The organism is Candidatus Omnitrophota bacterium (genome assembly GCA_028693815.1).
In the GTDB taxonomy this organism is placed as follows: domain Bacteria; phylum Omnitrophota; class Gorgyraeia; order Zapsychrales; family Aceulaceae; genus Aceula.
This window is the reverse complement of sequence record JAQUUP010000012.1, coordinates 1-56,734: the sequence shown is the minus strand read 5'-3', so window position 1 is coordinate 56,734 and position 56,734 is coordinate 1. Positions and strand designations below refer to the sequence as shown.

At 36.7% G+C, this 56,734-nt stretch carries 52 protein-coding genes and 1 tRNA gene; 51 read left to right on the top strand and 2 right to left on the bottom strand.

Annotated elements, in window-relative coordinates:
* Nucleotides 1-188: 188 nt before the first annotated feature.
* Nucleotides 189-449, top strand: a complete 261-nt coding sequence (locus PHY73_05395) for a penicillin-binding transpeptidase domain-containing protein (GenBank protein ID MDD3375139.1) — start codon at nucleotides 189-191, stop codon at nucleotides 447-449.
* A gap of 258 nt (nucleotides 450-707) precedes the next feature.
* Nucleotides 708-2,384: a SulP family inorganic anion transporter gene (locus PHY73_05390; protein ID MDD3375138.1), complete on the top strand. Its 1,677-nt coding sequence runs from the start codon at nucleotides 708-710 to the stop codon at nucleotides 2,382-2,384.
* Nucleotides 2,385-2,597: 213 nt separating this feature from the next.
* On the opposite strand, the gene PHY73_05385 is transcribed toward PHY73_05390, so the two are convergent.
* Nucleotides 2,598-4,508, bottom strand: coding sequence for a hypothetical protein (locus tag PHY73_05385; GenBank protein ID MDD3375137.1), 1,911 nt, complete (start codon nucleotides 4,506-4,508; stop codon nucleotides 2,598-2,600).
* 135 nt (nucleotides 4,509-4,643) lie between these two features.
* Here PHY73_05385 and PHY73_05380 point away from each other — a divergent pair, with 135 nt between their 5' ends.
* The 37 genes from PHY73_05380 to PHY73_05200 all read left to right on the top strand — a co-directional run bounded on the left by PHY73_05380 (nucleotide 4,644) and on the right by PHY73_05200 (nucleotide 43,642).
* Nucleotides 4,644-6,332, top strand: a complete 1,689-nt coding sequence (locus tag PHY73_05380; GenBank protein MDD3375136.1) for a cation:proton antiporter — start codon at nucleotides 4,644-4,646, stop codon at nucleotides 6,330-6,332.
* A gap of 171 nt (nucleotides 6,333-6,503) precedes the next feature.
* Nucleotides 6,504-8,225 carry a Na/Pi cotransporter family protein gene (locus PHY73_05375; protein ID MDD3375135.1) on the top strand — a complete coding sequence of 574 codons (1,722 nt, stop codon included), beginning with the start codon at nucleotides 6,504-6,506 and terminating at the stop codon, nucleotides 8,223-8,225.
* Between the two features lie 175 nt (nucleotides 8,226-8,400).
* Complete coding sequence (locus tag PHY73_05370; GenBank protein MDD3375134.1) at nucleotides 8,401-10,020, top strand: ATP-binding cassette domain-containing protein; 1,620 nt, start codon at nucleotides 8,401-8,403, stop codon at nucleotides 10,018-10,020.
* A gap of 15 nt (nucleotides 10,021-10,035) precedes the next feature.
* Nucleotides 10,036-10,950, top strand: coding sequence for a PTS sugar transporter subunit IIA (locus PHY73_05365; GenBank protein ID MDD3375133.1), 915 nt, complete (start codon nucleotides 10,036-10,038; stop codon nucleotides 10,948-10,950).
* 19 nt (nucleotides 10,951-10,969) lie between these two features.
* Entirely contained in the window at nucleotides 10,970-12,253 is a 1,284-nt protein-coding gene (locus tag PHY73_05360; protein ID MDD3375132.1) for an ArsB/NhaD family transporter, read from the top strand.
* Nucleotides 12,254-12,671: 418 nt separating this feature from the next.
* Complete coding sequence (locus PHY73_05355; GenBank protein ID MDD3375131.1) at nucleotides 12,672-12,800, top strand: hypothetical protein; 129 nt, start codon at nucleotides 12,672-12,674, stop codon at nucleotides 12,798-12,800.
* Nucleotides 12,801-13,025: 225 nt separating this feature from the next.
* Nucleotides 13,026-13,538 (top strand): permease, encoded by a 513-nt coding sequence (locus PHY73_05350; protein MDD3375130.1) that lies wholly within the window; start codon nucleotides 13,026-13,028, stop codon nucleotides 13,536-13,538.
* Nucleotides 13,539-13,572: 34 nt separating this feature from the next.
* On the top strand, nucleotides 13,573-13,959 hold the full coding sequence (crcB, locus tag PHY73_05345) for a fluoride efflux transporter CrcB (protein ID MDD3375129.1): 387 nt from the start codon (nucleotides 13,573-13,575) through the stop codon (nucleotides 13,957-13,959).
* Nucleotides 13,960-13,979: 20 nt separating this feature from the next.
* Nucleotides 13,980-14,633, top strand: coding sequence for a DUF2490 domain-containing protein (locus PHY73_05340; GenBank protein MDD3375128.1), 654 nt, complete (start codon nucleotides 13,980-13,982; stop codon nucleotides 14,631-14,633).
* 7 nt (nucleotides 14,634-14,640) lie between these two features.
* Complete coding sequence (locus tag PHY73_05335; GenBank protein ID MDD3375127.1) at nucleotides 14,641-15,414, top strand: ATP-binding protein; 774 nt, start codon at nucleotides 14,641-14,643, stop codon at nucleotides 15,412-15,414.
* Between the two features lie 82 nt (nucleotides 15,415-15,496).
* Nucleotides 15,497-16,507 carry a class II fructose-1,6-bisphosphate aldolase gene (locus PHY73_05330; protein ID MDD3375126.1) on the top strand — a complete coding sequence of 337 codons (1,011 nt, stop codon included), beginning with the start codon at nucleotides 15,497-15,499 and terminating at the stop codon, nucleotides 16,505-16,507.
* 78 nt (nucleotides 16,508-16,585) lie between these two features.
* Nucleotides 16,586-16,993 (top strand): Rrf2 family transcriptional regulator, encoded by a 408-nt coding sequence (locus tag PHY73_05325; protein ID MDD3375125.1) that lies wholly within the window; start codon nucleotides 16,586-16,588, stop codon nucleotides 16,991-16,993.
* Nucleotides 16,990-17,832 carry a 4Fe-4S binding protein gene (locus PHY73_05320; GenBank protein ID MDD3375124.1) on the top strand — a complete coding sequence of 281 codons (843 nt, stop codon included), beginning with the start codon at nucleotides 16,990-16,992 and terminating at the stop codon, nucleotides 17,830-17,832. The genes PHY73_05325 and PHY73_05320 overlap by 4 nt, the downstream gene beginning before the upstream one ends.
* A gap of 19 nt (nucleotides 17,833-17,851) precedes the next feature.
* The gene (gene hcp / locus PHY73_05315; GenBank protein MDD3375123.1) at nucleotides 17,852-19,480 is read left to right on the top strand and encodes a hydroxylamine reductase; all 1,629 of its coding nucleotides are present in this window, start codon (nucleotides 17,852-17,854) and stop codon (nucleotides 19,478-19,480) included.
* A gap of 123 nt (nucleotides 19,481-19,603) precedes the next feature.
* Entirely contained in the window at nucleotides 19,604-22,822 is a 3,219-nt protein-coding gene (gene carB, locus PHY73_05310) for a carbamoyl-phosphate synthase large subunit (protein MDD3375122.1), read from the top strand.
* A gap of 80 nt (nucleotides 22,823-22,902) precedes the next feature.
* Nucleotides 22,903-24,306, top strand: a complete 1,404-nt coding sequence (locus PHY73_05305) for an amidophosphoribosyltransferase (protein MDD3375121.1) — start codon at nucleotides 22,903-22,905, stop codon at nucleotides 24,304-24,306.
* 10 nt (nucleotides 24,307-24,316) lie between these two features.
* On the top strand, nucleotides 24,317-25,834 hold the full coding sequence (locus PHY73_05300; GenBank protein ID MDD3375120.1) for a DUF1846 domain-containing protein: 1,518 nt from the start codon (nucleotides 24,317-24,319) through the stop codon (nucleotides 25,832-25,834).
* 108 nt (nucleotides 25,835-25,942) lie between these two features.
* Entirely contained in the window at nucleotides 25,943-27,607 is a 1,665-nt protein-coding gene (locus PHY73_05295; GenBank protein MDD3375119.1) for a hypothetical protein, read from the top strand.
* A gap of 184 nt (nucleotides 27,608-27,791) precedes the next feature.
* Nucleotides 27,792-27,864: transfer RNA gene (locus PHY73_05290), tRNA-Lys, on the top strand.
* An 84-nt stretch (nucleotides 27,865-27,948) separates the two neighbouring features.
* A complete protein-coding gene (locus tag PHY73_05285) occupies nucleotides 27,949-28,770 on the top strand; it encodes a transketolase (GenBank protein ID MDD3375118.1) in 822 nt (273 codons plus the stop codon).
* A 13-nt stretch (nucleotides 28,771-28,783) separates the two neighbouring features.
* The gene (locus PHY73_05280) at nucleotides 28,784-29,722 is read left to right on the top strand and encodes a transketolase family protein (protein ID MDD3375117.1); all 939 of its coding nucleotides are present in this window, start codon (nucleotides 28,784-28,786) and stop codon (nucleotides 29,720-29,722) included.
* A gap of 179 nt (nucleotides 29,723-29,901) precedes the next feature.
* Complete coding sequence (locus PHY73_05275; protein ID MDD3375116.1) at nucleotides 29,902-30,495, top strand: hypothetical protein; 594 nt, start codon at nucleotides 29,902-29,904, stop codon at nucleotides 30,493-30,495.
* A gap of 6 nt (nucleotides 30,496-30,501) precedes the next feature.
* Nucleotides 30,502-31,224 carry a hypothetical protein gene (locus PHY73_05270; protein MDD3375115.1) on the top strand — a complete coding sequence of 241 codons (723 nt, stop codon included), beginning with the start codon at nucleotides 30,502-30,504 and terminating at the stop codon, nucleotides 31,222-31,224.
* A gap of 11 nt (nucleotides 31,225-31,235) precedes the next feature.
* Complete coding sequence (locus PHY73_05265) at nucleotides 31,236-33,317, top strand: patatin-like phospholipase family protein (protein MDD3375114.1); 2,082 nt, start codon at nucleotides 31,236-31,238, stop codon at nucleotides 33,315-33,317.
* 48 nt (nucleotides 33,318-33,365) lie between these two features.
* Entirely contained in the window at nucleotides 33,366-33,683 is a 318-nt protein-coding gene (locus PHY73_05260; GenBank protein ID MDD3375113.1) for a hypothetical protein, read from the top strand.
* The gene (pyk, locus tag PHY73_05255) at nucleotides 33,670-34,710 is read left to right on the top strand and encodes a pyruvate kinase (protein MDD3375112.1); all 1,041 of its coding nucleotides are present in this window, start codon (nucleotides 33,670-33,672) and stop codon (nucleotides 34,708-34,710) included. Before PHY73_05260 ends, pyk begins: the two co-directional genes overlap by 14 nt.
* Before the next feature lie 2 nt (nucleotides 34,711-34,712).
* The gene (locus tag PHY73_05250; GenBank protein MDD3375111.1) at nucleotides 34,713-35,072 is read left to right on the top strand and encodes a CoA-binding protein; all 360 of its coding nucleotides are present in this window, start codon (nucleotides 34,713-34,715) and stop codon (nucleotides 35,070-35,072) included.
* Nucleotides 35,073-35,099: 27 nt separating this feature from the next.
* On the top strand, nucleotides 35,100-35,504 hold the full coding sequence (locus PHY73_05245; GenBank protein ID MDD3375110.1) for a hypothetical protein: 405 nt from the start codon (nucleotides 35,100-35,102) through the stop codon (nucleotides 35,502-35,504).
* Nucleotides 35,505-35,546: 42 nt separating this feature from the next.
* Nucleotides 35,547-35,969: a GRP family sugar transporter gene (locus PHY73_05240; protein MDD3375109.1), complete on the top strand. Its 423-nt coding sequence runs from the start codon at nucleotides 35,547-35,549 to the stop codon at nucleotides 35,967-35,969.
* Nucleotides 35,970-36,003: 34 nt separating this feature from the next.
* Nucleotides 36,004-36,627: a vitamin B12 dependent-methionine synthase activation domain-containing protein gene (locus PHY73_05235; GenBank protein ID MDD3375108.1), complete on the top strand. Its 624-nt coding sequence runs from the start codon at nucleotides 36,004-36,006 to the stop codon at nucleotides 36,625-36,627.
* Entirely contained in the window at nucleotides 36,628-39,015 is a 2,388-nt protein-coding gene (locus PHY73_05230) for a homocysteine S-methyltransferase family protein (GenBank protein MDD3375107.1), read from the top strand.
* Between the two features lie 34 nt (nucleotides 39,016-39,049).
* Nucleotides 39,050-40,744, top strand: a complete 1,695-nt coding sequence (locus PHY73_05225) for a cation:proton antiporter (protein ID MDD3375106.1) — start codon at nucleotides 39,050-39,052, stop codon at nucleotides 40,742-40,744.
* Between the two features lie 192 nt (nucleotides 40,745-40,936).
* Nucleotides 40,937-41,356 carry a nuclear transport factor 2 family protein gene (locus PHY73_05220; GenBank protein ID MDD3375105.1) on the top strand — a complete coding sequence of 140 codons (420 nt, stop codon included), beginning with the start codon at nucleotides 40,937-40,939 and terminating at the stop codon, nucleotides 41,354-41,356.
* 21 nt (nucleotides 41,357-41,377) lie between these two features.
* A complete protein-coding gene (locus PHY73_05215) occupies nucleotides 41,378-42,004 on the top strand; it encodes an epoxyqueuosine reductase QueH (GenBank protein ID MDD3375104.1) in 627 nt (208 codons plus the stop codon).
* 14 nt (nucleotides 42,005-42,018) lie between these two features.
* Nucleotides 42,019-42,573 (top strand): SET domain-containing protein-lysine N-methyltransferase, encoded by a 555-nt coding sequence (locus PHY73_05210; protein ID MDD3375103.1) that lies wholly within the window; start codon nucleotides 42,019-42,021, stop codon nucleotides 42,571-42,573.
* The gene (locus PHY73_05205; GenBank protein MDD3375102.1) at nucleotides 42,512-43,042 is read left to right on the top strand and encodes an RNA methyltransferase; all 531 of its coding nucleotides are present in this window, start codon (nucleotides 42,512-42,514) and stop codon (nucleotides 43,040-43,042) included. The genes PHY73_05210 and PHY73_05205 overlap by 62 nt, the downstream gene beginning before the upstream one ends.
* A 9-nt stretch (nucleotides 43,043-43,051) precedes the next feature.
* Nucleotides 43,052-43,642: a VTT domain-containing protein gene (locus PHY73_05200; GenBank protein MDD3375101.1), complete on the top strand. Its 591-nt coding sequence runs from the start codon at nucleotides 43,052-43,054 to the stop codon at nucleotides 43,640-43,642.
* A gap of 6 nt (nucleotides 43,643-43,648) precedes the next feature.
* Here PHY73_05200 and PHY73_05195 read toward each other — a convergent pair whose 3' ends face one another.
* Entirely contained in the window at nucleotides 43,649-45,337 is a 1,689-nt protein-coding gene (locus PHY73_05195; GenBank protein MDD3375100.1) for an SUMF1/EgtB/PvdO family nonheme iron enzyme, read from the bottom strand.
* A 101-nt stretch (nucleotides 45,338-45,438) separates the two neighbouring features.
* Between PHY73_05195 and PHY73_05190 the strand changes: the two genes are divergently transcribed.
* The 12 genes from PHY73_05190 to PHY73_05135 all read left to right on the top strand — a co-directional run.
* On the top strand, nucleotides 45,439-46,098 hold the full coding sequence (locus tag PHY73_05190; GenBank protein MDD3375099.1) for an HAD family phosphatase: 660 nt from the start codon (nucleotides 45,439-45,441) through the stop codon (nucleotides 46,096-46,098).
* 4 nt (nucleotides 46,099-46,102) lie between these two features.
* Nucleotides 46,103-46,969, top strand: coding sequence for an NAD(+)/NADH kinase (locus tag PHY73_05185; protein MDD3375098.1), 867 nt, complete (start codon nucleotides 46,103-46,105; stop codon nucleotides 46,967-46,969).
* Nucleotides 46,970-46,975: 6 nt separating this feature from the next.
* Nucleotides 46,976-48,043, top strand: a complete 1,068-nt coding sequence (gene mutY, locus PHY73_05180; protein MDD3375097.1) for an A/G-specific adenine glycosylase — start codon at nucleotides 46,976-46,978, stop codon at nucleotides 48,041-48,043.
* Nucleotides 48,044-48,077: 34 nt separating this feature from the next.
* On the top strand, nucleotides 48,078-48,845 hold the full coding sequence (gene surE, locus PHY73_05175; GenBank protein ID MDD3375096.1) for a 5'/3'-nucleotidase SurE: 768 nt from the start codon (nucleotides 48,078-48,080) through the stop codon (nucleotides 48,843-48,845).
* 62 nt (nucleotides 48,846-48,907) lie between these two features.
* Entirely contained in the window at nucleotides 48,908-49,978 is a 1,071-nt protein-coding gene (locus PHY73_05170) for a response regulator (GenBank protein MDD3375095.1), read from the top strand.
* Nucleotides 49,979-49,983: 5 nt separating this feature from the next.
* Nucleotides 49,984-52,164 carry a response regulator gene (locus PHY73_05165; GenBank protein ID MDD3375094.1) on the top strand — a complete coding sequence of 727 codons (2,181 nt, stop codon included), beginning with the start codon at nucleotides 49,984-49,986 and terminating at the stop codon, nucleotides 52,162-52,164.
* Nucleotides 52,151-52,543: a response regulator gene (locus PHY73_05160; protein ID MDD3375093.1), complete on the top strand. Its 393-nt coding sequence runs from the start codon at nucleotides 52,151-52,153 to the stop codon at nucleotides 52,541-52,543. The genes PHY73_05165 and PHY73_05160 overlap by 14 nt, the downstream gene beginning before the upstream one ends.
* Nucleotides 52,544-52,558: 15 nt before the next feature.
* The gene (locus PHY73_05155) at nucleotides 52,559-53,140 is read left to right on the top strand and encodes a hypothetical protein (protein ID MDD3375092.1); all 582 of its coding nucleotides are present in this window, start codon (nucleotides 52,559-52,561) and stop codon (nucleotides 53,138-53,140) included.
* 10 nt (nucleotides 53,141-53,150) lie between these two features.
* Nucleotides 53,151-53,489: an Hpt domain-containing protein gene (locus PHY73_05150; GenBank protein MDD3375091.1), complete on the top strand. Its 339-nt coding sequence runs from the start codon at nucleotides 53,151-53,153 to the stop codon at nucleotides 53,487-53,489.
* Between the two features lie 14 nt (nucleotides 53,490-53,503).
* Nucleotides 53,504-53,896 carry a response regulator gene (locus tag PHY73_05145; protein MDD3375090.1) on the top strand — a complete coding sequence of 131 codons (393 nt, stop codon included), beginning with the start codon at nucleotides 53,504-53,506 and terminating at the stop codon, nucleotides 53,894-53,896.
* 176 nt (nucleotides 53,897-54,072) lie between these two features.
* A complete protein-coding gene (locus PHY73_05140; GenBank protein ID MDD3375089.1) occupies nucleotides 54,073-55,353 on the top strand; it encodes a citrate synthase in 1,281 nt (426 codons plus the stop codon).
* A 12-nt stretch (nucleotides 55,354-55,365) separates the two neighbouring features.
* A partial coding sequence (locus PHY73_05135; GenBank protein MDD3375088.1) for a leucyl aminopeptidase occupies nucleotides 55,366-56,734 on the top strand: 1,369 nt, incomplete at its 3' end.

The window sequence follows — 56,734 nt, the reverse complement described above, 5'->3', positions numbered from 1 at the left end:
AAATGATATGGTGCATAAGAATGTTATAATTAGATATTAGCGTTTTAGATAATTTTGCAAAAATGGATTATTGTGAGCAAATGTAACAAGGAAGATTGAAGAATTGTTATGATAATGATTGCAGCAAAAAAGTTTTAAGAAAGAGATGCCGATAGCCATGAGTAGTTAAAATATTCAGGTTTATTTTTATGCCTTTTTCTGAAAAGAATATTGCGATATTGCGAGATATTATGGAGGTGACTACGACTGAAAAAGGAACTCTCTATGGAAAGACAGGTTCAGGCATGGGAGTTGATGGGAAAGGGTCTTTAGGATGGTTTGTCGGATTTCTTGAGCATGGCAAAACGACATATATATTTGCTTGCAATATTACCGGTGGAGAAGAGTCCTCTGGGAAAGTTGCTCAAACTATTATAGAAAATATTTTTAAATCTCAAGGGTTTCTTTAGAAAAAGGCAGTTAAGTAATTGTTGCCAATTCATTGTATGGGTTATTTGTTTTTTAGTTATGCATCAGTTGTGCATTTTGTCTTTGTGCAGAATCAAGTTTTGTAAATCCATTGCGGGTTAATTACTTGAATGATTTTTTTGTTGATGTGTTATCGCATCTTGAAAAAATAGCGATGTTGTTGCTATCTTAATTTTGTAGAGTTATTTTAGTTTGATAATTGATTGTTTTATTTTTCATTAGTTTGTAAGGAAAAAAGTATGTTAAAGCCAAAGCTGTTTACTACTCTTAAAAATTATACTTTTAAACAATTTCAGATGGATTCTATATCTGGGATTATAGTTGGTATTTTAGCCTTACCTTTAGCGATTGCTTTTGCTGTAGCTTCAGGCGTGTCTCCTGAAAAAGGTATTTTAACGGCTATAATTGCGGGGTTTATTATTTCTGCGTTTGGGGGGAGTCGTGTTCAGATTGGGGGTCCTACAGGCGCTTTCGTTGTGATTGTTTACAGCATTGTTCAGCAGTATGGCATAGATGGTCTTATGGTAGCGACATTTATGGCTGGCATCATGCTGGTGGCGATGGGTTTGTTTGGATTTGGCGCCGTTATTAAGTTTATTCCTTATCCAGTAACAGTCGGTTTTACTAGCGGAATTGCACTGATTATCTTTATATCTCAAATAAAAGATTTCTTAGGTTTGCATATTGGTGCGTTGCCGTCTGAGTTCTTTGAAAAATGTATGATGTATAAAGACAATATTCATTCTACGAATTATTATGCTTTGCTGATTGCGTGCTTAACGGTGCTCATTATTTTAACATGGGGGAAGATATCGAAAAAAATTCCAGGATCAATTGTGGCTCTGATTGTAACGACTGGTTTGGTTTTCTTTTTTAAGATTCCCGTCGAGACTATTGGCGCAAGATTTGGAGATATTTCAAGCGGCATTCCATTTCCTACTTTACCTAATATAAAATTTAGTATGATTCCAAATTTAATTCAACCAGCTTTCGCGATTGCTATTTTAGCCGCCATTGAATCCTTGCTGTCAGCAGTTGTTTCTGATGGGATGATTGGAGGGAAGCATCGTTCGAACATGGAATTAGTTGCGCAGGGAGCCGCTAATATGATCTCTCCTTTATTTGGCGGAATACCAGCAACAGGCGCCATTGCGCGTACGGCAGTTAATGTGCACAATAGTGGTCGAACACCTGTCGCCGGAATCGTTCATGCGATAACTCTTTTGTTGATTATGGTATTTTTAGGCAAGTGGGCTAAATTAATTCCAATGGCAACGTTAGCTGGGATCCTTGTTGTCGTAGCTTACCATATGAGTGAATGGCGATCTTTTAGGATGATTTTAAGGTCACCGAAAAGTGATGTTCTTGTGCTTTTGGTAACATTTGGTTTAACGGTTGTTCTGGATTTGTCGGTTGCTATCCAGGTTGGAATGGTTTTGGCAGCATTTCTTTTTATGCGTCGGTTGGCGCTAACATCAAATATAAATATGATCACAAAAGAGTTTGTTGACGAGGAAGAGCGCGACGATCCAAATTCTTTGAGCAAGAAAATTATCCCAGATGGTGTTGAAATATATGAGATTAATGGACCGTTCTTTTTTGGAGTCGTTAGTACTTTCTTGGAAGCTATGAATAATATTGATAAAAAACCGAGAGTTCGGATTTTGCGCATGCGCCATGTTTTAAGTATTGATGCAACAGCTATCAACGCATTGAGAACAGTTTATGAAAAATCGAAAAAAAATGGAATTGTTTTAATTTTATCCGGAGTCCGGTCTCAGCCTCTTTTTTCTTTGGAACGGTCAGGGTTGTACACTATTATTGGCGAAGAAAATGTGGTCAGCAATATCGATGTTGCATTAAATTTAGCAAGAGAATATGAAAAACGACGTCTTAGCGAAGGCGTGAATCATTAGTTTTTATGGTCCATGCATTAAAAGGTTACGAAAGTTGTTGAATTTGCAAGGAAGTTTAATTTCTTTAAGCTTAATTAGAGTGATGCGATAGTTCTGAATAGATAAGATGTTCAGGGCTCTTTTTGTGCTTTGTGCGTTAAAGATTGGTTTGGAATTTTTGTGTTTAGTTAAAGATTTTCTTAATTTTGATTTGATTTGTATGATTGTAAGCGGTTAATTGTTCTTCAAGCTTGATTGTACCATAAGGTCAAATTGGGATTTTAAGAATTGCTGCCACTCTTTGTTGTTAGGCTCTATCGACTTTAAGCGTTTGATGATCTTCAAGGCCTTTTTTTTCTGTCCTTGCTGATCGTACATTGTAATTAGAAAAAGGAGAGGCTTGATATCCGAAGGTCTCCAGAATTGCAATGGTGTTTCGACTAGTTCATTGACGAGTGCTTCTAACAAGGCCTGAAGGCTTTTTCGTTGTTCGTTATCTGTCAGACTAACAACATATTTGGGGTTTTGTTTTGTCGTTAGAGAAGGGTAGAGCATTTGCATGTAGCCATAAGGTTCTTCTGATGGTACGATGCGGGTTTTGTGTATCCACGGCAAAGCAAGATCATCTCCGGGATTTGCAATAAATGAAAAGTCATTTTCATGACCATGTGTTTTTATTAGTTCTTTTGATTTTTTAATTATAAGGCGTTGTTTTTCCCAAGTTTTAGCGCAATTTAAATTTAGTTTAAAAGTTTTTGATGCGTTGACAATGATTAAGAATGAAAGACAAAGAAAAGAAAAAATTTTTAAAGTGATCATTAGATGGCGCTTGGGCAGCTTATTAAAATCAATAAAGCTATAAAGAATAATTATAGGATATGGCCAAAAAAGGTAATTATAGTAACTGCAGTTGGCTAAAAGATCGACCCCGTATACCGAAACTCTCATGGCTCCCAAAACTATGATTTGTATGCCCCAAAGACCTAAAACAAGAAAGATAAAAAGGCACCTTTGTTTTAGGAAATCTTTTGATAAGCTTTTTTTAAGAATAAATATATAAGTCAAAATAGCACCCGCTAAGGACAAAAACCCCACAGAAATAATATTTCTTAAGAAAAAAATGCTTTGTGGATTTAAGAAAGCCTGATTATTATTAAATGTAATTCTTTGTGAAATTGTAGGCCTTAAAAGATCAGGAAAAAGGCCGCTTGACAACCACCAATAAAATGAGATAAAGGTGGCTTTAAGCGCTTTGATAAGGGAAAAGGATTCTGATCCTAAAGAATATTGTTGGTTTGAAATGATATTCCAATTGGAAGCGAGATTTAGAAGATTGAGTGCTAAATAGATTATTGCCGGAGAAATGACCATTAACCTCCAGTGGCGCGATATCAGGCTTTTTTCGTTTATTTGAGGAGATAAAAAGATTTTTGATAAAAGAAAAAGGAAGGCGGAAAAAAGGAACGCTGTTTCGCAAATAAAGCAAGCGATGAGAAGGGAGATGAATAGTATCCATGTTTGTTTTTTGCTCACGCTTTTATTGTGGATTATTTCATAAAAGATTTGAATACAAAGCAAAACACAGGCAACAAAAATCATATAGCTGTTGATATGATGCCAAATGATCATCTCGATATTTGCGAATAGAACAGAGAAAAAAAGAACAAAGAGTCCTGCGAAGATACTTTTGTGAATTCGAAATAGCAAGCTTAGAAAGAACCATAGGACAGCAAGGTGGAGCAAAAAACCTGTGATCTGCCAATAGGCAAAATTGTAGCCAAAGAGCCACAATTTGGTTCCAAGCACAAAATAAAAGAGTGGACGAAAAAGAGGTGGGCTATATCCGGGAAAAAGATGAAGATTGCGGTTGTAATTAATAGCTTTTTTTATCGCGAGAGAAACCCAACTGTTGTTTCCTGCGGCATCCGCAACGTAAAGCAGCTGGTCGTGACGCGCGATATGAAAGAATGATGGAAAATACACAAAAAGGTTAACGGACACTAAGATGAGAAAGAAAATAAGTTTTAGTTTATTATTTTGAAAATAGGATTTTATTGAAGAAATAGAGGTCATGGAGTTTTGTCGTTTATATTTTTCTAATGTTTCTAGGCTAACATGGGTATTCTGGAACGTCAATAAAAACATTAGGTAAGTTTTGTCATTTTTATTTTTTAAATAGATTTATTCTAATGATTTTTTAATAAAAATATTCCTTTACAATGCATGTATATAGGAGTTTAATGTTAATGTTTATTTTTAATTAATTTTAAAAGGATGTGAATGATGGAGAGAATTTTTCAGATATTTTCCGACATATCATTTTTTCATATTAATATGCTTTTTATTCTAGGGTTGGCTCTTTTTGGAGGGACAGTCGGAGGACGCATTTTTCAGAAAATGAAAATTCCTCAAGTTGTCGGCTATATTGTGATTGGGGTTATTCTCGGAAGATCAGGATTTAATATCATAGATGCTGTTAGCATGAAAACTCTGCAGCCATTTAGCTATTTTGCTTTAGGGTTAATTGGGTTTATGATTGGGGGAGAATTAAGCGCTAAGGTTATTGCAAAATATGGAAAGAAATTTGTTGCGATTCTTTTGTTTGAAGGCTTAGCTTCTTTTGCGTTTGTGGCAATTGCAGTTGGCGTCGCGGGGACGTATTTAACCAAGGATGCTTCTTTTTCGTGGAGTTTGGGGTTACTTTTAGGAGCAATTGCCTCAGCAACGGATGCTGCATCAACTACGGATGTTTTGTGGGAGTATCGAACAAGAGGTCCTTTAACGACGACTGTTTTTGGTATTGTGGCACTAGATGATGCGCTCGCGTTACTTCTTTTTGCTGTCACCGCAAGCATAACGACAAAAATTATCGGTGCCTCAGAAGAAAGTGTTGTATTGGCGATTCTGCATCCTCTTTATGAAATAGGAGGGGCTATTTTTGTTGGTTTGGTTTCCGGGAGTATTCTTGTTAATCTTTTAAAGAAGTATGAAGATAGGGAGCGAGTGCTTGCTTTCTTGATTGGCACGGTTCTTTTTGTTTTAGGATTATCGCTTGCTATCAATGTGAGCATGTTGTTAGCAGCTATGGTTTTAGGAGCAGTTGTTGTTAATGGTGTTCCTCAAATTTCTAAAAGAGTTTTTAAACTTGTTGAAGAAATTGCACCTCCTATTTTTATATTATTTTTTGTTTTTGTTGGAGCTAAGCTGGATTTTGGACACATTACTCCATTCGCTATAGCCTTAATTGTTATTTATTTAATCGGCCGCACAGCTGGAAAAATGCTAGGAGCTTTTGTCGGCGCGCGTACTTCTAAGTCTTCAACGGCAGTTCAAAAGTATCTTCCTTTTTGTCTTTTTAGTCAAGCTGGTGTCGCGATAGGTTTATCCATTGTGGCTGCACATATTTTGCCGCCAGAAATGGGCAATATTGTTGTTATTGTTATTACAACAACAACTTTTTTTGTTCAGATGATAGGGCCTCCATGTGTAAAGTATGCTATTGAAAAAGCAGGAGAAGTAGGATTAAACATTACAGAAGAAGATTTAATTGATGAAACAAGGATCTCGGAGCTGTTGGACACAGATTTTCCTCTAATAAAAGAAAATGCAACGCTAGATGAGATTTTAGATATTTTTTGCAATCATCTATATTCATACTATCCTGTCGTTGATAAAGATAAACGCTTGAAAGGTGTTGTGGGTGTTGAGAGCATGCGTCAGGCCTTTATGTATAAGGATTTGGGAAATTTTGTTATTGCCGCAGATATTATGGAATTTACTTCATTCCAGGTTTCTTCTGAGGCTTCAGCTATGGAAGCAAAAAAGATTTTTGATGGATACCATTTGGATTTCTTACCGGTTACAAATAAAGATGGCGATGTTGTTGGGTGCGTTGAAGAGAGGATATTCTATCAGTTGATTTCTCGCAAAATGATTGAAGCAGAAAGAAAGGCCGGCTTGTTGGAATAGTTGGAAAGACGCGTTTTTATCCTACACTTGTTTTTATTATTGTTTTAACATAAAGATTGCTAGAAAATATTTTTAAATTCCTTGCTCTCATTTTTTTCATATGTTAAAATTTTGTGAAATCTTGAAACAATCTTTCCGTATTACGAATTATATAAAAAAATGAAGGGACTTATGATTACAAAAGACATGATATTCTTGCTGATGGGCGGGCTTGCTTTTTTCTTTTTTGGAATGAAGACCATGTCAGACGGGTTAAAGAATGTTGCTGGCGAACGCTTAAAAAGTATTTTGCATATGGCAACAAAAGTTCCGATTGTCGGATTGTTTGTTGGAGCGCTTGTAACTTGCTTGATTCAATCGTCTAGTGCTACAACTGTTATGGTTGTTGGTTTTGTTAATGCAGGGTTGCTTGTTTTAAAGCAGGCGATTAGCGTTATTATTGGTGCAAACATAGGAACCACGTTTACGGCATGGCTTGTATCTACGATGGCTGTTTTTAAGATTTCTCATTACGCGCTCCCGCTTGTGGCTGTTGGTTTTGTTATCAATTCCTTTGGCAAAACAAAAAATATTAAGCTTTGGGGACAAATCTTGATGGGATTCGGTATTTTGTTTATTGGACTAAGCTTTATGAAAGAAGCTTTTGATTCTTTAAAAGATAGCGAACAAGTTAAAGATATTTTTGTTAATTTTAGCTCGAATCCTCTTTTGGGTGTTTTGGTGGGGCTTGTTTTTACGGTTTTATTGCAAAGCTCTAGTGCGACTATCGCGATTGTTCAGGTTTTGGCTTTTAGCGGCTTGATTTCTTTTAGTGCAGCCATTCCGCTTATTTTAGGAGATAACATTGGAACGACAATTACTGCTCAGCTTGCTGCGATAGGAGGCAATACGAATGCCCGGCGCGCTGCAATGTCGCATACAGTATTTAATGTTGTTGGCGTTTCATATATGCTAATTTTTGTTTATACAGGTTGGTATGTTAAATTTGTTGAATTTATTATTCCGGGTCAAATTACGCTTAAAAATATAATGTTTTACATTGCTGTTTCTCATAGTCTTTTTAATGTGTTTAATGCTTTTATGTTTCTACCTTTTATTGGAGCGTTAGAAAGAATTTGTATATATCTGGTTCCTAAGAAAAAAGGCGCTATTGAAATTGCGCCTCAATTTTTGGAGAAGCATTTGTTGGAAACGCCTTCAATCGCGATTGTTCAAGCTCAAAAAGAAACGGTTCGGATGCTTAGCATTGCTTCGCAATCTGTTTCAATCGCAGTTGATAGTTTTCTGACGAATGATTTAAGTAAAGTAAGGGTAATTTCAGAGCTCGAGAACGCGGTTGACAATCTTCAGTCGGAGATTACTCAGTATCTTGTTGAGCTTTCCCAGAGAAATCTTTCTCAAATTCAGTCTGAAGAGCTCCCTGTCTTAATTCATTGTGTTAATGACGTTGAAAGAATAGGAGATCATTCAGAAAATATTTTAGCACTTTCTGAGCGTAAGTTTGAAAAGAAGCTACCTTTTACAGATGAAGCGATTAGAGAATTATCTTTAATGTGGAATGAGCTTTATAGTATGATTCTTGAGATAGAGTTGGCTTTGAATAAGAATGATTTGAGCATTGCCAAGAACGTGCTTCTCCGTGAGCAACGCATAAATGAGTTTCAACTTAAGCTAAGAAGAGCACATGTTAGGCGTTTAAATGATGGTAAATGTAATATTAAGTCCGGTATTGTATTTCTTGATTTTGTCGATAATCTTGAGAAAATAGGAGATCATCTTACAAATATCGCTCAGGGTATTGTAGGTGGTATGAGATGGAGGCCATTTGAAAAAGGTGGGAAGGTAAAAGCTTTTGCTCAGGGTCATCATGATGGTGAATTAGAAGACGATTAAGATTTTTTGATTGCGAATCTGCATTTTTAGAAGGGATGGTCTAGCAATAAAGATCATCCTTTTCTTTTTTATTTATAGAGGTGTCAATATTTAGGGTTTTAACCCTTTACAAGAAGGCTAAGGTCGTGTATGCTTTTGGCTTAATATTAATCATTAAAAGCAAGGTAAGTTTATTGTGATTTCATGCAATGATGTATCTTTACAGTATGGACAGCAAAAGCTGTTTTCAAAAGTAAGCATTGTTTTTAATTCAGGAAATTGCTATGGGTTAATCGGTGCTAATGGTTCTGGCAAATCCACATTTTTGAAAATTCTTTCTGGGGAGATTGAAACTACAACAGGCGAGGTGAATATTTCCAAGGGAGAGCGGATTTCTATTTTAAAGCAGGATCAGTTTGCTTTTGATGAGCATACCGTCCTTACGACTGTGATTATGGGGCACAAGAGGCTTTATGACATCATGACTGAAAAAGATGCTCTCTATAGCAAGCCAGATTTTTCAGATGCTGATGGTGTTCGTGCCGCAGAGCTGGAAGGTGAGTTTGCTGATCTTGACGGGTGGAGTCTTGAGTCTGATGCTGGGAAAATGTTAAGCGACTTAGGCATTCCTGTAGAGCTTCATGAAACACCAATGAAACAGATTGAGGCTGGAATTAAAATTAGGGTGCTTTTGGCTCAGGCATTATTTGGGAATCCAGATATTTTACTTTTAGATGAGCCTACAAACCATTTGGATTTGGAAACTAGCATGTGGCTGGAAGAATTTTTGTGTAATTTTGAGAATACAGCTATTGTTGTTTCTCATGATCGTCATTTCTTAGATAAGGTTTGTACCCACATTGCGGATATTGATTTTGGAAGAATTCAACTTTATCCTGGAAATTATACTTTTTGGCAAGAATCAAGTCAGCTTGCGTTAAGGCAGCGTGGCGAAGCTAACAAAAAGATTTCTGAAAAGAGAAAAGAGTTACAGGATTTTATTGCACGTTTTAGCGCGAATGCATCTAAATCTAGACAAGCAACGAGTCGTAAAAAGATTTTGGAGAAATTAACTGTAGAAGAAATCAAGCCTTCCTCAAGAAAATATCCGTACGTTAATTTTGAGCAAGAACGCGAGGCTGGAAACGACGTTTTGAGTATTGAAGACTTGTCTAAAACTATGGACGGACAGATTGCTTTTGAAAATTTAAATATTACGGTTGAAAAAGGGGACAAGATTGCTTTTATTGGTCCTAATGATCTTGCCAAAACAACTTTGTTTCAGATACTCATGGGGGAGATCAATCCGGATAGCGGTAGTTTTAAATGGGGTGCGTCAACGAGTTGCGCTTATTATCCGAAGGATAATGCAAAGTATTTTGAGGTTGATTGTAATCTTATTGATTGGTTACGTCAGTTTTCTGATAATACAGATGAAAATTTTGTGCGTGGATTTTTAGGGCGCATGCTTTTTACAGGCGAAGATTCTTTTAAATCTGTTCAGGTTTTGTCGGGTGGAGAGAAAGTCCGCTGTATGCTATCACGGATGATGCTTGTTCAAGCAAATTTCTTAATTTTAAACGAACCAACAAATCACTTGGATTTAGAATCGATTACGGCCCTTAATAGTGGTCTTGAGAAGTTTAAGGGGACGATTCTTTTTTCTTCCCATGATCACAAGTTAATACAATCTGTAGCTAATCGTATTATTGAAATTACTCCTAATGGCTACATTGATCGCGTTCACACAACTTTGGATGAATATTTAGAAGACGAAAGTGTCCAAAAACGTCGTCATGAACTCGGTGTTCGATAGGAAAGTGAATTAGATATGTTTGATATTCTTAGCTATCTTTATGAAGATTTAATCACAGTTAATCTTAAGGCGGAAAATAAAAACGACGCTATTAAAGAATTGATTGATACTATTTATCAAAAAAATCCTTTGGCTACGGGTTCTGTAAGCAAAGAAGATGCCATTAAAGCGGTTATGAAAAGAGAAAGTTCTGAGTCTACGGGTATTGGTGAAGGGTTGGGGTTTCCTCATGCACGTATTAAGGGGTGGAATAATTGTGTTGTTGCCATAGCCGGGAACTTAAAAGGCATTGATTTTAATAGCATGGATGGAGAAAAGGTGCATTTTATTGCCTTGATAATATCTCCTGATGAGACGCCATATTTAATATTACAAGTTATGGCTGCTTTAATTCGTGGTATTAGAAATAATAAAAAGCTTTGTTCTTTTGGATCTGGTTTGACAGTAAAAGAGATTTATGATGAACTTAGAATGCAACATTCAGCAAAAGTAGTTCTTGCCCAAGATATTATGCGTTCGGCTAAGTTTTTTCTAAAAATGAATGATAGTGTGGAATCGGCTGTTCGCTTGATGCATCTGAATCAGGTTGATACTTTGCCTGTTGTTGATGAGAATCATCAGTATAAAGGGGCCGTGTCCTGTTTTGATATATTTAATTACGGTATTCCTGATTTCTTTAATCAATTGCAAACAGTTTCGTTTGTACGACATTTGGATCCATTTGAGAAATATTTTATTATGAAGAATGGATTAACTGTAAAAAATATATTGAGAGATAGTAATCTTGTCATTTCCCAAGATGATACTTTGATGGAAATTATTTTTCAATTGTCTGTAAAAAATAAAGCTAAGCTTTTTGTTGTAAAAGATGGTCGATTAGTTGGAGAGATAGATCGATTTTCATTAATTGATAAAGTTTTATTTTTTTAAGAATAAACAGAGGAACAGCATGCTGGCATCGATTATAATTTTTCTTGTTGTTTATTTTTTCATTGCGACAGAAAAGCTCGACAAGACGGTTGCGGTTATCATAGGGGCGACTCTTATGATAGGCATGCGGTTGATCAGCTTTGGTCAGGCGGCTGAAGCGATTGATTGGAATGTTATATTCCTTTTAGTTGGGATGATGCTTTCTGTTTCAATTTTAGCTAAAACAGGTTTTTTTGAATGGGTGGCAATAACGGTTGCTAAAAAGTTTAGCAGTAATCCTTTTAAAATGCTTTTAGCTTTTATTGTTGTGACGGCTGTTCTTTCCGCCTTTTTGGATAATGTAACGACAATTATTCTTCTCGCTCCTGTCACGATACTCATAGCACAATTGCTAGAAATATCCCCGCTACCTTTTCTTATTTTAGAAGTTATTTCATCGAATATTGGAGGGGCTGCGACTTTGATAGGGGATCCACCCAACATTATTATAGGTTCTCAAGCGAACTTGTCCTTTAATGCTTTTTTATTCAATCTCATGCCTTGCGTTGTAATCATTATGGTTGTTTTTTTATTGACGGTTTATTTTTTATTTCGTTTTTATTGGAATATTCCTGACCGGTTGAAAAGCAGGATTTCCGGCGCTATTCCAGAGTTGGCGATTGTTGATCGAAAAACAATGATACGCGCTTTAATTGTTTTAGGTTTTATTGTTTTTGGTTTTTTTATTCATTCAGCCATAGGAATTGAATCTGGACTAATTGCTTTGTTTGGCGGAGTTTTAATGGCGGTTATCTGCAAGGCTGATTTGGAAAAAGTTTTTCAGAAAGTTGAATGGGGAACGATTTTCTTTTTTATAGGTTTGTTTATGATTGTGGCTGGACTTGAACATAACGGTGTTATTGAACTTTTAGCGAGCAAGTTAATGATAATGGCAGGAAGTAATTATTTCTTATTATGCGCATATGTTCTTATTGGTAGTGCTTTGTTTTCAGCTGTTTTTGATAATGTGCCTTTTGTTTTAGCGATGATACCTTTAATTAAGAACATTATTGTAATTTCAGGAATTGCTGCGTCAGGGATATCGGCCGAACCTTTGTGGTGGTCCCTGGCTTTGGGTGCTTGCTTAGGTGGTAACGGCACGCTTATTGGTGCAAGCGCCAATGTTGTGGCTTCGAAGATAAGTGATAAGAATCGGTATCCAATAAGCTTTGTACAATTTACAAGCTATGGAATGCCGTTCATGATTCAGTCAGTTCTTATTAGTTTGGCGTATGTTTGGTTGCGTTATTTTGCTTTTGCATGAGCTCGCATCTAGAGGGCGAGAGTTCTCGGAAGCGTTGCCATAAGCCAGAAATTTCACAAGAAAAGTAGCGGAAAAAATGTCCTTGAGCCCTTTGGCCGAAAAGCCAAAGGGCTCTTTTGTGTATTTTTATTTTTTTAAAGGACTGTGTAGTGTAGACGATTTAAATTCTTTAATAATTTTCAGAATTTGTTTAATATTATGCTAGAATAAATATTAATAATAGAATCTGTACACCGTTATGATTTATTGTAGAGTAAATTACGGTTTTGATTTACGAACGTTAAATCGTTTGTGTAATTAATTATTACTAATTATTAGCTCCGACACGTTTCGTGTGCGGAGTAAATTCGCCCCCGTTGTTTCCGTTTTGTAAGCAAAAGCGAAACAAAACGGTAGGGGCTCATTTAAGGAGAGTGTTTTGGCTAAAGATAATTATTCATATCAAAAGTATCAGAAAGAATTAGCTAAGAAAAAGAAAACAGAAGAAAAGAAGAAAAAGAAGGCAGATAAAAAAATGTTAGAGGCTGCTAAGTCAGAGTCTGAGTAAATATAAATATTAATAATTAAAGAAGGAGGACGAGAAGTGGGAGATAAAAGCAAGGGAAAGAAAGACAAAAAAATTAAAAAACCAAAGAAGGTTAAGAAATAGCTGGTTTGATTTTTTTGGTTTAAGTTTGGGCGCCTTTTTTAAAGGCGCCCTTTTTTCTAGAAAATATTATTAGCTATTATTGATATATGTTACAATGCGTTAGAAATATAAGAGGCGGATGAAATGCAAAAGAGGAGAAAATCAGAAATGCTTGTTCCGACGATTATTTTAGGTGTGATTGCGATTGGTGTATCCATTGTGGCATACCAAAAAAATCAGCATATTGAGGGCATGAAATCTGCTTTTTCGATGACAGTTGAAATCTTGCCTATTGTGCTCCTTGCTTTTATTACAGCCGCAATGGTTCAGGTTATTATTCCGAAAGAGCTTATCGCGAAATGGGTAGGCCAAGAGTCTGGTATTAAAGGTATTTTTGTTGGGTCTTTAGCCGGAGCGCTTACGCCTGGCGGGCCTTATGTTAGCTTTCCTATCGCAGCTGGTTTAATGCGTTCTGGTGCAAGCATTGGCACTATGGTTGCGTTTGTTTCAGGTTGGGCATTGTGGGGCATAAGCCGACTACCTTTAGAGATAGGAATTTTGGGATGGAAGTTTGCCCTGATACGCTTTTTTAGCGTCTGCTTAGTTCCGCCTATTGCGGGACTTGTTGCTAATTTTTTGTTTAAAGTTATAAAATAATCGTTACAATATTTTTTAAAGAAGGAAATAATTCATGGAAAAAATTATTTTTTTGGCAACGGGTGGTGCCATAGGGGCTACAATGCGCTATTTTATTTTTGGTTTGATTGAAAAACATATGCACGGTGTTTTTTTCTGGGAAACTTTAACGGTTAATGTTTTGGGATCACTGGTTGCGGGATTCTTGTGGGGAATTTTCGAAACATTTTCAGTTAGCCCGAATTTGCGTTTATTTATATTTGTGGGTATTTTGGGGGCACTTACGACGTTTTCTACTTTTAGCTTAGAAACGTTTTATTTGATGCGCGATGGAGAGATGAAGCTTGCATTATTAAATATTTTAGCCAATAATGTTTTTTGTATTACAGCTGTTTTTGTTGGTTTTTTTCTTTCAAAGCCTCTTGTTAATTTCTTTAACTAAATTTAAAAAGGAGAAGGGCTGTGAAAAAAGTAATTTTGGTTTGTTTAATTATTTTAGGTATGGCAACAACGTTGTTTGCGTTTGATGATGAAGATTTTCAAGTTTGGAATACTGTGAAAGCTAACTGGAAGATTGCTGATGATTGGAAGCTTTCTTTGGAAGAAGAATTTTATCAAGGAGATAATGCCAGTGGGATGTATTACCAGCATTCTGACTTAGGATTAACCTATTCTGGATTTGCAAAATGGTTTGATGTAAGCGTAAATTATCGCCAGATTTTTCAGAAATCAAATGGAGATTGGAGCCCTGAGAACAGGCCGCATGTTAATGCAACTTTTAAATGGGATTTGTATGGCTTCTCTTTTAGCGATCGATCTCGATATGAATATAGATTTATTTCTAATAAAGAAAACGCCTGGAAATATCGTAATTGTTTTAAAATGAGCGCGCCGTGGAAGTTGACAAAATTTGAAATTAGGCCCTATACAGCATATGAAATCTTTTATGATTCATCAACGAGTTCTTTAAATCGAAAACGTCTTTATGGTGGCTTTACGTTTAAGATAACAGAGAGCGTTTCTGCTGATCTTTATTATATGCGGCAGTCGGATGATAAAAAAGATTATTGGAATCATGCCAATGTTCTTGGAACTCGATTAAATATTAATTTTTAAAAATATTATGGTAAATACAACTAGAGTTGATGCGAGCAAGGAGATGATTGCTGTTTCAAAGCGTGTCGGCAAGGCTATCGGTGATTACGATATGATTCATGATGGTGATCGAATCATGGTAGCGGTTTCTGGCGGGAAAGACAGCTTGAGTCTTTTTAATGTTTTGCAATATCGTCAGAGCTATATCCCTGTTAAAGTTGAACTTTTAGCTGTCCATATTGATGCGGGCGTTCCTGGTTTTCCTACTGAGAAACTTAAGAAATATTTTGAAGATTTAGGTGTTTCATATCATATTGAAAAGATTGATTTTTTAGAAGGAAAAAGTTTTTCAGATATTGATTGTTTTTGGTGCTCGCGAAATCGACGCAAGGCACTTTTTGAGCTTGCAATGACAAAAGGATTTAATAAGCTTGCTTTTGGTCACCATTTAGACGATATTGTTGAAACGATTCTACTGAACTTATTTTTTAGGGCTGAAATTGGGGCGATGAAGCCTAAGCAAGATCTTTTTGACGGAAGACTTACGATTATTCGACCGCTGGCATATGAGAGAGAGGAGAGTATTAGATCGCTTGCAGAAAAAGAAAAACTTTTAGGCATTGATCAATTCGAGTGCCCTAATAGCGATAAGTCAAAGCGAATGATGGTCAAAAGACTTCTTCAAGATCTTGAAAAAGAAAATCAGGCCGTAAAGCTCAATATTTTTAATAGTCTTAAGAATATTAAAAATGATTATTTGCTGGGAAGTCGCGAAGACAAAGATTTGTTAGAAAATTTTTAAAAAATGCGTGCATATTTTTTTGTTTGGGGTATACTAAGTTTTTACTTAAACAATTTGTAAAACTAATCGGGAGGAGTCAATTATGGCAGTTTCGTATAAAAATCTAGGTTTAGTTAATACTAAAGAAATGTTTAAAAAGGCTATGGCTGGCAAATATGCTGTTCCAGCGTATAACTTTAATAACATGGAGCAGATTCAGGCTATTATTTTAGCTTGTCTTGAGACTCAGTCGCCTGTTATCTTGCAGGTTTCAAGCGGTGCTCGAAAATATGCAGATCAAACATTGCTAAGCTATATGGGTCAAGGTGCTGTAGAAATGATGAAGATGCATGCAAAGGAAAAAGGTCTTAAAGAAATCCCAATTGCACTTCATTTGGATCATGGCGATACATTTGAGCTTTGCAAATCTTGCGTTGACACTGGATTTTCTTCTATTATGATTGATGGTTCACATCATTCTTATGAAGAAAATGTAGCATTGACTAAAAAGGTTGTTGATTATTGTCATCAATTTGATGTAACCGTCGAAGGAGAGCTTGGTGTTTTGGCAGGTATTGAGGATGAGGTTTCAGCTGAAAAATCAACGTATACAAAGCCAGAAGAAGTTGTTGATTTTGTTAAACGTACAGGTGTTGATTCTCTGGCTATTTCAATTGGAACTTCTCATGGCGCAAATAAATTTAAACCAGAACAATGTACAAAGAACGCGGACGGTGTTTATATCCCGCCAGCATTGCGTTTTGATATTTTAGAAGAAATTGAAAAGCAGATTCCAGGGTTTTCAATTGTTTTGCATGGTTCTTCATCTGTTCCAATGGAGGCTGTTAAGATTATTAATGAAAACGGAGGAGCTTTAAAAGATTCTGTTGGTATTCCAGAGGAGCAGCTAAGAACAGCAACGCAGTACAATGTTTGCAAGGTTAATATTGATTCAGACGGAAGGCTTTGGATGACAGCGGCTATTCGAAAGCATTTTAACGACAAGCCAGGTGATTTTGACCCGCGAAAATATTTAGGACCAGCTCGCGAGGCATTGATTAAGATGTACAAGCATAAAAATGAAAATGTCTTAGGTTCAGCAGGTAAAGCTTAAAATTAAAAAAAGTGGGGCTCTTGAAAAAGGGCTCTATTTTTTTCTTGACAAATGATACTAACGTAGTATCATTAATATATGAATTTATTGAATAGAGATACAGATTATGCAATCCGAGCGATTATTTTTCTTTTTCAAAGACAAGGAAATTTAAATTCAAGTCTTGATCTCGAGCGGGATTTGGGTATTCCGAGGCCTTTTTTAAGAAAGATTTTGCAAAGTTTACAGAAAAATAAAATTTTAGGATCTGTCAAAGGGAATAAGGGTGGGTTTTTGCTTTTAAAGAATCCAAATAAGATTTTTTTATCTGAAATTATAGAAATTTTTCAGGGTAAGATTAATTTTTCACAATGCCTTTTTAAAAAAAAGATTTGTTTAAATGTCGGCACTTGTCCTTTGAGAAAAGAAATTAAAGGAATTGAGAAGTCAGTTTCAAGCCGGCTTAACAAAGTAACGATCGCAAGTTTGATGAAGGGGCAGAAATGAAAAGAAAAATTATAAAAATTGATGATGATAGATGCAATGGATGTGGGCTTTGCGCCGAAGGGTGTCCCGAAGGAGCCATTCAGATGATTGATGGAAAGGCAAGGCTTGTTAGCGAGCTTTATTGTGATGGATTAGGGGCTTGTATCGGGGAGTGCCCTGCGGGAGCGATTGCCATTGAAGAAAGAGAAGCTGTTGCCTATGATGAGGCTAAGACTATGGAGAATATTGTAATCCAAGGAAAGGGCGTTATTAAAGCCCACTTGAAACATTTAAAACAGCATAACCAAGCAGATTATTTGGAACAAGCGAAAGAAATCTTAAAGGAAAAAGGCATGAGTGATATTATTGATGAAATGCAGCAACAGCATCATGAATCGCATGCTCATGCTCAAGGTGGGTGCCCTGGATCAAAAATGATGGATTTAAGTAATCGGCAAAAGGCGAATGTCGACAGCCCGAATGTTGAAATTGAACCTCAACTTCAGCAATGGCCGATTGAATTGCATTTGTTGAATCCTCAAGCCCCATATTTGAAAGGCGCAGATCTTTTGATTGCCGCGGATTGCGTTCCATTTGCGTATCCCAACTTTCATCAGCGTTTTTTAAAGGGCAAAAAATTGGCTATTTTTTGCCCAAAACTTGATCAGTCAAACCATCAATATGTTGAGAAACTTGCTAATATTTTTAAGACTCAAGACATAAACTCTTTGACGATTGTTCACATGGAAGTTCCATGTTGTTCGGCAACGGTTAATATTGCTCTGGAGGCATTAAAGCAATCAGGTAAAAATATCATTATTAAAGAATATACGATCTCGATTGACGGGAGAGTTATTTAAGAAAGAAAGAGGTGAAAAGATGTTTTGTTATCAATGTCAGGAAACAGCAGGAAATACAGGATGTACAATAGGTGGAGTTTGTGGAAAAAAAGAGCCAACAGCAAATCTTCAGGATTTACTTATTTATGTTTTAAAGGGAATTTCAGTTGTCTGCGTTAAAGGAAAAGAGCAAGGTCTTTTGAATAACGAGGTTGGGCGATTCTTAAGTCGAGGACTTTTTGCAACAATTACAAATGCTAACTTTGATGATGCAAGATTTGTTGCGCTTATTAAGGAAGCTTTGATATTGAGAGATGGATTAAAGAAAAAATATAATGGTTCTTTAGATGGGCTTCATGACTCAGTTGTTTGGGTTGGAAATGAAGCTGATTTTTCTACAAAAGCAGCTGAAGTTGGAGTTTTAGCAACAAAAAACGAAGATGTTCGTTCTTTGCGAGAGCTTTTAGTCTATGGACTTAAAGGTGTCGCAGCTTATGCGGATCATGCTTCTATTTTAGGAAAAGAAAAGATAGATATTTATAATTTTGTTGCCGAGGCACTTGCATCGACAACAGTTAATTTATCAGTTGACGAGATGGTTGCCCTTGTTTTAAAAGCTGGAGATTTCTCTGTTCAGGCAATGGCACTTTTAGATGAGGCAAACACATCTAAATATGGGTCACCGGAATTAACAAAGGTTAATATTGGTGTTCGAAAAAACCCTGGAATTTTAATTTCAGGTCACGACATGAAGGACATGGAAGAGCTTTTGAAGCAAACAGAGAATGCAGGCGTTGATGTTTATACTCATAGTGAGATGCTTCCGGCAAATTATTATCCAGAGTTTAAGAAATATAATCATCTTGTTGGAAATTACGGAAGTTCTTGGTGGAATCAAAATAAAGAATTTGCTTCGTTTAATGGACCTATCTTAATGACGACAAACTGCATTACGCCTGTTCAAGAGGCATACAAAGAACGCATTTTCACAACAGGCATGGCAGGTTATCCGGGAACAACACATATTGCCGATCCAGAAGATGGTGGAAAAAAAGATTTTTCTGCTATTGTTGATTTGGCTAAGAAATGTGAAGCTCCTGTAGAAATTGAAACAGGAGAGATTGTTGGTGGTTTTGCACACAAGCAAATTCTGGCACTTGCGGATAAAGTTGTTGGTGCGATTAAAGAAGGCAAGATTAAGCGTTTTATTGTCATGGGTGGATGTGATGGACGTCAGAAATCAAGAAGTTATTTTACTGAGGTTGCTGAAAAACTTCCAAAAGATACAGTTATCTTAACAGCGGGATGCGCAAAATATCGATACAACAAGCTTCCTTTGGGAGATATCGATGGTATTCCTCGTGTTTTAGATGCTGGTCAATGTAATGATTCTTATTCATTGGCTGTTGTTGCTTTAAAGCTAAAGGAAGTCTTTGAGCTAGATGATATCAATGATCTTCCTATTTCATTTGATATTGCTTGGTACGAGCAAAAAGCTGTCTGCGTTCTTTTGGCTCTTTTGTTTTTAGGTGTTAAAAAGATTCGCTTGGGTCCAACGATCCCAGCATTTTTATCGCCGAATGTTGTTAATGTTTTGGTTGAGAAATTTGATATCAAGTCGATTGGGGATGCTGAAGCAGACGTCGCGGCAATGATGGCTGGAAATTAAATGAAACAATGATCAAATAAAGATTATTGATTTTCATTTTTTGTGTTGCTATACTGAAGTGCCTAAAAACTAGGCACTTCAGTTTTTTTATCCCCGTTTTTTATATCTTAAAAAGGAGAAGTAATGCCCAGCAGAAAAGACATCAAAAAAGTTTTAATTATTGGTTCTGGTCCTATTATCATCGGTCAGGCTTGCGAATTCGATTATTCTGGGACACAGGCATGTAAAGCGCTCAGAGAAGAAGGCTACGAGGTTGTCCTTGTTAATTCAAATCCCGCGACAATTATGACTGACCCAGAAATGGCTGATAAAACTTATATCGAGCCTCTTACTGCTGAAATGATTGAGAAAATTATAGAAAAAGAAAAACCGGATGCGCTTTTGCCTAATCTGGGGGGTCAGACAGGGCTAAACCTTTCTTCGATATTACATAAAAAAGGGGTCTTAAAAAAGCATAATGTTAAAATTATTGGAGTTAAGCCGGATGCGATTGAACGGGGCGAAGACCGCATTGAGTTTAAGGCAACAATGAAGAAAGTTGGCGTTGAAATGCCGCTATCGGAACCAGCTCTTTCTATTGAGGAAGCGGAGAAAATTGCAGAAAATCTCGGATATCCTGTTGTTATCCGCCCAGCTTATACGATGGGTGGAACAGGTGGTGGCATTGCGTATAATGTTGAGGAATTAAGGACGATTTCTGCTAGAGGGTTATCGGCAAGCATGGTTGGTCAGGTTTTAATTGAGGAATCTGTTTTAGGCTGGGAAGAGCTTGAGCTAGAGGTTGTTCGCGACGAAAAGAATCAGAAGATTACAGTGTGTTTTATTGAAAATATTGATCCTATGGGTGTTCATACGGGTGATAGTTTTTGCTCAGCTCCAATGTTAACGGTTCCGGTAGAGCTTCAGAAAAAACTTCAGAAAATTTCGTATGACATTGTTGACGCCATTGGTGTTGTGGGTGGAACCAATGTCCAGTTTGCATATAATCGCGAAACAGATCGTTTGGTTGTTATTGAGATTAATCCTCGAACTTCTAGGTCTTCGGCTCTGGCCTCAAAAGCAACAGGGTTTCCGATTGCACGCATTTCAACAAAACTCGCGTCTGGTATTACAATGGATGAGATTCCATATTGGAGAGATGGTACTCTTGAAAAATATACACCAAGCGGGGATTATGTTGTTATTAAGTTTGCGCGATGGGCGTTTGAAAAATTTCCTCAGGCGACTGATATTTTAGGGACACAAATGAAAGCTGTAGGCGAGGTTATGAGTATTGGAAAAACGTTTAAAGAATCATTTTTAAAAGCCATTCGCTCGCTTGAAATAAAACGATACGGTCTCGGGTTTGCAAAGAATTTTAACAAGCTCTCCCTGGGAGAATTAAAACAACGTTTGGCATTTCCATCTAGCGAGAGAGTCTTCTTAATGTATGAAGCTTTGCGCAAAGGCTTGAGCATAGATGAGCTTCATAAGATGACAAAAATAGGAGCATATTTCTTGAATGAGATAAAAGAGTTAGTTGATTTTGAGCAAGAAATTATAAAGTTGAAATTTAAGAATTTGCCTGATGAGAAATTTATCCAGGCCAAAGAATGGGGATTTGCAGATAAGTATTTAGCTGGACTTTTTAAGGTTAGCGAAAGAGAGGTTCGCACAAGACGCATTAAGTTAAATAAAATAGCTTCTTATGAGGCTGTTCCTGTGAGCGGTGTTGAGAATGCAGCATATTATTATTCGACTTATCGAGATATTGAAGACAAGGTGTCTGTTTCAGCAAATAAGAAAATCATGATTTTGGGCGGTGGACCTAATCGCATCGGTCAGGGTATTGAGTTTGATTATACGTGTGTTCATGCGGCTTTTGCTTTGCGGGATGCAGGGTATGAAACGATTATGGTCAATTGTAATCCCGAAACTGTTTCTACGGATTATGACACGTCTGACAAATTATATTTTGAGCCACTAACGGTTGAAGATGTCTTAAATATTTATGAAAAAGAAAAACCAGACGGAGTTATTGTTCAATTTGGCGGTCAGACACCGCTAAATATTGCACAAGAGCTTAAAGATTATGGAGTCAATATTCTTGGCACGACACCTGAAAGTATTCATCTGGCAGAGGACCGTGAGAATTTCAGAAAGAAAATGATTAAGATAGGCATTCCTCAGCCTGAAAGCGATACAGCCAGATCATTGGATCAGGCTCTTAAAATTTCTAAAAGAATCGGATATCCCTTAATGGTCAGACCGTCGTATGTTCTTGGGGGTCGAGGGATGGAAATTATTTATGATGAGAAAGCGCTTAGAAAATATGCTCTTGAGGCGATTGATGTTAGCCCTGAGCATCCGATGTTGATTGATCGCTTCCTCGAGCGCGCGATTGAGCTTGAGGTAGATGCGCTTTGCGATGGAGAAGAAACATTTGTTGCTTCAATCATGGAACATATTGAGCTTGCGGGTGTTCATTCTGGAGATTCAGCCTGTTCGATTCCAAGTCGAACTATTACTGAGTATCAGGCTCAAACAATAAAGAAATATACAGCTGATATTGCAAAAGAGTTAAAGGTTGTCGGTTTGATGAATATTCAGTTTGCTATATTTAATGATCAGGTTTATATTTTGGAAGCAAATCCACGAGCATCTCGAACTGTTCCCATTGTTTCAAAGGTAAATGGAATACCGATTGCTCGTATTGCAACTCAACTTATGTTAGGAAAAAAGATTAGTGATTTTCCTGAACTTGTAGAGAAGAAAATCCCTTATGTTGGCGTTAAAGAAGCTGTATTTCCGTTCAACATGTTTCCTGAAGTCGATCCTTTGCTTGGTCCAGAAATGAGGGCAACCGGTGAGGTTATGGGATTGGCGGATACATTTGGTCTTGCATTTTATAAAGCTCAGGAATGCGCAGGATCAAAGCTGCCTTTGCAAGGAAATGTTCTCTTAACTGTCAATCAAAATGACAAAGAATCGTTTTTTGGTGTTGCAAAAAAATTGATTGATCTTAAGTTTAAGATTTTTGCAACAGAAGGAACCAGTGAATTTTTAACAAATCGAGGCATTCCAAATAGCTTGATTAAAAAAGTGCATGAAGGTAGACCTAATATTGCTGATGCTATTAAAAATGGCGAGCTTGATTTGATCATTAATACACCGGTTGGAAAAAATAGTAAATATGATGATAGCTATATTCGCATGACAGCCATTCAGAAAAAGATTCCATATGTGACTTCTGTTGCAGCTGCGCAAGCAACCGTCGACGGAATTGAATCTGTAAAGAATGCAAACATTGGTCCAAAGTCGTTACAAGAATATCATCAAGATATTCTAGATTTTAATCTATAAAGTTGATTTTAAAAGTATTTTCTTGGTTCAGCGGTTAGATTGCTGCTCTAAGGGACAGCCCGAATAAAATAGGAGAGAAAATGAGTGGAATTGCTGGTGTTGTTTCAAAAAAAGATTGTGTTCAAACTTTGTTTTATGCAACAGACTATCATTCTCATCTTGGAACAGAGTATGGGGGGATGGCGGTTTTGGGTGAAAACGGTTTTGTTAGGCGCATCCACAACATTAGCGAAAGCCAATTTAAATCGAAGTTTTCGGAAGGCAACGGAGGCATGCGCGGATCAAAAGGAATCGGGGTTATTAGTGATTCTGACGAGCAACCAATTTATTTAAATTCTAAATTTGGTCCATTTTGCGTTGTTGCCATGGGTTTAATTGAAAATAAAGATGAGCTTAAGGAGATTTTGTTTAAAAAAGGAGTTTCCTTTAGTGAGGTTACGAAGGGCGGGATTAATGTTTCAGAACTTATTGCGAAGCTTATTTGTCTTGGTGACAATTTAATTGATGGCATCGAAAAAATGTTCGATGTGATCAAAGGATCATGTTCGCTTCTTTTGTTGAACGAAGAAGGAGTGTTTGCTGCGCGAGACCGGTATGGATATACGCCTTTAGTTTTAGGTAAGAATGATAATGAATGGCTTGTTGCCTGCGAAACAACATCTTTTCCTAATCTTGGATTTAAAGTTGTTAAATTTTTAGCTCCAGGAGAGATTGTTCTTTTAACTGAAAATGGACCTGTGGATAAGCGTGCGGGTGGCTTGATTAACCAGATATGTTCGTTTTATTGGATTTATACAGGATTTCCAGCATCGACGTATGAGGGAATCAATACAGAGGTTGTGCGTGAACGTTGCGGTAGAGCTTTGGCTCGACAAGACACGGACATTGATCCTGACTTAGTTACCGGTGTTCCTGATTCTGGGATTGCGCATGCGATTGGCTATTCCATGGAATCTGGTAAGCCTTATCGCAGAGCGCTAGTAAAATACACCCCAGGATATGGCAGAAGTTATACACCACCGACTCAAAAGAAGAGAGACTTGATTGCAACCATGAAACTGATACCAGTCGCTGATATTATAAGAAATAATAAGATTGTTGTTTGCGATGATTCTATCGTGCGTGGAACTCAGCTAAAGAATTTTGCAATTAAAAAACTTTGGGATGCAGGCGCTAAAGAAGTGCACGCCAGACCTGCTTGCCCACCTTTAATGTTTCCGTGCCGGTTTTGTTTATCAACGAGAACTCATTCTGAGTTGATTGCTCGCAAGGCGATTAAGGCAATCGAAGGCAGGGATTTAGATGATGTTTCAGAATACTTAGATCATAAAAGTTCAAAATATAAGAAAATGATGGATTGGATTGTCAAAGATATGGGAGTAACAACCCTTCGTTATCAGAAAATTGAAGATATGATTGAAGCGATTGGGTTGCCTAAAGAAAAAATATGTCTCTATTGCTGGAATGGAAAGTGTCCAAAATAAAGGAGATTTTATGCCGAAAAAGATTGGTTTTGACAACGAAAAATATCTCAATGAACAAAAGGCTGCAATTTTAGAGCGATTATCTAAATTTGATAATAAGCTTTATCTTGAGTTTGGCGGTAAGCTTCTATTTGATTATCATGCATCAAGAGTGTTGCCAGGATTTGACCCTAATGTAAAAATGCGCCTTTTTAAGCAGTTAAAAGATGAGGCTGATTTTATTCTTTGTATTTATGCAGGTGATATTGAGCGTCGAAAAATGAGAGCAGATTTTGGAATTACTTATGATGCAGATGCCTTTAAGTTGATTGATGATTTAAGGGATTGGGGAATTGACATTTCAGCTGTTGTCATCACTCGCTATAATGGTCAGCCATCGGCAAAGATTTTTAAGGATAAGCTTGAGCGTTTAAAAATTAGGGTCTACACACACAGCTTTACAAAGGGATACCCCACAGATGTTAATTCTATTGTTAGCGATGAAGGCTATGGCGCAAATGAATATATTGAGACAAAAAATAAGCTTGTTATCATTACTGGACCGGGTCCTGGAAGCGGGAAATTAGCTACTTGCCTTTCGCAAGTTTATCATGAGCATAAGCGGGGGATTAAAGCGGGATATGCAAAGTTTGAAACTTTTCCAATTTGGAGCATTCCTTTGAAACATCCTGTTAATATTGCATATGAAGCAGCGACGGCTGATTTAAAGGATTTTAATATGATCGATCCTTTTCATCTAGAGGCGCATGGAGAGCCGACTATTAACTATAATCGTGATGTTGAGGCTTTTCCCATTATTAGAAGAATCCTTGAAAAAATTATGGGAGAAGATACTGTTTACAAATCACCAACGGATATGGGTGTTAATAGAGCTGGATTCGGTATTATTAACGACGAAGTGGTTAAAGAGGCGGCTAAACAAGAAGTTATCCGTCGTTTTTTTCGTTGTCAATCAGAACATTTCATGGGTCTTGAGGATCAAGAGACAGTGGAGCGAGCAGAATTGATTATGAACGAACTTTGTGTTCGCCCAAGCGATCGCAATGTGGTTGGTCCGGCCAGAGAAGCTGCTAAAGAAGCGGAAAGAAAGAAGAAAGGAAATGAAGGCATTTTTTGTGGAGCGGCTATTGAGCTTGGTGATGGAACAATTTTAACAGGAAAGAATACGGCGCTCATGCATGCAGGTTCAAGCTTGATTTTAAATGCCGTTAAGCATTTATCTGGTATTCCAGATAAAATTCATTTATTGTCTCCTGCTATTATTGATTCTGTGACGAATTTTAGGAAAAATATTTTAAAAGCAAAAAGCGTAAGTCTTGATGTTGACGAAGTTCTTATTTTGTTAAGTATGAGTGCGGCGACAAGCCCAATGGCTCAAGCAGCGCTTGAGAAAATTTCTGAATTAGAAGGGTGCGAGGTTCATATGACGCATATTCCAACACCTGGAGATGAGGCGGGCTTAAGGCGCTTAGGTGTTAATTTGACAACGGATGCATGTTTTGCAACAAAGAAGCTCCACAGAGTTTAATTTAAAAACTGAAAGATTTCTTGTTGTATTTTTTAATCAAACTTATATAATATTCACGTCATTTAATTATTAATATTCTTAGTGTTGCATGCAAGAGGTGTTTTAATTATGCGTTTTAAAACTTTTTTCTTATTTATTGTTGTATTTTTTCTTTTCTTATCCCTCGCTTCGATTTCTGTCGCTGCTGATCCGGATCAGAATACAGATTTTATGTGTGCGGCATATTTGACAGGGATCGGTTGCCATAATTGTGCCGTTGTTGATCCTCTTTTATTTTCTGTTTTAACGGCAGAAAAATCCAACTTTATTATTTTCGATTACGAAATTTATAAAAAAGATAAATATAATAAAAAAGTAAAAGAGGATTATTTTGCATCTTATTTAAGGGAAGGTGAGCGCAGGGGTGTCCCGTTCTTTATTTTAAATCATGGTGCTAAGGCCATGGGAAAAATGAATGTTGTTTCGATTCTTGAGGCAACGCGAGAGTTTAATAGCAATCCTTGTCCGACGCCGGATGGTCAGCAGATTAATTTTGAAGATTTAGATCTAGCGAAGCTTCCAGGTAAAATTTCTATCTGGACCAAAAATCGAGTTTTGGTATCAGACGGTACTGGGACTGGTAATAACCAGGTTTTGCATAAACTTTTAACGGAAAAGAATGTTAAGAAAGCTCTAAAAGGTGTTTCGTATATAAAAATTGCGCCAGCACCTGTTTCTATCTCAGGAGGGGAGATTACTTTTGAGAATGCCGTTCAGATTGAAGGCTGGACTCTTTTTTGGAGTGATAGTTCAAATCAAATATCACGAGGAGTTTTTGATTTTCTAAAAGACTCTTTCCCTTTCATAGTATTGTCTTTTATTTTTATTTTGTTACTCGTATCATTATGTAAACTTGTGAGAACTGAGAGAGGTCTTGAGGTCAAGCTTCGAGATATTTCGAAAAAGAAAAAAGATTACATTGTTGTTGCTGTCAGCTTAATATTCCTGCTTTTATTTTTTCTTGCGGCCCACTCCATTTCACCAAAATTCTTAGAAAACATCGGGTATCAGTTGCCTTTGCCACTTTTTACATTTGTGATTGCCTTAATTGATGGTTTTAATCCATGCAACATGTTTGTTCTTACGTGTTTGATGACGCTTCTAATTTCAAGCTCAGATTCTAAGGCAAGGCTATATGTTGTTGGGTTTAGCTTTGTATTCATGGTTTTCTTGATTTATTTTCTTTTTATGGCGGCATGGCTTAATGTATTTAAATATGTTGGATTTATAACGCCTCTCCGAATTGGTATTGCTGTTCTCGCTTTGGGTGCTGGCTTGATTAACTGCAAAGAGCTTTTGTTTTTCAAGAAAGGAATAAGCCTTACCATTCCTGATCAGCAGAGAGGACCGCTCATGAAAAAAATTTATGCGATGAAATCAATTATTCAGAAAGGAACATTTCCTGTATTGATTTCGTCTTCTATTGCGTTGGCTACATTGGCATCTTTGATCGAGTTGCCTTGCACGGCTGGCTTTCCCATTATTTATACAAGTATTTTATCGGCGAGAATGCTAGAAACTTCGGTTGGATATTATTTGTATGTATTGTTATACAATTTAGTTTATGTGTTGCCTCTTGGCGTTATTATTACAATTTTTATTTTTACATTTCGAGGCCAGCCGATTTCTCAAAGGCAAATGGAAATTCTGAAATTTACTGGAGGGCTGATTATGGTTCTTCTTGGGATTATTCTTCTTGTTAACCCAGGTCTCATTGGGCTTAATGTTAATTAGGTTTCTAAATAAAGAAATTATATCCTATACATTTTTGCAAGAATTTGGTATACTCGTGTGTTTTTCAATTGCTTTTTAAATAGTTGTAATTTTGGGCCACTCGTGGTCCTCAAGGCGAAATAAGGTTTTTTGGAAACGAGAATAAGCACCAAAATCTTTCTCAAGTTTAAATAGTAGTAATTTTGGGCCATTAGCTCATCTGGTAGAGCACCTGACTCTTAATCAGGGGGTGGGAGGTTCAAGCCCTCCATGGCCCATTTTTTGTTAGATTTCGTAATTGAGAAATAAATATTTTATTAATATAATAGATTTAATTTCTTCGTATAAGGATGGAGGCAAGAGTGACAGAGAAAAAGAGTGATGTTAAGGCGTTGCAAGAAATAGCGCTTGAACTTAGAAAGAATATTCTTCAAGTTATAAATTCTGCCAAATCAGGACATCCTGGTGGCTCACTTTCTGCAGTGGAAATTCTAATTAGTTTGTACGGTTACAAAATGAATTATAAGTCTACCGACCCTAATTGGGAGGACCGCGATAGGCTCATTATTTCTAAGGGTCATGCTTCTCCAGCGGTTTATACAGTTCTTTCGCATTTTGGATATTTTCCAAAAGAAGAACTTAGCACATTTCGTAAACTTGGCACAAGGCTTCAGGGCCATGTTCATCGTAAAGTTCCAGGAGTTGAACTTAATACAGGATCTTTGGGTCATGGACTTTCTGTTGCTAATGGATTAGCTCTTGGCGCAAGAATGCGAAATAAAGATTTTAAGATATATTGCTTAATGGGAGATGGTGAAATTCAAGAAGGGTCTGTGTGGGAAGCTGCGATGACAGCTGCACACTTTAAGCTTAATAATGTTTGTGCAATCGTTGACTATAATAAAGTTCAAGAAAACGGTCTTATTAGTGATATTATGGGCCTTGAGCCTCTAGCTGAAAAATGGAAAAGTTTTGGTTGGGAAGTTATTAATGTGAATGGTCATGATTTTAATGAGTTGATTAAAGCGCTCGATCAATTTGTAGATACGAAAGAGAAGCCAACGGTAATTATTGCAAATACCATAAAAGGCAAAGGGGTTTCTTTTATGGAGAATAAGTGTCAATGGCACGGTAAAGCACCTAATGATGAGCAACTTAAGGAAGCTTTGAGCGAGCTTCGATAGAAGGGAAAATTTAATGGATAAGATACCAACACGAGATGGATTTGGCGAAGAGCTGGTAACTCTAGGAAAAGAGCGCGAAGATATTGTTGTTGTTTCTGCTGATTTGGAAGACGCAACGCGAGCCGAGTATTTTAAAAAAGAATTTCCTGATCGATTCTTTAATTTGGGTATTGCAGAGCAAGATGTTATTGGAACCGCGGTTGGGTTAAGCATGCAGGGATATGTTGCGTTTGCGTCATCTTTTGCGGTTTTTATGACCAATAGAGCATATGATCAAATCCGAATCGATGTTTGTCAAAATAATGCTAATGTGAAAATTGTTTGTTCTCATGCGGGTCTTACAGTTGGCGAAGATGGGGCGACTGCACAATCTTTTGAGGATATTGCGATTATGCGTGTTTTAGCAAATATGTCTGTTATTTGTCCTGTTGATACGATTGAAGCAAAAAAAGCCACGCGTTGGATGACAAGTCATTATGGCCCAGTTTATATGAGAACAAGTAGGGCTCCGTTTCCAGTTTTGACAAAAGAGGATGATGTTTTTGAATTTGGAAAAGCTAGCATTATGCGCGAGGGCAAAGATGTGACGTTAATTGGTTCTGGATTGATGGTCTACGAATCTTTGCAGGCTGCAGAAATCCTTAAAAAACAAGGGATTGATGCACGTGTAATCAATTTGCATACAGTTAAACCTTTGGATGAAGCTGCGCTTGTTGCGTGCGCAAAAGAAACAGGAGCTATTGTTACTGCAGAAGAGCATCAGATTATTGGTGGTATGGGAAGTGCTGTTGCTGAATTGTTATCACAAGAATATCCAACGCCAATCGAGATGGTTGGTATAAAAGATGTTTATGGTGAAACCGGCGATCCAGAAGGTTTACTTAAAAAATATCATTTAAAAGATGTTGATATTGCTGAGGCGGCAAAACGAGCCATTAAGCGTAAAAAATAAGATTTTATTGCAGGGTTTATTTTTATGGGCAGCTAAGAAATAGCTGCCCATTTTGTTTAGTTTATATTCAAAAGTAGAGTCTTTGAATTTTGCTAAATATAAGATTTAGGGTAAATTTGTAATAAATTTCTGATAAGTTTATTTTTAATGATATAATATTTATATTAATAAGGATATATATGATCTATAAAGTTTATCGAAAAATATTTTTTTCTTGTCTTCTCCTTGCTTTGGCCGTTGGCTGTTCATCAGATAAACGCCCTGTTTACAGGAATCTTCCGTTTGAATTCGCAATTCATTATAATGCAGATTGGGAGAAAAAGGAGTCTTATGGCGCTGCGGTTGTTGCATTTTTGTCGCCATCAGAAGACAAATTTGATTCGTTCCAAGAGAATTTAACTATTTCGATCGAAGATCTGGATAATAGAGTTTCTCTTGAGGATTATTCCAAGTCTGTTGTTGATCAATTAAAGCTTATGGGAGATTTACCCGATGTTTATCTAGACATTCTAGAGTCTAAGAAAATCATGCATCGATGGGTTCCCGGATATAAAATTGTTTATACTTTAACGCAATATGGATATCCAGAAGAGCTTGTTGAAAGAGATCTTGCTCCTTCGATTGATCCTGAAGGCTTTACGGTTCAAATTATGATGACATTTTTTATTAAGAATCAGCGAGCGTATATCCTTACCTTTGTTGCACCAAAAGAACAGTATGACCAATATTATCCAGATGCCGAAAGCATGATTAAAACATTTAAAATTTATTAATATTTAATGAAAGAATGTCTAAGTTGTAATGTTTTCTATCAAGAGTCCGCAATGGTTTGCGAGCGGTGCAAAAAAACTCTAGTCGAAATAGATTTTAAGCAGGCTCTCGAACATACGCGCAAAAAGTTTTTAAAACGTTTTAGCGGTTCAAAAGATGTTCGAATTTTTGATCCTCATACTCAATATATTGTTGGAAGTTATTTTAAGAATCACTCGTTGTTTTTATATTTTGATCTAAATCGAAATCAAATGAAATATGGATTAGAAGTTAAGCGCTTCTTTATTCAGCCTGTTAATGCGATAGCGTTTTTTAATTTACCTTGGGTTATTTTTAATTTTTTGTATTCCAATTATTTTCATTTTTTATATAAAGGATTTTGTAATCAATGCCATTGTAAGCATCGATTAGGTCAGCATTCAAAGGATGAATGCGATTATAATATTGCTTATTTTCATATTTTGAGAGACGTTCTAAATGGCGATATCGTTCACACAAAACGAATATACCAACAGTGTGCAGAATCGGCTGATGGTGAAGCTGGAACGAGGCGAGCATACCTAGACTTGAGCCGCCGCCATAAAAAAACAGAAGTTTTTTTTGATCTTCTATCTATCGGATTTTCCGTTTTTCTTTGGATCTTTTTAGCGGTTTATGTTAGTTTTCCAATGTTCAAGGTTCTTTTGCAGAAGATCCATCTTTATGATATGTATGAATGGAGAATTTTTTAAATTAAATATTTATGACAAGCCCAGTTTCAATTATAAATAAGTTTTTTATTATTCGCCAAATTCCTGCTTTTAGTTCTTTAAATTGGCTAGAACTTCATCAGATTGCTTCACGATGCACATTCCGGGAATATTCTAAGGGAGCAATTATTTATGAAAAGGGTGACTCGCCAGACGGTTTTTATTGTTTGGTTTCTGGGCGTGTGTGTGCATATAATTTAAGCGATAGTGGAGAAAAGAAAAATGTTGAATATATTTATCGAGGAACTTATTTTGGTATTATTTCTCTTTTAACCGGAGAGCCTCATTCTCTGACGTTTGAAACGTTAAATGATGCGCTTGTTTTACGCATCGAAAAAGATGATTTTCACGATATTTTAAGTAAGGTTCCACGTCTGGCTGTTGATTTTAGTTATACGTTGTCTCGTCGACTTAAAAAACAGCAGCATCATCAGAAGTCTATTTTCGAAAGCACAATTATTTCTACTTATAGCCCAAGGCAGGGAACGGGTGGTTCAATTTATGCCTTTAATTTAGCGCATCATTTAAAGAAAGAAACAGGGAAAAAAGTCATTTTTATTGACATGAACTGCGTTTTATCGTCAGGCTCATATGAGAAAAAAGCATCTAGGCTTTCACCATTGTGGAAAAACCAGCCGATTAATTTAAACGAAGTTATTGACCATTATGAAAATACCGAGTCTTCTATAATCAAGAGTGATCAATCTGCAGATCTATTAAGTGTTTGTTTTGACTCAAAGGATTCTGTTGTTTCGACAAAGATAAGTCAGTTTGTCAGCAGCCTTGCAAACGAATATCATTTTATTGTTTTGGATTTACCAAGTCAGTCTGATAACGATGTTCTAACAACGTTAAACCAGTCTGATGATATTCATTTGATTCTTGGTGATTCTAAAGCTGATTTAATTTCTGGAAAATTATTCTTACGAAAATTAGAGCATTCTGGTTTAGGTGAGTCAAAAAAACAAAAAATAAAGATATTTGTTCGACAAACAGACAACAAGAAGAGAGTGCCTTATGAAAAAATAAACCAAATTTTAGAACAAGATATTTATGCTTATCTTTCTGAGATTTTTGAAGATGATAACACAGAAACAATTTCTTTGGATATGTTTCAGGTTTTAATGCCTGATATGTCTACGAAATTCTCGCAGCAAATGAGAAAAATAGCTCGAGAAATTGGGGATGTTCGTGTTGGATTGGTATTAGGCGGCGGTGCGGCTTTAGGTATTTCTCATATTGGTGTTTTGCGGGTTATTGAAAAAGAAGGCATTCCCGTTGATATTGTTGTTGGAAGCAGCATTGGAGCGTTGATTGCTGGGCTTTGGGCGTTAGGTCGCGATGCCCAAGAAATTGAAAAGCTTGCTCGGGAATTTGAAAGCAGGATTCGTTGTTTACATTTGCTTGATATTATTTTTCCAAAATCTGGATTTATTGGTGGATATATGATTAAGCGGTGGCTTCGAAAAAAGATTGGAAAGCAAACTTTTTACAATACAAGGATTCCATTAAAAATTGTGGCATATGATTTAACAAAGAGGGAGGACCTAATTATTGATGGGGGTGATGTCGTTGATGCAATCCGCAAAAGTATTGCGATTCCTGGAGTGATTAGTCCAGTTATTGAGGGCGATCATGTTATTATCGATGGTGGTATTGTTAATCCACTTCCAACAAACGTTTTAGCATCGATGGGCATTCGAAAGATTATTGCTGTTAATATTTTAAAATCGCCGCAAGATGTCCTAAAAGATTATCAGATTTCTAAAGAAAAAGAAGAAAAAAAGAGACCGAGCTTTGCGTTGGCCCTGCCTTTTTATTTTTTACAAAGATGTATTGCAAAGGCCTGGACTAAGTTATTGACTCCGAATATTTGTGATATTATTGTTAGCAGTTTTCAGTCTGTTGATTATGTTTTGGCAGAACAAAGCGCACAGCAGGCAGATGTCTTGATTCATCCGGATTTAACGGGAATCGATTGGTTTGAGCTTTACAAGGTTGATGAATTGATCCGAAGTGGCGAGGTTGCAACTCAAAACAAAATCAATGATATTAAGCAAGTTGTTAGTCAGTAGAGAATTGGATGTTCTTATTTTGTTGATTTTTCGGGGAAGATAGAAGAGATGAAGGTTTTTACAAAACAAGCTTTAGACGAGATTAAAAAAGTTCATAGTCTTTCTCGGCAATATAATGATAAGAAAAAGAAAAGCCATGAGACAAAGCTTTTAAGTTTGATGCGAAAACATGTTGGCGAGATTGAAGATCTTTATCAAAGCCAAGACAAACATTTTTTAATTGAAACGGGAGATTTGGCGGTCTTGTGCCTTGAAATATTTTTGGAAAACAAGATTTCAGCTGACGAAGTTATAATGCAGTGTTTTGATCGTCATCAAAAGAAGCTTAAAAGTTTAATTGAAAAGAGGAAAAATGACAAAAGTTAAAACACAAATTATTTGTACGCTTGGCCCATCGAGCGAGAGTGCAGCTGTTTTGCGTAAAATGATTCTCGCGGGCATGGATGTCGCACGTCTTAATTTTTCTCATGGAACCCACAAAGATCATCTTGAGAAAATGAAATTGATTCGATCTCTTAATTCAAAATATCGAAGACATATAAAAATTTTGCAAGATTTAGAGGGTTTTAGAATTCGCATTGGAAGTCTTAAGAATTTCGCTTCTCGATGCGTGCCCTTAAAGAAAAATCAAATTGTTTATTTAACGAATGATGAATCGTATCATTCTAAGAGCGCGATTCCTTTTGATTATGACGGGTCTTTAAAAGACATTAAGCCAGAAAGTCATATGTATATTGAGGATGGGAATATTGTTTTACTCATAAAAAAATGTACAAAAAAAGTTTTGACCGCAAAAACAATTGTTCCTGGTATTATTAAAGAAAATAAAGGTATTAATATCCCTGATGTAAAATTAAAATTTAAAGGGATGACAGACAAAGATGTTTTTGATTTAGAATTTGGCTTAAAGCATGATGTTGATTTTGTTGCGCAATCTTTTATCCGTAACAAACAAGATATTTTAAATGTCCGAGACATTGTCAATCACCATAAAAAGAAATGCTTAATTATTGCAAAAATCGAAAATCGTCAAGGAGTCGATAACATTGACGAAATCATTGATGCGTCAGATGGCATTATGGTTGCCCGAGGAGATATGGGGGTTTGTTTTCCAATTTATGAAGTTCCAGTTCTGCAAAAAGTTATTATAAGAAAATGTCGCGCAAAAAGAAAATTTGTTATCACAGCAACTCAAATGCTTGAGAGCATGACTAGCCACATTAGGCCGACTCGCGCAGAGGCGACAGATGTGGCCAACGCGATTATTGATGGAACAAACTATACGATGCTTTCAGAGGAAACAGCCGCTGGGAAATATCCTGTTGAGGCAGTAACAACAATGAATGAAATTTGTAAGTTTACTGAGCAAGCGATTGCTAAGAAAGTGATTTAATTATGAATGTGGCTATTGTGGGAGCATCACATAAGGTAGATCGATATTCAAATAAGGCATTAAAACTTTTACGAGAAAAAGGTCACATTGTTTTTCCAATTCATCCTCGGCTTAAAGAAATTGATGGAGTTAAAGTTTTTTCATCCTTAAAGGATATTTCTGAGAAAATTGATACGATAACGTTTTATGTAGGACAAAATATCTCAAGCATGATGACACAGGATGTTATTGGTATTTGCCCGAGGCGTATTATTTTTAATCCTGGTGCTGAGAATCCAGATCTTCTAAAGAAAGCACAGGAGAATAATATTGATGCTATTAATGCCTGCACGCTCGTTTTATTGTCAACGCAGCAATTTTAGAGAATCTATCTAACAAAGGAGGCCATTATGGTCGATGTAGATCTTGGAAAACAGTTGTTAGTTAAAGTAAGTAATAGCGTCGGAACTTTGGCTGAGGTTAGCAGTCTTATTTCTTCCTCTGGAATTAATCTTTTGGCGGTTTGCGCGTATGCCGTAGATAAGAATGGATTGATGATGTTTGTTTGTGATAATCATAAGCGTGCAATTAAAATTTTAAAAGAGAAAAAATACGATGTTCGAGAAGAAGAGATCGTTTTTCTTACCGTTGATAACAAGCCAGGGGCACTTTTATCTGCAACACAGAGAATTTCTGAATGCAAGATCGACATAACGCTTCTTTATGGAAGTGTTGAACAAAAAAGCAAGAAAAGCAGGATTGTTCTTATTGCTGAAAATAATAATGCGGTTATTGCTGCGATTAAAACAATGTAAGATTTGGCAAAAGTAATTTAAACAAAAAAAAGGAGAATATTGATGACTGCTTTCGGGTGGGCTTTGTTAACAGCTTGTATTTGGGGCGTTGTTCCAATTTTAGAAAAGATCGGGCTTTCGGATACAAATCCCTTTGTTGGGCTTTTTTACCGTTCGCTTGGTGTTGTTTTTGGACTGCTTGTTTTTGGATTTTTTATAATTAATCCAGCTGAGATTCGTTCGGTTAATATGCGATCTGCTTTGTTTTTGATTCTAGGCGGATTTTTAGCAAGCTTTGTTGCCCAGCTTGTTTTTTATCATGGACTTAAAATTGGCGAAGTTTCTAAGATTGTTCCAATATCTGCAAGTTATCCTTTGGTTGCATTCTTGCTGGCAGTTCTTTTTTTGGGGGAGACATTTTCTTTTCTTAAAGCGCTTGGCGCTGTTTTAATCATTTGTGGCATTTGGGCATTGAAGTTAGGATAAAGTTTAAAAATAAAAAAGGTTATAAATTTACATTATGGCAGTTCAGTTTTTTGATTCAATTTCAATTAAGATTCCAAAAGATGATATTTATCGTAGGTTGGGTTATGTGCGAGAATCAACAGTCCTAAAAAAAGAGCATATTCAGAAAACAGATCTTTATATTGAAGAATCTTTTGAGCATATTCATTTAAAAGGGTGTGCCTTGCGCTTACCCGTTAAAAGTATCGATAACGGATGCATTGATCTTTCTAATGGCATTAGTTTTAAAAGTAAGGATCTTGTGACTTTCTTATCTGGCTCAAGCGAAGTTCTGATTATGGGTGCGACAGCTGGCGATGAGATTATGCATAAAATTAAATCTTTCTCTCAAAATAATGATCTCGCGCGCAGTGTTGTGTATGATGCTGCTGCGAGTGAAATCGTGGATGCGGCATTAACATGGATCATGAATTTTTTTAAGCGTGAACTTATTCGTTTTGGGCTTAGTCTTGACCATCGTCGATTCTCGGCTGGGTACGGGGATTTTGCGCTTGAAAATCAAAAAGCAGTTTTTGATATCTTAGAAATGAAGAAAATTGGTGTTAATTTAACTAAAGAACTTTTAATGTTACCTGAAAAATCTGTTACTGCTATTTCAGGGATAGGAGCACAAGTATAGATGAGCACGTTACAAAGAATTCTTGGAAAGAAGATTATTTTCTTAGATGGGGCAACTGGAACAGAACTTCAGAAAAAAGGCATGCCGCAAGGTGTTTGTCCGGAAAAATGGTGTTTGGATAATCCAGATATTATTTCTGGTGTTCATCGAGATTATATTAGGTCTGGAGCAAATTTAGTTTATAGTTGCACTTTTGGTGCCAATCAATATAAATTGGAAGAATATGGAATAAAAGATGTTCGATCAGTTAATCGCGATCTTGTTCGGATTGCAAAGCATGCCGTAGGGCCTCATGGTTTAGTCGCAGGAGATGTTGGTCCAACTGGAAAATTTATTGAACCATTCGGCCCGCTTTTATTCGAAGATGCTGTCAATGCCTTTAAAGAGCAGATTCGTGGTCTTTTGGAGGGTGGTGCGGATTTAATTGTGATTGAAACTATGATTGATATTCAAGAGGCGCGAGCCGCTTTGATCGCAGCGCGTGAACTTACCGATAAACCTGTTTTTGTGACCATGACATTCGAAAAAGATGGACGAACGCTTAATGGAACAGATCCAGTCACAGCTTTAATTACTTTGCAAAGCTTGGGTGCGGATGCTGTGGGATGCAATTGTTCAGCTGGGCCGAAAGAAATGATTCCATTTATTCGGTCGATGTACAAATATGCCAAAATACCTCTGATTGCAAAGCCAAATGCAGGTATGCCAAAATTAAAAGACGGAAAAACAGTTTTTGACATGAAGTCAGCTTTTTTTGCAGCTGAAGGTAAAAAACTTATTTTAGCTGGAGCAAGTATTGTTGGTGGATGTTGCGGAACAACGCCTGTGCACATTCAAGCACTTTATCAAAAGACAAAGACCAGTAAGGTGCGAAAACCACTCTTAAAATCTTTGAGCGCTGTTAGCTCAGCGCGAAAACATCTTTTTTTACAGAAACATTCCAGGGCCTTAGTCATTGGAGAATGCATTAATCCAACCGGAAGAAAATTATTTCAGAAAGAGCTATTTGACGGAAAGATGTCTTTGGTTCGGCAATTTGCTCGCGAACAAGAAGTGGCTGGGGCTGATCTTTTAGATGTTAATGTTGGTGCTCCGGGCGTTGTTGAGGAAAAAATAATTCAAAAAGCTCTCAATATCTTAAGTGTTAGCACGGGTAGTCCGCTGGTTGTTGATTCGTCTAAGGTCGAGGCTGTTGAAAAGGCTCTTCGCATTTATCCAGGGCGGGCGATGATAAACTCAATCTCTGGTGAAAAAGAGAAATTAGAAAAACTTTTGCCTATTGCTTCGAAGTATGGTGCGATGTTTATTTTGCTTCCCGTAGCTAAATCTGTGCCGAAAACTTTTAAGGAGCGAAAGATTATTATTCAGAATGTTTTTGAAAAGGCAAAGAAATACGGGTTTACAAAGCAAGATTTTGTTGTTGATGGCTTGGTTATGTCGGTTTCGTCTCTAGCGAATGCTGGCGTTGAAACAATCAAGACTGTTGATTGGTGTGCTAATACCTTTAAGGTTAATACGGTTGTTGGGCTTTCTAATGTTTCTTTTGGAATGCCTTGTCGTTCGATCATCAATTCAACATTTCTTTCAATGCTCGAAAAAAGGGGGCTGTCTACTGTCATTGCAAATCCAATGCGACTTAAGCGTCAATTCTCAAAATTAGCTGAAAAACTTCTTTTGGGTAAGGATAAAGATGCGGTTAGATTTATTTCTCATTATTCTAAGCAAAAAGTTTTGCCCAAAAAAACTGAAAAAGGTGCGACTTTAGAACAAAAAGTTTATCGAGCTATCTTAGAGGGCAATCGCGAGGAGATCAAAGGCCTGGTTTCTGATTTGTGTAAAACCGGTTTTGCAGAGCAAGATGTTGTGCATAACATTATGATTCCGGCCATTAATCAAGTTGGCGAGTTTTTTGATAAAAAGCAATATTTCTTGCCGCAATTGGTTGCTAGCGCAGAGGCGATGAAAGTTGCATTTGAATTCATAGAGCCAAAATTAAAGAAAAAGAAAATAAAGACAGAAAAAAAGAATGTCATAATCTTAGCAACTGTTAAAGGCGATATTCATGATATTGGAAAAAACATTGTTTCATTGCTTCTTAAGAATCACGGATTTGAAGTTATTGATTTAGGCAAAGATGTTTCCGCAGATCGAATTGTAAATGAAATCAAGAAACATAAAAGTCCAGTTGTCGGACTTTCGGCATTAATGACAACAACCATGGTGAATATGAAGGATGTTATTCAGAAGGCAGATCAGCAAAATATAAAATGCCGTTTCATGGTTGGGGGCGCTGTCATTACAAAAGCGTATGCTCAAAGCTTGGGAGCAGAATATTCTCAAGACGGAGTTGAGGCAGTGCGTGTTGCTAAGGAATTAAGTAAATCTTGATAGAGAACTTAATTTTTAAAAAAGAAAAATAACTATGCCAGCATTAACTGAACATAACATATTCTTATTTGTCGCCGAGCTGGGTATTATTATCTTTATTGCACGTTTCATGGGAGAAGTTGCAAAACGATTTGGTCAGCCAGCTATTGTAGGCGAGATGGTTGCAGGCATTCTTTTGGGGTCATCTGTTTTTGGAAGAATCTTTCCAGCATGGAGAGAGGCACTTTTTCCGTCAATTGGACCCGAGCCGTATTTGCTTCAGGGTATATCTTGGCTTTGTATTTTGTTTTTGTTGCTGATTACAGGTCTTGAAATTGATTTAAAAGCCTACATGCAGCAAGGGCATAAAAGTATTTTACCTTCGATTCTGGCTATTTCTGTGCCTTTTGTTGGGTTTTATAGTGCTTCGGCGCTTTTGCCAGATACATTCTTTTCAAGTGTCATGAATCCTAATATTGGTCGACTTTTAATGGCAACAGCTTTTTCTGTTGTTTCGATTCCAATTATCGCTAAGATTCTTTTGGATTTTAAAATTTTACGTTCTGATGTTGGACTAAATATCCTAACTTCTGGTGTTTTAAGCGATATTTGGGGATGGGCTATTTTGGGTATTATTGTTTCATTGATTGGAACAGGCAGCATCACTGTAATGGGTGTTTTAAAACCACTTGTAACAATTGTTCTTTATTTAGGATTGACGTTAACAGCTGGGCGTGCAATTGTCGATAAAATTCTAAATTGGATTCAGCCTCGTACAGATGATGCCGCAACAATTTTAGCATTTTTATTTTCGTTAACATTGATAAATGGTGCGGTTGCTCACATCCTTGGGCTTCATGTTGTGTTCGGTGCTTTTGTGGCAGGGATTATGGCAGGTGAGTCAGAAAAAATTGATCCTCATATGCGTCAAACAATTCAAGATATTATTCTTGGTGTTTTTGCTCCGATCTTTTTTGTTTTAGTTGGAATGGAGCTAAAGTTTACAGTTCAAACAAATTGGGGATTGATTCTTGCGTTTTTTCTTTTATCTTGCCTTTGGAAAATCTTGGGCGCGTTTGCTGGCGCTATTTTAAGTGGTATCGGAAAAAGAAATTCTATGGCTGTTGCTTGCGGGTTGATGACGCAAGGAACCATGGGAATCATTGTGGCTCTTATCGGTCGTGAAGTTGGCGCTTTTCCGGAAAAAACATTTTCTCTGATTGTTATGGTTTGTATTCTAACGTCGCTTTCTATTGGCCCGGTTTTAAAGTGGGCTATTCAGTCGGTTCGAAGACCTTTGGCAAACTTTTTTGATAAGGATCATGTTTTTTTGGATATTGATGGAAAAAATAAGCTTGAGGTTATTAATAATATGGTAAAGCTGATGCATGATCGACAGTTGATTGATTCCCCTAAGGAAATAAAGAAATCAATCTTTGAAAGAGAAGCTCTTCTGACGACGGCGATAGGCGAAGGTGTTGCGCTTCCCCATGCACGTATTAAGGATTTTCAAAATCCGATGCTGTGTTTTTTTAGGCTAAAAACTCCGGTTGACTTTAAAAGTCCGGATGATGTTGGCGTACAACTTTTATTTCTAGAGCTTACCAATAGTGATGACGATGGGGTCCAGCTCATGCTTTTAAGTCAAGTTTCTCGATTTTTGTCAAACACGAGAAATCGAAATCGGCTTTTAGAGTGCTCAAAGGCAGAAGAGGTTCATCATATTTTAAGCTTTGATGAATCGGCCTAAATTGCGTTTATTTCTTTAAAAGAATTTATATTTGCTAATCGTTTATGATACAATGGGGCTGTTCTTAATTTTCTAAAGGAAGTCCTGATGCGTTGCGCTAGGTCGCGCAACTTACAGGATTAATTCGTGTGGCTGACTTGACGTCGCAAAAAAAGCTCCGTAAATCAGACACTCATTTATCGGGGAGGAAAAATGGAAACTTATATTTCACTATCAGAGCAATGGACAGAAGATCAAAAAGAAATTTGGAAAGTCATTGAAGATCATTGGGATTGCCTTGTTAATGGCAAGGTTGATCAATTTAAAAGCTATATTCATCCCCGTTTTGTTGGATTCGGTCATGAAAGCCCGTATCCGGTTGATCAAGGGTGGCTTTTTCATTGGGTTGGATTCTGGTCTAAGAGCACAAAGTTTTTGATTCATGCGCTTAAGCCTCAGCATATTGTTATTCATGGGGATATCGCGATTGTGCAATATTGTTTGTTTACAATCACAAAGAATGATGTCAGTGCGGGCAATAGTTCTATTCGTCGGTATACAATGACGTGGAAAAAGGAAGATGGCAAGTGGCGCGTTATTGCAAGTCATAATAATCTTCAGGGTGAAAACTAAAATATAAAAGGGTAAAGATAAATGGAAAAGCTCATTGCTCCACAAGGTGAGAAGAGAGTCCTTTTGCATTGCTGTTGTGCGCCGTGCTCTGGGTCGATTATCGAATCAATGCTTTTTTCACAAATTAGGCCGACATTATTTTTTTATAATCCAAATATTCAACCAAAAACAGAATATTTGAATCGAAAAAAGGAAGTTGTTAATTATGCGTTAAAAATGAATATCGATTTTGTTGATGCAGATTATGATGCGTTTCGTTGGCTAAAATCTGTTGAAGATCTCAGCTTGGAACCTGAAGGCGGCAAACGTTGTGAAAAATGTTTTGATATTCGTCTTGATAAAACGGCCTTGCATGCAAGTGAAAATAATTTCAAGGTATTTGCAACCACTCTGGGTATTTCTAGGTGGAAAAATCTTGATCAGATTACAGAATCTGGAATGCGCATTGCGACAAATTATCCAGATATTTCTTATTGGGATTATAATTGGAGAAAAGATGGCGGATCACAGCGAATGTATGAATTGGCAAAACAAGAAAGTTTTTATAAGCAAGAATATTGTGGCTGTGCATTTTCTTTGCGTGATGTCAACAATCGTAGGTATCAAGAAAAGCAATCTTTGGTTGAAATTGGAAAAAATAGATATTAGAGGCTAGACATTTCATGAGAGCAACAACAAGTCCGTATGTTTTAAAGAGAGAATCCAGCATTCATAATTTTGGTATTTTCGCAAAAAAAGATATCCCTAAAGATACTAAAATTATTGAATATGTTGGCGAAAAGATCACAAAAGCCGAATCAAATCGGCGTGGAGAAGAATGTCTTAGTCATTCAAAAATAAATAAAGAACATGGATCTGTTTATATTTTTGAGCTTAACAAGCGTTATGATTTAGACGGCAATGTGCGATATAATACAGCAAAATATATTAATCATAGTTGTCATCCTAATTGTGAAGCTCATTTGATTCATGGCCATATTTGGATTGTCGCGGCTAAGAACATTAAAAAAGGAACCGAGCTTTCGTACAATTATGGTTATGGGTTTGAAGATTATCATGAACATGAGTGTAAATGCGGCGCGCATAATTGTGTTGGATATATTTTAGATAAAGATCATTGGCATAAATTAAAAAAGGTTCAGCTTTTAGAGGGGCATGAAAACATTGCAAAAACTAAGCCATCAGCAAATCGTAAAACGACAAGAAAAAAGGCTTAAACAGCCACGCATCCCAGCATGTGTCGTTTTAAATAATATTCGCTCTCTGTATAATGTTGGGTCTATTTTTAGAACAGCGGATGGAGCTGGATTTGAAAAAATTTGGCTTTGTGGTATTACGGGCACTCCCCCAAATGCAATGATTTCAAAAACCGCTCTTGGCGCAGAAGAAGTTGTTGATTGGGAACAAAGAAATAGCGCTAGTGAACTCATAGAGGATTTAAAAGCCCAAGGATATAAGATTTTTGTTTTAGAGCAAGCCGATACAAGTATTTCGTTTGAGAAGATTAAAGCTTATGGGCCTGTATGTTTGGTTTTAGGCAATGAAATAGAGGGTGTTTCTGAAGATGTTGCAAATTTGTGCGATCAGGCTGTTGAAATAGAAATGTCAGGCATTAAAAATTCGCTTAATGTTTCAGTGGCGTTTGGTATCATGGCGTACCAAATTAGAAATTGTTTAAAATCATAGGAGACAATATTGACTAATATATTTAAAAAATTATATTTATGGGTTATTCATTGGGCAAAAACACCTTATGCTGTTTTTGCCCTTTTTCTTTTAGCGGTTGCAGAATCTAGCTTTTTTATTGTTCCGCCTGATACCTTGTTGATTGCCATGGGGCTAGCAAAGCCAAAAAAATCTTATTTTTATGCACTTGTTTGTAGTGTTGGATCTGTTTTGGGTGGAATTATAGGATATGCGATTGGATATTTTTTGTGGGAAAGGGTGCAAGGATTTTTTATTCCTCATATTTTTAGTCAAAACATTTTTGATGCGGTAAAAGCAAAATATGCACTTCATTCTTTTTGGATTGTTTTTACGGCCGCGTTTACGCCAATTCCATACAAAGTTTTTACGATTACCGCAGGTGTTTGCTCCATTAGTCTTTTAGGTTTTTTTGTAGCTTCTGTTATTGGACGTTCGATGAGATTTTTTATTGTGGCAACAGTATTTTATTTTTTTGGAGACAGGGCAGAGGAGTTTATTGAAAAGTATTTTAATTGGTTAACAATTGGATTTTCGGTTCTTTTAATCTTGGGATTTTTATTAGCAAAGAAAATTCTCTAGATTAATTTAATTTCCCATATTTGAAAATACAGGCGCTGTGCGTGCTCCTCGACCGCCTTTTTTGAAAATATACGAAGTTGAGACATCAGCGGCCTCAATTCTTTTTGAAACAATTGGTCCTAGGGAGATATTGTCAAACCATCCACCGCCACGTGATCCACTTCCTGTTGATCCAGTCACTCCTCGCGCGTTGGTTGAATCAATGCCAGGCCAGTCTAAATTTGTCGCATTTCCTTCGTACCCTGTGACTGTATCGTCAGTTAGTTCTCCATCGCCATGCGTTCCCTTAAAATTACGTCCTGTTGCGTGTCCAACAGTTACAACTTGTTCGGATAGATTACCGGTGAGTTCCATATTGCCGTAATAACCTGCGCCAGCAGTTTCCCGTCCAGTATTAGATGTATTGCCAGCAAAAATACCAACTCGCATAGGTCCAGCGTTTCCCGAATCATAACTACCTGAAGTAACTTGATTTCCTGTCGTTGTTGAGTAGTTTGTTGCAATTCCTTCATTCGCTTGACCGGCATTGGAAAGTGTATAGCGTGTACCGGATTTATAATCGGTTGTTCCCCAGGCATATTCATCTTCAATAGCATCAAGAGGGCCTCGACACGCTTTTTCAAATTCAAGTTCTGTCCAAGGACGTAGAGCCGCCCAATCTAAAAAAGCTGCTAGATCATCCCAATATAAAAAAGTAAGAGCAATCCATTCTCCATCCGTTGTTTCGTCATAACTTCCATCATTGTCTAAGTCGCAGGCATACACTGCTGGTGTTGATGGAGAATCATCACCTGATGTTTCAATTTCAATTCGATTTCTATAAACATTGCCAAAAGAATCATCCATTGCTCGAGTGCCGGCTGCAGAATTTGGAGCATTTTCTGTTCTTGATACTTGCTGTTCGTAGGTTAATGTATTTAAAAAATCTCTATATTGACCGTTTGTTATTTCATATTTCATTAAATAAAAAGCATTGTATCCTTTTGGGAAAGTTTCTGGTAGGGTTTTAGAGGTTGAATCATTAAAATCATCAGCTGTATCCATGCCTGCGGCATTGTTATTTCCAAGGCTTCCGGTTCCTCCTCCGCCCAATGTCAACAAATCTTCACTGTCGATAAACTTTGGATCTCCACTTGTTGCGTCTTCAAAATTACCATTTAGAAAAGAGCTGTCACCATCGCCAACATAAAATCCACCACTTGGAATATAAACCATTTCAATTCCGAATAGTCTAAAGGTTGTTGTTGCGTCTTGGACATCGGAATCAAGGAGCCCATCTGTTCCGTAATCCCAAACAAATTCAACGGGATCAAGAACTAAGGCATTGCTTGTTCCGTTGGTAGCTCTTCGAATAAAAAATCCTAGACCATCATCAGGAACAACGATTTCAGCTCCTTGAGTCGGTACAAATCCTGTAGGGTTTGTACCAGTTGCAGCCATAGTCGCATGACACCACTCGGTATCATCGGGATCATAGTATTTCATAAAAATCCAAACTGCATCATGACTAACATCATTGCGCCAGGCATAATTCCAGGATATATCAGCTTTAAAAGTTAGTGTATCATTGTCAGTATCAATTGAGTATGGGCCAAATGAATCTATCTCGAGACCACCGGCTAAAGCAAAAGACGGGATTAAAAGAAAAAAAACAAACAGAGACAGCGTAAAAATAAAGTTCTTTTTATAATACATAAATAATAGCTCCTTTAATAAATATACTTATACTCTAAGTTTATCATGAAATTATTTGTTTTCAACTTGAATATCATCCATATCTCTGTATACTATTTTGTATGAAAAATCTTATGTGTAAATCTGTTATCTTTGACATGGATGGTGTTATTACTGACACAATGCCGTATCATTATCAGGCATGGAAGCATATTTTTGAACGTGAAGGTGTTCCTATGAGCTATTTAGATGTCTATCAAAGAGAAGGGCAAACTGGCATTAAAGCTGTTCGGGAAATTTTTAAAGATCACGAGCGAACAATTAGTTTTAAAAAAGCCAAAGAAATTCTGATTGAAAAAGAAGAGCTTTTTAAGAAAATTTTTCGGCCTAAATTTATTAAAGGAGCTCGAAGATTTTTAAAACGAATGCACAAAGACAATTTTGTTTTAGCACTTGCTACCGGAACGGCGCGTCATGAGCTTAATAAGATTTTACCAAAAGAGTTAAAAGATTTATTTTCTGTTATTGTCACAGGAAGTGATGTTAAAAAAGGAAAGCCACATCCAGAACCATACAAAAAAGTTTTAAAAGCGCTGAAAATAAAACCAGAAGAATCTGTTGTTATTGAAAATGCACCTTTGGGAATCGAATCTGCCAAAGGTGCTAAATTGAGATGTTTAGCGCTTGAAACATCTTTGCCGCGCAAATATTTAAAAAAAGCAGACTATATTTTTTCTTCGTTTGAGGAACTTCAAAATTCTATTTGTTTCGCTAAAGAATAAAAATATGAATCGTAAAATCAAAAATGCACTCATTGTTCACAAGAAAACATTCTTTGAGTTTTATTTCTTAAGAAAAATAAAAAAGCAGAAAGAAATGTCATTTTCTGCCTCTGAGATGGCACGATTTCGGTTAATGCACGCTGAGCACTACAAGACACTTGATGAGGTTGAACGTGTCTTAAAGTCAATGGATATTCAATACAAAAAAACATATCGGAAAGATAATATTGATTATCGTCAACATGACTTTATTGTTACGGTTGGCGGCGATGGTACGTTTTTGCAGGCTGCCCGTGAATTAAAAAAAGAAAAGATCTTGGGCGTTAATTCTGATCCTGATCGTAGCGTTGGACGCTTTTGCGGATGCACAAAGGGAAATTTTAAAACGATTTTTAATCAGATTTTTTCGGGTGAAAAAAAGGCAACTTCAATTGCTCGATTATCAATCTCGTCTAAAAAACATAAAAAGATATGGCAAGCGGCCAATGATGTTTTGATCTGTGATCAAAATCCTGCCACCATGAGTCGATATGTTTTAAATGCAAACGGAATTAAGGAATATCAGCGTAGTTCTGGTGTATGGTTTTCGACTTCAGCTGGATCAACAGGCGCAATTCGTTCTGCAGGTGGACGTGCCATAAAATTATCGAGTGAGCAATTTTTATATCAGCCTAGAGAGCTCTACTATTGTAAAAATCATAAGTATCAGCTTAAAGGGGGATTGCTTAATTTTTCTTATCCGGTTTTTGTTAAGTCATCAATGGATGATGGTGTCATTTATTTTGATGGTGCACATTGTTGCGCCACCTTTAGGTTTGGTGATAAAATCCGCATTTCAAAATCTAGATATCCGCTAAAGGTTTTTCTTTAACGATTTATGCAAAATATAAAAAATTTCTCAAAGAATCTTATCTCTTGGTATTCGAAAAACAAACGAGATCTTCCTTGGCGCAAGACAACCGATTCGTATAAGATTTGGATTTCCGAGATTATGCTTCAGCAGACAACTGTTAACGCTGTTATTCCGTATTATAAAGCGTGGATCAAAAAGTTTCCAACAATGCGTTCAGTTGCAAACGCGCCGCTTCAGAAAATATTAAAACAATGGCAAGGGTTGGGATATTACAGCCGAGCCCGTAATATTCATAAAACCGCAAAAATTATCTTGAAGAACCACAAGGGCAAGCTTCCGTGTTGCGCCAAAGATCTTTTGAAACTGCCTGGCTTTGGCCCGTATACAACAGGGGCGGTTTTGAGCATTGCGTTTGATGCTCGTTATCCGATTGTTGATGCGAATGTCCGTCGGGTGATTATGCGCCAATTAGCTTTAGAGGGATATGCCGACACAAGCCAAGATAAGAAAATTCTAGAATTTTTAGAAAAAGCATTACCGCAAAAAGATCTTAGTTCGTTTAATCAAGGATTGATGGAGTTGGGTGCTTTGATTTGCAGAACGGATAATGCACTTTGCACCATGTGTCCGGTTAAAGAAACATGTTGCGCGTATCAAAAAGGGACACAGGAAATTATTCCTAAACCTAAAAAAAAGGTAATACAGAAAATTGATGCTGTGGTTGGGGTGATCAAAAATAAAAATTCTTTTTTTATTCAGAAAAGAAATAACAAGGGTCTTTTGGCTGATTTGTGGGAGTTTCCAGGAGGGAAGATTGAAAAAAATGAAACTCCAAAACAAGCGCTAAAGCGTGAATTAAAAGAGGAGATTGGCGTTAATCTTGTTTCTGCAAAAAAGATGATTAATCTAAAACATTTTTATACGCAATTTTCTGTTAATTTGCATGTTTTGGATTGCGAGGTTAGCCCTTTGCCGAAAATAGATAAAACACACCGCTGGGTTAGTTTGAAAAATATTTATAATTATCCTATGCCGTCAGGAAGTTCAAAGATTCTCGATTATATTATAAAGATAAGAAAAGACATAGAATGACTTTCTCGACTGTGTTATAGTAAATAAAACAATTATGAAAAAACACATAAAAATATTATTAACCAATGATGATGGCATCGGCGCTGATGGGATTCTAGCGCTTTATAAAGAATTGACAAAATTCGCCTCTGTTATAGTTGTGGCTCCCGATTCTCAGCGAAGCTCTGTTGGCCATGGCATTACTCTGTCTCGACCGATTTGGGTTAAGAAAACAAAAAAAGATGCAGGAATAAAAGGACATGCGATTACAGGAACTCCTGCAGATTGCATCAAATTTGCCTTAGAGGTTGTCTTGAAAAAAAAGCCAGATTTGATTATTTCTGGAATCAATTTAGGACCGAATGAAGGCTGTAGTGTTTTTTATTCGGGGACAGTGGCAGCAGCACGAGAGGGAGCACTGTGTGGTGTTGCCTCTATGGCGGTGTCGTTAAACACGTTTGTTGACCCTGATTTTTCTTATGCGGCCAAGATTGCCGGAAGAATTGCAAAAAAGATTCTTGATCAAAGTTTACCGAGAGGAACTTTTTTAAATCTTAATGTTCCAAATTTACCTAAGAATAAAATTAAAGGTATCAAATTGACGAGCCAAGGAAAGATTCCGATTAAGGCAAAATTTGTTTCAAGAAAAGACCCAAGCGATCTTCAATATTATTGGATGAGCGGCGAAATTCCAAAAACTGAACGAAAAGAGACTGTGGATACTGTTGCTCTTAATCAAGGATACGTTTGCATTACTCCTATTGAAAGCGATTCAACAGATTATAAAGTTTTGTCAAGTCTTGAAAATTGGAATTTGGCTTAAATTTTTCATTTTTATGTTTGATTCTTTAATATTTGAATTACAATAGATGCAGAGGTTTACTTATGCTAGATAAAGAAATTTTAGAAGCAAAAATTCTAATTATTGACGATCAAAAGCTTCATATTGGTCTTTTAGAGGATATTCTGCGCAAATCTGGATATGTTAATATTGAAAGCACGACAGATCCTCAAGAAGGAATAGAATTTTATAAAGAGAAGAATCCTGACTTGATTCTTTTAGATTTAGAAATGCCTAAGATTGATGGATTTTCTGTTATTGAGCAGCTCAAAGAGATCACAGGGGGAGAACGATTACCTTTGTTGGCGCTATCGCCTGATAGAGGGCAAGATATTTGTCTTAAGGCGCTTGAAGCAGGGGCAATGGATTTTATTGCAAAGCCATACGAAGGCATTGAAGTTTTGGTGCGAATTCGAAATATTATTGAGGCGCAACTTTTAAATAATCAGGTTCGCGATCAAAATAAGATTTTAGAAGAAAAAGTTAAGGAACGCACAAAAGAACTGACAGATACCCGATTGGATATTATTAGGCGTTTAGCGTGTGCCGCTGAATGTCGAGACGAAGACACAGGATCACATATTATTCGGATGAGCAAGCTTTGTGTGAAGCTAGGGAAAGCCACAGGTCTTGATGCGCATCAATGTGATCTTTTGCTTAATGCGAGCCCTTTGCATGATATTGGAAAAATTGGAATTCCTGACAGTGTTCTTTTAAAACCAGGAAAGCTCACGGCTGATGAATGGGAGGTTATGAAGTCGCATACAGTTTTAGCGGCGCAACTTTTGTCAGGAAGTGATTCTGAGTTAATGAGAATGGCAGAAATCATTGCCTTGACTCATCATGAAAAATGGGATGGATCGGGATATCCAAAAGGATTAAAAGGAGAAAACATTCCTCTTGTTGGGCGCATTGTTGCTATTTGCGATGTTTTTGATGCGCTTTTATCAAGACGACCGTATAAAAAAGCATGGACGATCGATGATGCTCTTGCTGAAATTAGATATGCTAGTGGGAAACATTTTGATCCAGAATTAGTTGAGCGTTTTTTTGTTATCGTTGAAAAAGATCGAGAAATCATTGAACGAGATTATCGCTGTGAGCACGAAGAATAATATTTATGAATGAGAATAATTTTAAATCAGAAATTCCAAATTTAAATCTTGAAGAGCAGACTGATATGCTTTCTGAGTTTACCGCAGAAGCATTGAATCTTTTGATGGATGCTAAGAATGCTGTTCTTGCTCTTGAGGCTGTTCCGACAGACTCAGAAGCGATTGCTAAGGGATTTAAAGTATGTTATTCAATCAAGGGTTTGTCGGGATTCTTAAATTTAAAAGATATTCAATATTTGGCAGCACGGATGGAAGAGATATTTGATTTGTTGAGAAAGAACTTATTGTCATTTGACGATGAGGTTGCAGAAGTCATGCTTGAGTGCATTGATAATCTTCGCATATTTTTGGATTTACTGAACGAGCAAATTTCTAACCAGGGAAAGCTTGAAAGTCCGTATCCCGACATTTCTTTAATTATTAGTAAAACTAGCCTCTTGAAGGATCGAACAGTTTCAAATGCAATTTCAAAAGTGATCACAGACAAGCGTTCGGGCAAAATTTCTCCTATTAGCTTGCCTGTCTCAAAGCAAGGGGATAGTCGTTCTAATATTCTTAAGAGGCAGCAAGAGCTAATTAAAGAACGCGAATTGGCGATCAAATTAAGTCAGCAAGCACAAAAATCCGCAGCTGAAAAAAGTGATATGCTCGCTAGCATGTCACATGAAATGCGAACGCTGATCAATGCGATTATGGGTTTTTCGGATATCCTTATCAAAAGTCCTCTTGAAAATAAGCAAAAGGAGTTTTTGCGATCCATTCGATCAAGCGGGGAGCTATTGTTGGAGATTATTAATAACATATTGGATCTTGCCAAAGTTGAACGTGGAAAATTAAAACTTGAAACAATTCCGTTTAATCTTAAAGATCTCATTGAAGATGTTTTTCAAATTGTCCGTACACGTTTAGATGGAAAACCAATTTCATTATTTTTTGATTTGAATCCTGAAATTCCTGTTCACCTCAAAGGGGACCCGACGAGATTACGCCAAATTTTAATTAATTTGTTAAGCAACGCAACTAAATTTACTGAAAAAGGTGAGGTTGGATTGATTATTGAGTTTGATGCTGAAAAAGAGATTATTTTAGAGCCAAACAAAAATATTAGTTTGCGTTTTTCTGCTGTTGATACAGGGATTGGCATTGCTGCAAGTCGGCAAAAATTTATTTTTGAACCATTTACGCAAGGTGACAAAACAATCACGCGTGAATACGGCGGAACTGGATTAGGTTTAACAATATCTAAAAGCTATGTTGAGGTTATGGGTGGAAAAATATGGGTCACCTCTGAAGTTAATAAAGGAAGTCAGTTTATTTTTACGATGGAGTTTCCGATTGTCGATATTGCTAAGAAAAAAAATGAAATTAATTTTAACCTTGATGAAATTCTAAAAAAGAATATCATAGTTGTAGATACTGATCCTCGAAAAACTTTAGAAAAAGTATGCGCCGAGTTGTCACTTAACGTAGAGTGTTTAAGCGGTGATTCTAAAAAAGTTTTAGGCGAAATTCTAGAAAAAGCAAAACAAGGTGAAAAACCAGATCTTATTTTTATTGATATTTTGACACACAAAGAAGAAGGCTATCTTTTAGCAAGCCGTATCAAGCAAGAAGAAAGTCTTAAAAGCACAAGATTAGTGGCTGTGTCTGGAAATATGGGATTTGTTATTTCGAGTGAAGCGTACAAAGAATGTTTTGATGATTTTTTGCTTCGTCCAATCATTCTTAAAGAATTACTAGCTCTTTTAAAAGATACGTTTAATGTGTTGAGTCCACAAGACATTGAAAGACAATCCTGCCCACATCTTGATGGCGATTGCAATGGGATCAATGTTTTAATTGTTGATGACAGCGCAACAAATATTGAGTTGATTAAGGCTTATTTTGAATCTATTGGATGTGACGGCGATTATGCGTTAAATGGACAGGAAGCTATCGAGATGGTTCGACAGAAGAAATACGATATTTGTTTTATGGATCTTCAGATGCCTGTTTTAAATGGCTTTGCCGCGGCTCAGATTATTCGTCAAGAAATTAGCCATGATTTACCGATTGTTGCACTCACCGCAGCTGATGATCAAGAGGATCGTGAAAAGTGCTCTGAAATAGGGTTTAATGATTTTTTAACAAAACCATTTAATATGGACGATTTTAAGGATAAAATTATATCATATGGCCGAAAATAATAAAAAAATTTTAGTTGTAGATGATTCAACGCTTGAACGCGAACTTTTAATTGAAATATTAAAAGGTTCTGGTATTAAAAATGAATTTCTTCAAGCAAAAAGTGGGGAGCATGCTATTGAAGTTTTAGGGCATAATCATAAAGATATTGCCATTATTTTGCTTGATTGGCAGATGCCAGAAATGACAGGATTGGAGTTTATGGAAGGAGTTGTGAAAGTTCCGGCTGTTTCCAAAGTTCCTATTGTCATGGTTACCGCTTCTGGATCTGATGAAAATAAAAAACAAGCAAAACAGGTTAATCCGGATTTAGCTGGATATGTTGTCAAGCCATATGAGCCAGAAGTCTTAGTTGAGTCTATTAAACCTTATATTTCATAAATAGGAAGGAATAATATGTTTTTTGGAGGAAAAGCAAACCCAGATCTTGAGCAATTTGCAAAAGCACTTTCAGAGAGTGTTGTTAAAATGTTTAAAGAGCGCAATGATATAAAGTTTTCACAAGATCCTGTTGTTGAAAAACGTAATATTATTGAATACAACGGCATGATGCGTGCTGACGGCATGGAAAAATTTAATGAGCCAACGTTTATTTCGTTTATCAATTATTACAATACTACCTCGGATATGGAAAAGAATAAAGCGATTGGTGGGATTGTTGTTTATATTGAGCAGACATACGTTACTGATCTTTTAAAATTATTAAAATACCCTTTGGCGGATGATGAGGATCTTGAGGCCTTGGCTGATTGCTGCGGAACTCTATGTAATATTGTTGCTGGCGCATTTAAGACTGCAATTTCTGGCATGGGTTATATTGAGCTTGAGATGTCACATTTTACAAGCTATCGAAATCGTGCTGTTGTTGGAATTCCGTTTTCCTATAATGAGCGTGAAAAATATGAATTGTCATTTTTTATTAAAGATCAAAAAAGATTGATTATTGATATGTCAATGGGCCTTGTCCCGAAAGCATGAAAGGAACAATATGGGGGAGTTTCAATACGATGTCAATAAGGTTTGCGAAGAGCTCCATGTTCGCGCTGAAATTTTAGAAAAACTTTTAAAGAGCTTTACAGGCACTTTAGCACAAAAGATTGCTGAGCTCGATGAGCTTGTGCCACAAAGAAATATTGATAAAATTCGCGCAATTATGCATGAAGTCAAAGGAACAGCTGGGAATTTGCGTTTAAATGAAGTTTATTGCACGGCTGATACAATGCATTTGGCAGTTAAGGCAGAAGAGCCTCAAGAAAAGATTATAGAGCTGTTTGATGCTTTTAAAAAAGAATCAGAGTTGTTTTTTAATCATATGGAACAAAAATAAGAGGAGATTTTAAAATGTGGAAAATATTGATTGTTGATGATAATTATGAAAGTCGTGAACTTATAGCAGAAATTTTGCGTGATACTGCTGATTGCGATGTTGCGTCTAACGGAAAAGAAGCAATCGACAAATATAATGCATCTCTTCAAGAAAAGCATTACGATCTGATTCTTCTAGATATTGAGATGCCTGAAATCAATGGCCTTGAGCTTCTTCGAAAAATTCGACAAAGTGAAGAGGCAGCCGATATTCCTTTAGGTGAAGGGGTTTCTATCATTATGGTCACAGCTCATAAAAAACCATTTTTAGATGCTTTTTATCAAGGCTGTAACGATTATATTATTAAGCCAATTGATGCAACAAAGCTGATTGACAAGATCAAAAAGAAGCTTGACGGCTCCGTTTAGCTTAATTTCCTGATAAAGATTATCCTAACTTGCCCTTGCAATTATGAGCAGTTCTGCTTATAATGATAATTCATTAAATATATAATATTAGTATATATAACCAAGGAGCTATAATGCTTAAAGCAAAAAAAATACCTAAAAAGTCAGTAAAGACTGATCTGCCTTCTACGCAAAAGATGGCAAAGTTGAAACTAGATGGAAAAATATATGAATTTCCAATTATTGTTGGAAGTGAAAATGAAAAGGCTATTGATATTTCTAGTTTAAGGCTTAAAACCGGATATATTACGATGGACAATGGATATGCTAACACTGGATCCTGTAAAAGTGCAATTACTTTTATTGATGGCGAAAAGGGTATCTTGCGTTATCGAGGAATTCCCGTTGAACAGTTAGCAGAGAATTCATCATTTGTAGAAACAGCATATTTGCTGATTTATGGAGAACTTCCAAAAAAGAAACAACTAGAGGACTTTTCTAAGAAATTTACAGTTCATTCAATGATTCATGAAGATATGAGAAATTTCTTTAATGGATATCCAACTTCGGGTCATCCGATGGGAATTCTATCAGCTATGGTTTGCTCTTTGTCTGCTTATTATCCAGAATTAGAGGAAAATGAACCAAAGAAAAATATAGGGACGATCGCAGTCGAACTTATTTCAAAAGTTAGGACTATTGCAGCTTTTTCATACAAAAAGAAAATTGGTGAGCCTTTTGTTTATCCAAGATCAGATTTAAGGTTTATTCCAAATTTCTTAAACATGATGTTCTCGTCATCAAATAGAGATTATGTCATTGAAGATGATGTTGTTGAAGCGCTTCAGACATTGTTTATTTTGCATGCTGACCACGAACAGAATTGCGGAACATCAACGGTTCGCATGGTTGGAAGCTCGATGGCAAATCTTTTTGCTTCCGTTTCTTCGGGTATTTGTGCGCTTTGGGGGCCTCTTCACGGTGGCGCGAATCAAAAGGTAACCGAAATGCTTGAAAAGATTCAACGTAGTGGTGGAGATGTTAAGAAATTTATCACGAAAGTTAAGGATCGCGATAGCAAAACGCGATTAATGGGATTCGGGCACCGTGTGTATAAAAATTATGATCCACGCGCTCGTATTATCAAAAAACGTGCGGATGTTTTGTTGGAGCGTCTTGGTATCCATGACCCACTTTTAGAAATTGCAATGAAACTAGAAGAGATTGCGCTTAAGGATGACTTTTTTGTTGAAAGAAAGCTTTATCCAAATGTTGATTTTTATAGTGGTATTATTTATAGCGCAATTGGTATCCCTGTAGACATGGCGCCTGTTATGTTTTCCATGGCACGCATGCCAGGATGGATTGCACAATGGATGGAAATGCGCGATTCTGAAATTTTAAGGATTAATCGTCCGAGACAAATTTATATCGGCGAGACACAACGAGACTACATCCCAATAGAAAAACGTAAATAGAAAGGTTGATTCGTGATCACATTTTCAAAGACATCATCAGCATCTGAACATGTTATTTTTTTAACCGAAGATCAGATTAAAAAAGTTCAAACGCTTAAAATTCCAAGCGAGATTCAAAAGCATATAAATCTTCTTTTAATGTCGAAGAAATTTTCTGCATCGTTGCATGAGATTTTTCCGATGGCAACACAAAAGAATTTGTATTTGTTCGTTGGGCTTGGCAAGCAAAAAGAGCTAACTTTACCGATTTTAAGAATTGCGGTAAGGCAGCTAATGCTTTCAACATATCTTAAGAAAGCAAAAAATATCAACTGTATTGTTCATGACAATTCTGATGAAAGCATTCGTAGTTATGTCGAGGGGATAGAGCTTGGATCCTATCAGTGGAAAAAATACATTTCAGAGTCTTCAAAGTTAGAAAAGAAAAAAGTAAATATCAATGTTGTTCCAAAGAAAATATATCGAGAATTCGTTGTAGTCTGTGAAGGTGTGAATTTTGCTCGCGATTTGGTTAATGATAATGCTGATACTGTAACATCGATCTTTATTGAGCAGGTAATAAAATCACTTATTAAGGGCAAAAAGAATATTTCGTTAGAAATTCTAAATGAAAAAGACTTAAAGAAAAAAGGGCTACATTTACATTTAGCGGTAAACAAAGGAAGCAAATATCCACCAAAACTAATTATCGTTCGCTATAAGGGAGATCCAAAATCAAAGGATTATACCGCGCTTGTAGGCAAAGGCATTACTTTTGATACAGGTGGACTTAATTTAAAGCCAACAGGATACATGGAAACAATGCGTACCGACATGGGTGGCGCAGCTGCCGTCGTTGGAACACTTAAAAATGTAGTTTCGTTAAATCTGAAAAAGAATTTATTATTTGTTTGTGCTATGGCAGAGAATGCGATTGGTTCTGGTGCATATAAGCCAGGCGATGTTTTTAAGAGTTATCTTGGCAAAACTGTTGAGATTGGAAATACGGATGCCGAAGGCCGTCTTGTTTTAGCTGATGCACTGGGCTATGTTTCTAAGAACTATAAACCAAAATATATTATTGATCTAGCGACGTTGACAGGAGCTTGCGTTGTTGCTCTTGGCTATGATTATACTGGCCTTATCTCAAATGATGATCAGTTGGCGAATCAAATATTAAAGTCTGCTGAAAAAACCGATGATCGGGCTTGGCGACTTCCAAGTTATCCCGAGCTAAAAGATCATCTGAAATCTCAGTATGCGGATCTAAAGAGTACTGGATTACCAAAAGGTGCGGCTGGCACTTGTTCGGCGGCAGAATTCTTGCGGCAATTCGTTGGTGATGCTAAATGGGCGCATCTTGATATTGCTGGGACGTCTTTTGTTGAGGGTTCTGCTCGCA

What these genes read in the sequence shown, in the direction of transcription:
- PHY73_05395 (MDD3375139.1), top strand. Translation starts at nt 189, where the DNA reads ATGCCTTTTTCTGAAAAGAATATTGCGATATTGCGAGATATTATGGAG.
- PHY73_05390 (MDD3375138.1), top strand. Translation starts at nt 708, where the DNA reads ATGTTAAAGCCAAAGCTGTTTACTACTCTTAAAAATTATACTTTTAAA.
- PHY73_05385 (MDD3375137.1), bottom strand. Translation starts at nt 4,508, where the DNA reads ATGTTTTTATTGACGTTCCAGAATACCCATGTTAGCCTAGAAACATTA.
- PHY73_05380 (MDD3375136.1), top strand. Translation starts at nt 4,644, where the DNA reads ATGATGGAGAGAATTTTTCAGATATTTTCCGACATATCATTTTTTCAT.
- PHY73_05375 (MDD3375135.1), top strand. Translation starts at nt 6,504, where the DNA reads ATGATTACAAAAGACATGATATTCTTGCTGATGGGCGGGCTTGCTTTT.
- PHY73_05365 (MDD3375133.1), top strand. Translation starts at nt 10,036, where the DNA reads ATGTTTGATATTCTTAGCTATCTTTATGAAGATTTAATCACAGTTAAT.
- PHY73_05360 (MDD3375132.1), top strand. Translation starts at nt 10,970, where the DNA reads ATGCTGGCATCGATTATAATTTTTCTTGTTGTTTATTTTTTCATTGCG.
- PHY73_05350 (MDD3375130.1), top strand. Translation starts at nt 13,026, where the DNA reads ATGCAAAAGAGGAGAAAATCAGAAATGCTTGTTCCGACGATTATTTTA.
- crcB (MDD3375129.1), top strand. Translation starts at nt 13,573, where the DNA reads ATGGAAAAAATTATTTTTTTGGCAACGGGTGGTGCCATAGGGGCTACA.
- PHY73_05335 (MDD3375127.1), top strand. Translation starts at nt 14,641, where the DNA reads ATGGTAAATACAACTAGAGTTGATGCGAGCAAGGAGATGATTGCTGTT.
- PHY73_05330 (MDD3375126.1), top strand. Translation starts at nt 15,497, where the DNA reads ATGGCAGTTTCGTATAAAAATCTAGGTTTAGTTAATACTAAAGAAATG.
- PHY73_05325 (MDD3375125.1), top strand. Translation starts at nt 16,586, where the DNA reads ATGAATTTATTGAATAGAGATACAGATTATGCAATCCGAGCGATTATT.
- PHY73_05320 (MDD3375124.1), top strand. Translation starts at nt 16,990, where the DNA reads ATGAAAAGAAAAATTATAAAAATTGATGATGATAGATGCAATGGATGT.
- hcp (MDD3375123.1), top strand. Translation starts at nt 17,852, where the DNA reads ATGTTTTGTTATCAATGTCAGGAAACAGCAGGAAATACAGGATGTACA.
- carB (MDD3375122.1), top strand. Translation starts at nt 19,604, where the DNA reads ATGCCCAGCAGAAAAGACATCAAAAAAGTTTTAATTATTGGTTCTGGT.
- PHY73_05305 (MDD3375121.1), top strand. Translation starts at nt 22,903, where the DNA reads ATGAGTGGAATTGCTGGTGTTGTTTCAAAAAAAGATTGTGTTCAAACT.
- PHY73_05300 (MDD3375120.1), top strand. Translation starts at nt 24,317, where the DNA reads ATGCCGAAAAAGATTGGTTTTGACAACGAAAAATATCTCAATGAACAA.
- PHY73_05295 (MDD3375119.1), top strand. Translation starts at nt 25,943, where the DNA reads ATGCGTTTTAAAACTTTTTTCTTATTTATTGTTGTATTTTTTCTTTTC.
- PHY73_05280 (MDD3375117.1), top strand. Translation starts at nt 28,784, where the DNA reads ATGGATAAGATACCAACACGAGATGGATTTGGCGAAGAGCTGGTAACT.
- PHY73_05275 (MDD3375116.1), top strand. Translation starts at nt 29,902, where the DNA reads ATGATCTATAAAGTTTATCGAAAAATATTTTTTTCTTGTCTTCTCCTT.
- PHY73_05270 (MDD3375115.1), top strand. Translation starts at nt 30,502, where the DNA reads ATGAAAGAATGTCTAAGTTGTAATGTTTTCTATCAAGAGTCCGCAATG.
- PHY73_05265 (MDD3375114.1), top strand. Translation starts at nt 31,236, where the DNA reads ATGACAAGCCCAGTTTCAATTATAAATAAGTTTTTTATTATTCGCCAA.
- PHY73_05260 (MDD3375113.1), top strand. Translation starts at nt 33,366, where the DNA reads ATGAAGGTTTTTACAAAACAAGCTTTAGACGAGATTAAAAAAGTTCAT.
- pyk (MDD3375112.1), top strand. Translation starts at nt 33,670, where the DNA reads ATGACAAAAGTTAAAACACAAATTATTTGTACGCTTGGCCCATCGAGC.
- PHY73_05250 (MDD3375111.1), top strand. Translation starts at nt 34,713, where the DNA reads ATGAATGTGGCTATTGTGGGAGCATCACATAAGGTAGATCGATATTCA.
- PHY73_05245 (MDD3375110.1), top strand. Translation starts at nt 35,100, where the DNA reads ATGGTCGATGTAGATCTTGGAAAACAGTTGTTAGTTAAAGTAAGTAAT.
- PHY73_05240 (MDD3375109.1), top strand. Translation starts at nt 35,547, where the DNA reads ATGACTGCTTTCGGGTGGGCTTTGTTAACAGCTTGTATTTGGGGCGTT.
- PHY73_05235 (MDD3375108.1), top strand. Translation starts at nt 36,004, where the DNA reads ATGGCAGTTCAGTTTTTTGATTCAATTTCAATTAAGATTCCAAAAGAT.
- PHY73_05230 (MDD3375107.1), top strand. Translation starts at nt 36,628, where the DNA reads ATGAGCACGTTACAAAGAATTCTTGGAAAGAAGATTATTTTCTTAGAT.
- PHY73_05225 (MDD3375106.1), top strand. Translation starts at nt 39,050, where the DNA reads ATGCCAGCATTAACTGAACATAACATATTCTTATTTGTCGCCGAGCTG.
- PHY73_05220 (MDD3375105.1), top strand. Translation starts at nt 40,937, where the DNA reads ATGGAAACTTATATTTCACTATCAGAGCAATGGACAGAAGATCAAAAA.
- PHY73_05215 (MDD3375104.1), top strand. Translation starts at nt 41,378, where the DNA reads ATGGAAAAGCTCATTGCTCCACAAGGTGAGAAGAGAGTCCTTTTGCAT.
- PHY73_05210 (MDD3375103.1), top strand. Translation starts at nt 42,019, where the DNA reads ATGAGAGCAACAACAAGTCCGTATGTTTTAAAGAGAGAATCCAGCATT.
- PHY73_05205 (MDD3375102.1), top strand. Translation starts at nt 42,512, where the DNA reads ATGAAAACATTGCAAAAACTAAGCCATCAGCAAATCGTAAAACGACAA.
- PHY73_05195 (MDD3375100.1), bottom strand. Translation starts at nt 45,337, where the DNA reads ATGTATTATAAAAAGAACTTTATTTTTACGCTGTCTCTGTTTGTTTTT.
- PHY73_05190 (MDD3375099.1), top strand. Translation starts at nt 45,439, where the DNA reads ATGAAAAATCTTATGTGTAAATCTGTTATCTTTGACATGGATGGTGTT.
- PHY73_05185 (MDD3375098.1), top strand. Translation starts at nt 46,103, where the DNA reads ATGAATCGTAAAATCAAAAATGCACTCATTGTTCACAAGAAAACATTC.
- mutY (MDD3375097.1), top strand. Translation starts at nt 46,976, where the DNA reads ATGCAAAATATAAAAAATTTCTCAAAGAATCTTATCTCTTGGTATTCG.
- surE (MDD3375096.1), top strand. Translation starts at nt 48,078, where the DNA reads ATGAAAAAACACATAAAAATATTATTAACCAATGATGATGGCATCGGC.
- PHY73_05170 (MDD3375095.1), top strand. Translation starts at nt 48,908, where the DNA reads ATGCTAGATAAAGAAATTTTAGAAGCAAAAATTCTAATTATTGACGAT.
- PHY73_05165 (MDD3375094.1), top strand. Translation starts at nt 49,984, where the DNA reads ATGAATGAGAATAATTTTAAATCAGAAATTCCAAATTTAAATCTTGAA.
- PHY73_05160 (MDD3375093.1), top strand. Translation starts at nt 52,151, where the DNA reads ATGGCCGAAAATAATAAAAAAATTTTAGTTGTAGATGATTCAACGCTT.
- PHY73_05155 (MDD3375092.1), top strand. Translation starts at nt 52,559, where the DNA reads ATGTTTTTTGGAGGAAAAGCAAACCCAGATCTTGAGCAATTTGCAAAA.
- PHY73_05150 (MDD3375091.1), top strand. Translation starts at nt 53,151, where the DNA reads ATGGGGGAGTTTCAATACGATGTCAATAAGGTTTGCGAAGAGCTCCAT.
- PHY73_05145 (MDD3375090.1), top strand. Translation starts at nt 53,504, where the DNA reads ATGTGGAAAATATTGATTGTTGATGATAATTATGAAAGTCGTGAACTT.
- PHY73_05140 (MDD3375089.1), top strand. Translation starts at nt 54,073, where the DNA reads ATGGCAAAGTTGAAACTAGATGGAAAAATATATGAATTTCCAATTATT.